50 protein-coding genes, 1 CRISPR repeat array, 1 riboswitch and 1 other annotated feature (1 of these 53 only partly in view) are annotated in these 57,671 nt (G+C 47.3%); of the genes, 12 read left to right on the top strand and 38 right to left on the bottom strand.

Features of this window, described 5'->3' with window-relative positions; translation table 11 throughout:
• Window positions 1-424, bottom strand: the beginning of a protein-coding gene (locus C7R73_RS01855; protein ID WP_106448874.1) for a BREX system ATP-binding domain-containing protein. Its footprint begins 905 nt before the window's first position; the window shows 424 of its 1,329 coding nt (coding positions 1-424); the start codon lies at window positions 422-424; the stop codon falls past the left edge of the window.
• Window positions 417-2,288, bottom strand: a complete 1,872-nt coding sequence (locus tag C7R73_RS01860) for a tellurite resistance TerB C-terminal domain-containing protein (protein WP_106448875.1) — start codon at window positions 2,286-2,288, stop codon at window positions 417-419. The genes C7R73_RS01855 and C7R73_RS01860 overlap by 8 nt, the downstream gene beginning before the upstream one ends.
• Before the next feature lie 185 nt (window positions 2,289-2,473).
• Here C7R73_RS01860 and mazE point away from each other — a divergent pair, with 185 nt between their 5' ends.
• Together mazE and C7R73_RS01870 are read left to right on the top strand one after the other, a co-directional pair.
• Entirely contained in the window at window positions 2,474-2,704 is a 231-nt protein-coding gene (mazE, locus tag C7R73_RS01865) for a type II toxin-antitoxin system PemI/MazE family antitoxin (protein WP_106448876.1), read from the top strand.
• Between the two features lie 127 nt (window positions 2,705-2,831).
• Window positions 2,832-3,353 (top strand): type II toxin-antitoxin system HicB family antitoxin, encoded by a 522-nt coding sequence (locus C7R73_RS01870; RefSeq protein ID WP_106448877.1) that lies wholly within the window; start codon window positions 2,832-2,834, stop codon window positions 3,351-3,353.
• A 202-nt stretch (window positions 3,354-3,555) separates the two neighbouring features.
• Window positions 3,556-9,487: a CRISPR direct-repeat array (repeat unit 32 nt; unit sequence ATTTCAATCCACGCACTCACGAGGAGTGCGAC).
• Between the two features lie 157 nt (window positions 9,488-9,644).
• Here the strand turns inward: C7R73_RS01870 and cas2 are convergent.
• The 8 genes from cas2 to C7R73_RS01910 form a co-directional block, all read right to left on the bottom strand.
• Window positions 9,645-9,926, bottom strand: coding sequence for a CRISPR-associated endonuclease Cas2 (gene cas2, locus C7R73_RS01875; RefSeq protein WP_338064707.1), 282 nt, complete (start codon window positions 9,924-9,926; stop codon window positions 9,645-9,647).
• 19 nt (window positions 9,927-9,945) lie between these two features.
• Window positions 9,946-10,977, bottom strand: coding sequence for a type I-C CRISPR-associated endonuclease Cas1c (cas1c, locus tag C7R73_RS01880; RefSeq protein WP_106448879.1), 1,032 nt, complete (start codon window positions 10,975-10,977; stop codon window positions 9,946-9,948).
• Window positions 10,961-11,629, bottom strand: a complete 669-nt coding sequence (gene cas4, locus C7R73_RS01885) for a CRISPR-associated protein Cas4 (protein ID WP_106448880.1) — start codon at window positions 11,627-11,629, stop codon at window positions 10,961-10,963. Before cas4 ends, cas1c begins: the two co-directional genes overlap by 17 nt.
• Window positions 11,619-12,476 (bottom strand): type I-C CRISPR-associated protein Cas7/Csd2, encoded by an 858-nt coding sequence (cas7c, locus tag C7R73_RS01890; protein WP_106448881.1) that lies wholly within the window; start codon window positions 12,474-12,476, stop codon window positions 11,619-11,621. Before cas7c ends, cas4 begins: the two co-directional genes overlap by 11 nt.
• A gap of 103 nt (window positions 12,477-12,579) precedes the next feature.
• On the bottom strand, window positions 12,580-14,430 hold the full coding sequence (gene cas8c, locus C7R73_RS01895) for a type I-C CRISPR-associated protein Cas8c/Csd1 (RefSeq protein ID WP_106448882.1): 1,851 nt from the start codon (window positions 14,428-14,430) through the stop codon (window positions 12,580-12,582).
• A gap of 15 nt (window positions 14,431-14,445) precedes the next feature.
• Window positions 14,446-15,141, bottom strand: coding sequence for a type I-C CRISPR-associated protein Cas5c (gene cas5c, locus C7R73_RS01900; RefSeq protein ID WP_106448883.1), 696 nt, complete (start codon window positions 15,139-15,141; stop codon window positions 14,446-14,448).
• A gap of 247 nt (window positions 15,142-15,388) precedes the next feature.
• Window positions 15,389-17,836 carry a CRISPR-associated helicase/endonuclease Cas3 gene (locus C7R73_RS01905; RefSeq protein WP_106448884.1) on the bottom strand — a complete coding sequence of 816 codons (2,448 nt, stop codon included), beginning with the start codon at window positions 17,834-17,836 and terminating at the stop codon, window positions 15,389-15,391.
• A gap of 442 nt (window positions 17,837-18,278) precedes the next feature.
• Window positions 18,279-18,953, bottom strand: a complete 675-nt coding sequence (locus C7R73_RS01910; protein ID WP_106448885.1) for a type IV toxin-antitoxin system AbiEi family antitoxin domain-containing protein — start codon at window positions 18,951-18,953, stop codon at window positions 18,279-18,281.
• 254 nt (window positions 18,954-19,207) lie between these two features.
• Between C7R73_RS01910 and C7R73_RS01915 the strand changes: the two genes are divergently transcribed.
• On the top strand, window positions 19,208-20,188 hold the full coding sequence (locus tag C7R73_RS01915; protein WP_106448886.1) for a hypothetical protein: 981 nt from the start codon (window positions 19,208-19,210) through the stop codon (window positions 20,186-20,188).
• A gap of 127 nt (window positions 20,189-20,315) precedes the next feature.
• Here C7R73_RS01915 and C7R73_RS01920 read toward each other — a convergent pair whose 3' ends face one another.
• The 9 genes from C7R73_RS01920 to C7R73_RS01960 form a co-directional block, all read right to left on the bottom strand.
• Window positions 20,316-20,975: an undecaprenyl diphosphate synthase family protein gene (locus C7R73_RS01920; RefSeq protein WP_106448887.1), complete on the bottom strand. Its 660-nt coding sequence runs from the start codon at window positions 20,973-20,975 to the stop codon at window positions 20,316-20,318.
• A 258-nt stretch (window positions 20,976-21,233) separates the two neighbouring features.
• A complete protein-coding gene (locus C7R73_RS01925) occupies window positions 21,234-22,070 on the bottom strand; it encodes a transporter substrate-binding domain-containing protein (RefSeq protein WP_161525844.1) in 837 nt (278 codons plus the stop codon).
• A gap of 87 nt (window positions 22,071-22,157) precedes the next feature.
• Window positions 22,158-23,009, bottom strand: a complete 852-nt coding sequence (locus tag C7R73_RS01930; RefSeq protein WP_106448889.1) for a transporter substrate-binding domain-containing protein — start codon at window positions 23,007-23,009, stop codon at window positions 22,158-22,160.
• A gap of 29 nt (window positions 23,010-23,038) precedes the next feature.
• Window positions 23,039-23,761 carry an amino acid ABC transporter ATP-binding protein gene (locus C7R73_RS01935; protein ID WP_106448890.1) on the bottom strand — a complete coding sequence of 241 codons (723 nt, stop codon included), beginning with the start codon at window positions 23,759-23,761 and terminating at the stop codon, window positions 23,039-23,041.
• Window positions 23,754-24,404 (bottom strand): amino acid ABC transporter permease, encoded by a 651-nt coding sequence (locus C7R73_RS01940; protein ID WP_106448891.1) that lies wholly within the window; start codon window positions 24,402-24,404, stop codon window positions 23,754-23,756. Before C7R73_RS01940 ends, C7R73_RS01935 begins: the two co-directional genes overlap by 8 nt.
• A gap of 73 nt (window positions 24,405-24,477) precedes the next feature.
• Window positions 24,478-24,708, bottom strand: a binding site (T-box leader).
• Between the two features lie 141 nt (window positions 24,709-24,849).
• Entirely contained in the window at window positions 24,850-25,053 is a 204-nt protein-coding gene (locus tag C7R73_RS01945) for a YwbE family protein (RefSeq protein WP_086626980.1), read from the bottom strand.
• Window positions 25,054-25,066: 13 nt separating this feature from the next.
• Complete coding sequence (gene pepF, locus C7R73_RS01950) at window positions 25,067-26,875, bottom strand: oligoendopeptidase F (protein ID WP_106448892.1); 1,809 nt, start codon at window positions 26,873-26,875, stop codon at window positions 25,067-25,069.
• A 395-nt stretch (window positions 26,876-27,270) separates the two neighbouring features.
• Window positions 27,271-28,188 (bottom strand): ketopantoate reductase family protein, encoded by a 918-nt coding sequence (locus C7R73_RS01955; protein ID WP_106448893.1) that lies wholly within the window; start codon window positions 28,186-28,188, stop codon window positions 27,271-27,273.
• A 46-nt stretch (window positions 28,189-28,234) separates the two neighbouring features.
• A complete protein-coding gene (locus C7R73_RS01960) occupies window positions 28,235-29,098 on the bottom strand; it encodes a pyridoxamine kinase (protein ID WP_106448894.1) in 864 nt (287 codons plus the stop codon).
• Between the two features lie 170 nt (window positions 29,099-29,268).
• Between C7R73_RS01960 and C7R73_RS01965 the strand changes: the two genes are divergently transcribed.
• Entirely contained in the window at window positions 29,269-29,766 is a 498-nt protein-coding gene (locus tag C7R73_RS01965) for an ECF transporter S component (protein ID WP_106448895.1), read from the top strand.
• A gap of 92 nt (window positions 29,767-29,858) precedes the next feature.
• Here the strand turns inward: C7R73_RS01965 and C7R73_RS01970 are convergent, their stop codons facing one another.
• On the bottom strand, window positions 29,859-30,782 hold the full coding sequence (locus C7R73_RS01970) for an AEC family transporter (protein WP_161525845.1): 924 nt from the start codon (window positions 30,780-30,782) through the stop codon (window positions 29,859-29,861).
• A gap of 206 nt (window positions 30,783-30,988) precedes the next feature.
• Here C7R73_RS01970 and C7R73_RS01975 point away from each other — a divergent pair, with 206 nt between their 5' ends.
• Entirely contained in the window at window positions 30,989-32,422 is a 1,434-nt protein-coding gene (locus C7R73_RS01975) for a bifunctional metallophosphatase/5'-nucleotidase (protein ID WP_106448897.1), read from the top strand.
• Between the two features lie 78 nt (window positions 32,423-32,500).
• Here C7R73_RS01975 and helD read toward each other — a convergent pair whose 3' ends face one another.
• The 4 genes from helD to C7R73_RS01995 form a co-directional block, all read right to left on the bottom strand.
• Window positions 32,501-34,744, bottom strand: coding sequence for an RNA polymerase recycling motor HelD (gene helD / locus C7R73_RS01980; protein ID WP_106448898.1), 2,244 nt, complete (start codon window positions 34,742-34,744; stop codon window positions 32,501-32,503).
• 225 nt (window positions 34,745-34,969) lie between these two features.
• The gene (locus C7R73_RS01985) at window positions 34,970-36,334 is read right to left on the bottom strand and encodes an MBL fold metallo-hydrolase (RefSeq protein ID WP_106448899.1); all 1,365 of its coding nucleotides are present in this window, start codon (window positions 36,332-36,334) and stop codon (window positions 34,970-34,972) included.
• 41 nt (window positions 36,335-36,375) lie between these two features.
• Window positions 36,376-37,038 (bottom strand): DUF1345 domain-containing protein, encoded by a 663-nt coding sequence (locus C7R73_RS01990; protein ID WP_239992552.1) that lies wholly within the window; start codon window positions 37,036-37,038, stop codon window positions 36,376-36,378.
• Window positions 37,039-37,076: 38 nt separating this feature from the next.
• Window positions 37,077-37,457, bottom strand: coding sequence for a VOC family protein (locus C7R73_RS01995; RefSeq protein ID WP_106448900.1), 381 nt, complete (start codon window positions 37,455-37,457; stop codon window positions 37,077-37,079).
• 487 nt (window positions 37,458-37,944) lie between these two features.
• Window positions 37,945-38,091, top strand: a riboswitch (Lysine riboswitch).
• Window positions 38,092-38,230: 139 nt separating this feature from the next.
• On the opposite strand from C7R73_RS01995, the gene dapA reads away from it, so the two are divergent.
• The gene (gene dapA / locus C7R73_RS02005; RefSeq protein ID WP_106448902.1) at window positions 38,231-39,118 is read left to right on the top strand and encodes a 4-hydroxy-tetrahydrodipicolinate synthase; all 888 of its coding nucleotides are present in this window, start codon (window positions 38,231-38,233) and stop codon (window positions 39,116-39,118) included.
• A 203-nt stretch (window positions 39,119-39,321) separates the two neighbouring features.
• On the opposite strand, the gene C7R73_RS02010 is transcribed toward dapA, so the two are convergent.
• The 3 genes from C7R73_RS02010 to srtB all read right to left on the bottom strand — a co-directional run bounded on the left by C7R73_RS02010 (window position 39,322) and on the right by srtB (window position 42,502).
• Window positions 39,322-40,431: a mandelate racemase/muconate lactonizing enzyme family protein gene (locus C7R73_RS02010; RefSeq protein WP_205076445.1), complete on the bottom strand. Its 1,110-nt coding sequence runs from the start codon at window positions 40,429-40,431 to the stop codon at window positions 39,322-39,324.
• Between the two features lie 478 nt (window positions 40,432-40,909).
• Window positions 40,910-41,674: an SDR family NAD(P)-dependent oxidoreductase gene (locus C7R73_RS02015; RefSeq protein ID WP_106449083.1), complete on the bottom strand. Its 765-nt coding sequence runs from the start codon at window positions 41,672-41,674 to the stop codon at window positions 40,910-40,912.
• Between the two features lie 87 nt (window positions 41,675-41,761).
• A complete protein-coding gene (gene srtB, locus C7R73_RS02020) occupies window positions 41,762-42,502 on the bottom strand; it encodes a class B sortase (RefSeq protein WP_161525846.1) in 741 nt (246 codons plus the stop codon).
• Window positions 42,503-42,630: 128 nt separating this feature from the next.
• On the opposite strand from srtB, the gene C7R73_RS02025 reads away from it, so the two are divergent.
• Window positions 42,631-43,272 carry a fasciclin domain-containing protein gene (locus tag C7R73_RS02025; RefSeq protein ID WP_192875231.1) on the top strand — a complete coding sequence of 214 codons (642 nt, stop codon included), beginning with the start codon at window positions 42,631-42,633 and terminating at the stop codon, window positions 43,270-43,272.
• A gap of 123 nt (window positions 43,273-43,395) precedes the next feature.
• Here C7R73_RS02025 and C7R73_RS02030 read toward each other — a convergent pair whose 3' ends face one another.
• From C7R73_RS02030 to C7R73_RS02040, 3 genes are read right to left on the bottom strand one after another with little or no spacing between them, the layout of a single operon-like run.
• Window positions 43,396-44,061 carry a DUF6320 domain-containing protein gene (locus tag C7R73_RS02030; protein WP_106448904.1) on the bottom strand — a complete coding sequence of 222 codons (666 nt, stop codon included), beginning with the start codon at window positions 44,059-44,061 and terminating at the stop codon, window positions 43,396-43,398.
• Entirely contained in the window at window positions 44,058-45,443 is a 1,386-nt protein-coding gene (locus tag C7R73_RS02035; protein ID WP_239992553.1) for an alcohol acetyltransferase, read from the bottom strand. Before C7R73_RS02035 ends, C7R73_RS02030 begins: the two co-directional genes overlap by 4 nt.
• Before the next feature lie 45 nt (window positions 45,444-45,488).
• Entirely contained in the window at window positions 45,489-46,409 is a 921-nt protein-coding gene (locus C7R73_RS02040) for an alpha/beta hydrolase (RefSeq protein ID WP_106448905.1), read from the bottom strand.
• Window positions 46,410-46,675: 266 nt separating this feature from the next.
• On the opposite strand from C7R73_RS02040, the gene C7R73_RS02045 reads away from it, so the two are divergent.
• Genes C7R73_RS02045 through C7R73_RS02055 form a run of 3 tightly spaced genes read left to right on the top strand, consistent with a single transcriptional unit; the run spans window position 46,676 to window position 48,557 of the window.
• Window positions 46,676-46,879, top strand: coding sequence for a PLDc N-terminal domain-containing protein (locus C7R73_RS02045; RefSeq protein WP_106448906.1), 204 nt, complete (start codon window positions 46,676-46,678; stop codon window positions 46,877-46,879).
• On the top strand, window positions 46,879-47,796 hold the full coding sequence (locus tag C7R73_RS02050; RefSeq protein WP_106448907.1) for an ABC transporter ATP-binding protein: 918 nt from the start codon (window positions 46,879-46,881) through the stop codon (window positions 47,794-47,796). Before C7R73_RS02045 ends, C7R73_RS02050 begins: the two co-directional genes overlap by 1 nt.
• Window positions 47,793-48,557 (top strand): ABC transporter permease, encoded by a 765-nt coding sequence (locus C7R73_RS02055; protein WP_106448908.1) that lies wholly within the window; start codon window positions 47,793-47,795, stop codon window positions 48,555-48,557. The genes C7R73_RS02050 and C7R73_RS02055 overlap by 4 nt, the downstream gene beginning before the upstream one ends.
• Window positions 48,558-48,813: 256 nt before the next feature.
• Here C7R73_RS02055 and C7R73_RS02060 read toward each other — a convergent pair whose 3' ends face one another.
• The 4 genes from C7R73_RS02060 to C7R73_RS02075 are packed head-to-tail and all read right to left on the bottom strand — an operon-like array spanning window position 48,814 to window position 52,557.
• Complete coding sequence (locus C7R73_RS02060) at window positions 48,814-49,821, bottom strand: FecCD family ABC transporter permease (RefSeq protein ID WP_205076446.1); 1,008 nt, start codon at window positions 49,819-49,821, stop codon at window positions 48,814-48,816.
• Entirely contained in the window at window positions 49,811-50,815 is a 1,005-nt protein-coding gene (locus C7R73_RS02065; RefSeq protein WP_106448909.1) for a FecCD family ABC transporter permease, read from the bottom strand. The genes C7R73_RS02060 and C7R73_RS02065 overlap by 11 nt, the downstream gene beginning before the upstream one ends.
• 15 nt (window positions 50,816-50,830) lie before the next feature.
• Window positions 50,831-51,760 carry an ABC transporter substrate-binding protein gene (locus C7R73_RS02070; RefSeq protein ID WP_205076447.1) on the bottom strand — a complete coding sequence of 310 codons (930 nt, stop codon included), beginning with the start codon at window positions 51,758-51,760 and terminating at the stop codon, window positions 50,831-50,833.
• A 2-nt stretch (window positions 51,761-51,762) separates the two neighbouring features.
• Window positions 51,763-52,557, bottom strand: coding sequence for an ABC transporter ATP-binding protein (locus C7R73_RS02075; RefSeq protein ID WP_106448910.1), 795 nt, complete (start codon window positions 52,555-52,557; stop codon window positions 51,763-51,765).
• Window positions 52,558-52,724: 167 nt separating this feature from the next.
• Here C7R73_RS02075 and C7R73_RS02080 point away from each other — a divergent pair, with 167 nt between their 5' ends.
• Entirely contained in the window at window positions 52,725-53,744 is a 1,020-nt protein-coding gene (locus tag C7R73_RS02080; RefSeq protein ID WP_106448911.1) for an NAD(P)/FAD-dependent oxidoreductase, read from the top strand.
• 286 nt (window positions 53,745-54,030) lie between these two features.
• On the opposite strand, the gene C7R73_RS02085 is transcribed toward C7R73_RS02080, so the two are convergent.
• Window positions 54,031-54,243: a hypothetical protein gene (locus tag C7R73_RS02085; RefSeq protein ID WP_086626957.1), complete on the bottom strand. Its 213-nt coding sequence runs from the start codon at window positions 54,241-54,243 to the stop codon at window positions 54,031-54,033.
• A gap of 267 nt (window positions 54,244-54,510) precedes the next feature.
• On the opposite strand from C7R73_RS02085, the gene C7R73_RS02090 reads away from it, so the two are divergent.
• A complete protein-coding gene (locus tag C7R73_RS02090) occupies window positions 54,511-55,398 on the top strand; it encodes a fructose bisphosphate aldolase (RefSeq protein WP_106448912.1) in 888 nt (295 codons plus the stop codon).
• A 60-nt stretch (window positions 55,399-55,458) separates the two neighbouring features.
• On the opposite strand, the gene C7R73_RS02095 is transcribed toward C7R73_RS02090, so the two are convergent.
• The 3 genes from C7R73_RS02095 to C7R73_RS02105 are packed head-to-tail and all read right to left on the bottom strand — an operon-like array spanning window position 55,459 to window position 57,670.
• Window positions 55,459-56,118, bottom strand: a complete 660-nt coding sequence (locus tag C7R73_RS02095; protein ID WP_106448913.1) for an amino acid ABC transporter permease — start codon at window positions 56,116-56,118, stop codon at window positions 55,459-55,461.
• Window positions 56,115-56,837: an amino acid ABC transporter permease gene (locus tag C7R73_RS02100; protein ID WP_106448914.1), complete on the bottom strand. Its 723-nt coding sequence runs from the start codon at window positions 56,835-56,837 to the stop codon at window positions 56,115-56,117. The genes C7R73_RS02095 and C7R73_RS02100 overlap by 4 nt, the downstream gene beginning before the upstream one ends.
• Entirely contained in the window at window positions 56,837-57,670 is an 834-nt protein-coding gene (locus tag C7R73_RS02105) for a transporter substrate-binding domain-containing protein (RefSeq protein ID WP_106448915.1), read from the bottom strand. The genes C7R73_RS02100 and C7R73_RS02105 overlap by 1 nt, the downstream gene beginning before the upstream one ends.
• Window position 57,671: the final 1 nt, after the last annotated feature.

A 57,671-nucleotide genomic window follows, 5' to 3' on the forward strand; every position in this document is an offset into this window, starting at 1 on the left:
CGGCAATCTGCTCGAGCAGAACCTGAATCCATTGCTGCACGATCGTCTCAATCGCATTCCCGTCGCGGTTATTCTTGATGACGATTTTATTGACGACTTCGTTGTACAGCGCCAATGCTTTCCCGGATGAATCATAGAAACGACGCGTCGGGGTCAAGTCGATCGTAGAGACAACGAAATTCTTTTGCAGCGCCAACGATTCAATCGTCCGCAAAACAAAACTTTTGCCCGATCCGAAATCGCCTACCCAAAACCGCAAATCACTGTTGCCGTCTTCCAATTTTTGTAAGGTGTCGATGATTTCCTTGACCTCATTGCTCCTGCCCACCAGCACATGCTGTACCCCTTTTACCGGAACAACGCCTGCCTCAAGCGAGGCAATAATCGTTTGGGCATCCTTCTTTCTCAGCTTGATTTCAGCCATCTATCCATTCCCTCATTTCTTCCATAAAATCCTCTTCAATGATGACCTGCTGTTGGCTGATCACCAGCACTTGATCATCAAATATTTCATACAATACTTCATTCAATTCTGTGAGATAGGCCTGATGAAGTTTCCCCTTAATTTTTGCCTGTTCCTTGAAATCATCCAAAGATATCCCGTTGCCTGCCACCAACTGTTTCAGGAACAGCATATGCTCAGACTCCTGCTCAGTGTCCGTATTTTCGGTCTCTTCTATAGTAACGGCTGAAATAGATACCGATGTAGCGACCACACTTTCTGCTTCTCGTTGCTCCTCTGCCGGCGACATCTGAATTTCGGCAAAAATGTTCAGGCTCACAGCTGAATCCATCCCTTCGCTGGTTTCATCATCACTCAGGTAAGTGTCGACCATATCAATAATGGTATCCAAAGCAGAATGTGATGCGGAGATTAAGGCAGTATCCAGCTTGATTTCCCTGCGTACAGGTTGCGTGCATTCCTTCAAAAGCTCCGGCAAACTTTCCATCTGGAGATTTGCATCAATCAGCAACTGTTGATAATCGGCCTTTCTGGTTGGATGAATGAAGCCATCCCGTTCTTTTTGCAGCGCTTTTGATACCGGCAAAGCTGCCCTTTCCATTAAAAATGTAAAAATGATGCGCTTATCCGCATCCTCGCTTTGCTTGATCACCTTCGTGGCTATCTTTTTCAAATCCGGATCTTGTGCAACTTCACGAAGCAAGCCGTTGATTCGCTCCAACGGTTGGCTGATGAGCAGATTGGCTGCCTCATGCCAGACAGTCTTGTTAACGTCCCGCAAGGCTGTGATGGTTTGATAATCCAGCTCTAGCTCAACTTCCTGGCTCAGATATGCTTGAATCTTCCTCAACGTTTCATCCGGCAAATATTTTTGCAGATTTTGCAGGCTTTCCTCAGCCGGAACCACGCGGAGACCCTCGACCTCTTGGCGGATCATGTTTTCGGCCAGGAGATAAAGGTCTGCCGGCAAGCGGACCGTTTCTGCCCAGATGCGTTCATCATCCAGTGGCAGGTGGAAATATTTCCTGAAATAATTATTGGGCTTGATCTTCCATTTGATGGATCCATCCTCCAGATCATGCAACACAAGCTGCATCAGGTCTGCGTATTTCCCCAAACAATGGGCCATGACAGCCGGGACTTCCGTAAACCTCGTCGCCCTTTTCCTTAGTTGATTGAAATACTCCATCTCGATCCCGTCAAAAGTTTGTTTGTGGCGCAGCATTCCGGACGGATCCCACCAAACGATTTTGGTGCCGAATTGCGTCAAGCCGAATTGTTTTCTGGTCTCCTCGTCCGGGAATGGTACATTTTCCCGGTACGCATCAACCTCATGCGTAATAATTTTTTGGATGTCCCTGGACAACATGGCCTTCAAGTCATAGGAAAAGAAATCAGCTGCATACATATTGTCCATTCTATAAAACGAGTAGACCACCTCTTTGGATAGCCGATAGATTTCGTCAAAAGCGGTCACATGATAATAGTATCGCTCATATTTCACATGTTTGATGTTTTTATGCTTCTTCTTCAGTTCCACATCGACGATGGCACATAATCTTTCAAATAATTCATTAATCACTTGCTCCGTCTGTCTTGTAAAATTGTCATTCAATCTTACGGGCGGCGAAACGTAGCTGATCCAAGCTCTTTCCGCAGCCTTCTGCTCAGCTCTCTCTTTAGCTTTTTTCTGATACCTCTGCTCCACGATGAGATCTCTTGGTTTGATGAAAGACTCCTCATTATTCACCAATTCAATGATTGATATCTTTTCTTCTTCAGAAAGCTTCTTATTTTTGAATATTTTATTTATGAATTCGAACATTTTGGAGGTCCCCCTTCCCAGTCACAGTAAAGATACGTCCTAAGTATACGTCTAATGGCGCGCACATTCAAGAACGCGTGTTCTGCAAAAAGTGGATTCCCATAACACCAGCTACAAATAGCGTTTGTGTTTTGCAGGTGGTAACATAGTATTATTAGGTGGAATAATCAAAGGAGGCGAATACAATGGAGATAATTAAAACCAGAAAACAGGGGAACTCTGTTATCATAACAATCCCCGCATCATTGGGGGTTGCTGAAGGTGAAGAATTTTACTTGCAACAAAGCTACAATGGCATCATTTCTCTCGTCCCAAAAATTCGTGATTATTTTGAAATTGCAAAAGAAAATGAGTTCAGACAACCCTTGGAACGGGATGAACTGTTCATTCCGCAAGGTAGAGAGGAAATAGAATGAAGAGCGGAAAAGCTGGTTGCATACTGTATTGACGTCAAGTCTACCAAGAGCAAGACAAGACTCTAGTTAAATCAAGCTGAGTTCAAATTAAGCGCTCCCACATATTTGCAAAAGGAGGAAAATCATTATGGTACATTCACAATATGTTGCTTATCCAGCAATTATCGACGACAGAGAAAACACCCCAGGGTCATACACAGTAACTTTTCCGGATGTCCCAGGTGCCATTTCTCAAGGTATTGGAATTCCGGAGGTAATGACAAATGGGGCTGAGGCATTGGCCTTAATGCTTTACGATGAAAAAATTCTTCCAACAGTATCCTTTTTATCAGATGTACAAGCCGATAATCCAGAAGCAATTGTGAGTTACATTGTAAGCGATCTTAGTGAGGCTAATAAAGAAGTAGAATTAGGAGATCCAACTTTTATTATTAACCCTAGCAAATCCGATACTGTTACACTCAACAAAGCCACCTACGACAAGCTGGTTAAGAGAAATATGGAGCTCGAAGAAAAACTCTTTGATATCCGGTTACATAGTCGGATTAAGGAAGGACCTGGCAAGCTCGTTTCTTCTAAAGAAGAAATTGAAGCCACTCAACTACACAACCCCTTCACCTCATTATCCGCTAAGGATTTGTTCGATTAATGGCTGAGCTTATTTTTTTTGGATGACGCTCAAAGATATTGTAAACTAATGGAGAATGAAGAAATAGTATAATTCGCTGACTAAGATATTTTTTATGTGAGGATTGATACCATGCTGACCTGTGTACTTTGAGCTAAAACAGCATACAAGTCACAACTACTACATCCCCCCATTGGCTATTGTTTCCTTACAAAATAGGCTAATTTCAATCCACGCACTCACCAGGAGTGCGACCACTCATTTTGGATTTTCTTGATAAATTTATACAATTTCAATCCACGCACTCACCAGGAGTGCGACATCCCATGCGATTGCGTTTGTACCTTTTTTAGTAGCATTTCAATCCACGCACTCACGAAGAGTGCGACGTGGTGGTGGTGGCCGTATCCCTGGAGGGGTTGCTATTTCAATCCACGCACTCACGAGGAGTGCGACGGCATCGCCTACGACTTTTCGCAGGACCCGGACGATTTCAATCCACGCACTCACGAGGAGTGCGACTTGAGCATCCACAACCCAGCCGGCATAGAAAGAGTATTTCAATCCACGCACTCACGAGGAGTGCGACGCCGAAACAGCCGCCAAGCTGGCCGGCATCGTGTCATTTCAATCCACGCACTCACGAGGAGTGCGACATTATCGATCCAGTGAATCCAGATGTAATCCCCATCATTTCAATCCACGCACTCACGAGGAGTGCGACCGCGATCCGCTTCTTCCAAAATAACCGCATCCAGATTTCAATCCACGCACTCACGAGGAGTGCGACATCCTCAACCGTTTCGCCAGTCAGATCAGCAATATTTCAATCCACGCACTCACGAGGAGTGCGACGAATTAAGGAGGAAAATAGATGGACGCATTACAAATTTCAATCCACGCACTCACGAGGAGTGCGACGATTTTCCGGACGGCAGTCGGTTCGATCGCGATTGTTATTTCAATCCACGCACTCACGAGGAGTGCGACGATTTGTTCCTGATGGATAGCAAAAAATCCAGACTATTTCAATCCACGCACTCACGAGGAGTGCGACCGGTCATCTTGTCGATCGGGTCGAGGGTTGCCTCATTTCAATCCACGCACTCACGAGGAGTGCGACATGGGATTCGATGATACAGACTTTGATAACGCAATTTCAATCCACGCACTCACGAGGAGTGCGACCGGACGCCGTAACAAGATGCCCGACTATTTCCGATTTCAATCCACGCACTCACGAGGAGTGCGACTGGGAGTATACTTTTCTGTTTTCGTTGGTTTTTTATTTCAATCCACGCACTCACGAGGAGTGCGACAACACGTTTGCGTATTTTTCGACATCGTTAATAGATTTCAATCCACGCACTCACGAGGAGTGCGACTATTCCACTTGGACGTGAACAGCCGCGTGGAGAAATTTCAATCCACGCACTCACGAGGAGTGCGACATGACGTACAAATGTACGACAAAAGTACACCAGAATTTCAATCCACGCACTCACGAGGAGTGCGACTATGGCGGTTGTTTGTTCCAACTGTTGACTCAGTATTTCAATCCACACACTCACGAGGAGTGCGACAATCGTACCTGCCAAAGCGCCCGCGCTCGACTTTTATTTCAATCCACGCACTCACGAGGAGTGCGACCTTGTTCATGAGGCTGTACAGGATGCGTTGCGTATTTCAATCCACGCACTCACGAGGAGTGCGACAAATAGCCGCACGCAAACACGATATCGCAGCGTTATTTCAATCCACGCACTCACGAGGAGTGCGACACCCGCTTGTAGTGCCCGTTCTCTTCCTTCTGGATATTTCAATCCACGCACTCACGAGGAGTGCGACTGAGAGATCAGTGAGGATTGAAGGCGTAGCAAGTATTTCAATCCACGCACTCACGAGGAGTGCGACCAAACCTTCATCAAATATCAACTCACACTTAATTATTTCAATCCACGCACTCACGAGGAGTGCGACGATCTCGTCAACGGACAAATTCAAGTTGATTCCAATTTCAATCCACGCACTCACGAGGAGTGCGACTAGTGATTGTTAAGGGCTTTCAACCACGCGATTAATTTCAATCCACGCACTCACGAGGAGTGCGACGCCTGCCGATCAGTTAGGCGACCAAGAAAAATTATTTCAATCCACGCACTCACGAGGAGTGCGACTTGTCATTGATATTTACCGTTTATATAATGGTAATTTCAATCCACGCACTCACGAGGAGTGCGACGTCAAGTACAGAGGCTGACCGAAAGAGAGAGTACCATTTCAATCCACGCACTCACGAGGAGTGCGACATCGATCCTGCCGACTTCTGGAAATGGGCTGATAAATTTCAATCCACGCACTCACGAGGAGTGCGACCGGTAGCAGGACAGAACTGATCGCGCTATGCGCAATTTCAATCCACGCACTCACGAGGAGTGCGACTGAAAAGTTGAATATCTCCTACAGCATGTACATATTTCAATCCACGCACTCACGAGGAGTGCGACGACGAAGTCAGTGGCAAGGCGTTTGCTCATTCCTATTTCAATCCACGCACTCACGAGGAGTGCGACCAATGTCGCCGTTCTGATAGTCCGTTCCTAGCGTATTTCAATCCACGCACTCACGAGGAGTGCGACGAAAATACAGTAGCGGTTGATATTGATTTAACGATTTCAATCCACGCACTCACGAGGAGTGCGACGCGACGTTTGCGGACGTGATAGGCAAGGTGAGTGTATTTCAATCCACGCACTCACGAGGAGTGCGACGCGTGCCTTCGCTATCAAGCGACGGGTCAGCCTTATTTCAATCCACGCACTCACGAGGAGTGCGACTATCGGAGCATTCAGCTTCAGCATGACATCGAACGATTTCAATCCACGCACTCACGAGGAGTGCGACTCAGCATGGTAGGCACACCATCCAACTCAGACAAATTTCAATCCACGCACTCACGAGGAGTGCGACGTATTCCAAGGGGAGCTTTGTTGACGTACCAATAATTTCAATCCACGCACTCACGAGGAGTGCGACTGCGTGCTCAGAACGATTGTCACGCTGAATGACGGATTTCAATCCACGCACTCACGAGGAGTGCGACCCGCTCTCTTCGATGACAGGGACCACATCACCAAGATTTCAATCCACGCACTCACGAGGAGTGCGACTTACTGGCGGGTTTCAATACACGCTGACAGGTACTATTTCAATCCACGCACTCACGAGGAGTGCGACGACAACTCGTAAGCATCGGATGGATCATCTAGTTTATTTCAATCCACGCACTCACGAGGAGTGCGACAATCCTAGCATGAAAATAGCTTCAACTATCATTTATTTCAATCCACGCACTCACGAGGAGTGCGACCCGATTCTGCATGTGTCTATATTGGCTATCGTTCATTTCAATCCACGCACTCACGAGGAGTGCGACTACTCATTAAAGCTTTTATCTTTCATTTGTTTATATTTCAATCCACGCACTCACGAGGAGTGCGACCTAACGTCAATGTAGGCACGCAACATTTTAAAGCATTTCAATCCACGCACTCACGAGGAGTGCGACTAAACTGACAAACAACATTTATTGGAGAGGTGTAATTTCAATCCACGCACTCACGAGGAGTGCGACTTTAATCGGCATCCTGATTGGCGTTATCGCTATGATTTCAATCCACGCACTCACGAGGAGTGCGACGGCCGCTTCGAAAGGTCCGTTATAGCCGGACTGTATTTCAATCCACGCACTCACGAGGAGTGCGACCCACTCTTATATCTGACGCCGATGTAGTAAAGCTATTTCAATCCACGCACTCACGAGGAGTGCGACCGGCATTGATACCGTTTAAATGTGCAGATGCTCTATTTCAATCCACGCACTCACGAGGAGTGCGACGCACTGTGGTGACGGAGAAGGCGCGTATGGCATCACGGTATATTTCAATCCACGCACTCACGAGGAGTGCGACGATTATACCATTGACGACGAAACGAAACAATTTAATTTCAATCCACGCACTCACGAGGAGTGCGACAAGCGCAATTATCGCTAAGTGTCGCAGCAGCGAGAATTTCAATCCACGCACTCACGAGGAGTGCGACTGTTTGCCGGGAAGTCGTTCGTTGACAAGGGTATATTTCAATCCACGCACTCACGAGGAGTGCGACATAAAGAGTTAGTGGATATGGAATTGCAGTATACGATTTCAATCCACGCACTCACGAGGAGTGCGACCTCGACACAACGCTATCAGCCATACGACAAAGAGATTTCAATCCACGCACTCACGAGGAGTGCGACAAGCGATGGCTCGATTAAGGGTGTGGGAACACGAATTTCAATCCACGCACTCACGAGGAGTGCGACGGATCCCGCCAATTACGATGCAACTATCGGAGTGATTTCAATCCACGCACTCACGAGGAGTGCGACGCTCTCGTTGATGGTGTCCTATCCATGTTGCCGATTTCAATCCACGCACTCACGAGGAGTGCGACCTGCTTGTAACGTGTCCGTCCGGTTTCGTCGATATTTCAATCCACGCACTCACGAGGAGTGCGACTGACGCTGATGGAATTGGAGGAAGCCAAATGAATATTTCAATCCACGCACTCACGAGGAGTGCGACAACTGTCAGGCTTGCAAGCTGACAAAGCTGCACCTATTTCAATCCACGCACTCACGAGGAGTGCGACATTCACACGCGCTGTCAGCCCGCCGTCCATGATGATTTCAATCCACGCACTCACGAGGAGTGCGACATTTGATTCCGAAGAACGATAGTACATTGTCTTTATTTCAATCCACGCACTCACGAGGAGTGCGACATTTCTTCCTGCACATTACGCGGCAGGTTCGGAGTATTTCAATCCACGCACTCACGAGGAGTGCGACCACTTCCTGAATCGTGTTGCGCACGCTCTTGGAATTTCAATCCACGCACTCACGAGGAGTGCGACCCTCGCCCAATCGCTTCTGGATGCGAACTTCAGCATTTCAATCCACGCACTCACGAGGAGTGCGACAAACGTCGCTATTTTATCCATACCCGTAACAAGTATTTCAATCCACGCACTCACGAGGAGTGCGACTTTAGTTATTCAGTTGATAATAATTACAGTTTGAATTTCAATCCACGCACTCACGAGGAGTGCGACTGAAGCACTCGACAACTTCATATGTTTGCTCTCATTTCAATCCACGCACTCACGAGGAGTGCGACAACTGCCGGACAAGGTGGCCATGTAATTATCCAAATTTCAATCCACGCACTCACGAGGAGTGCGACGTGCCGTGATTGTTTCCCATGCCTGGGCTTCATACTGATTTCAATCCACGCACTCACGAGGAGTGCGACTCTACAACATTAAGATACATCGTTGTCAGTGAGATTTCAATCCACGCACTCACGAGGAGTGCGACTTGCTTAGGCGTTCGAATCTTGGCCGTTGGATCTATTTCAATCCACGCACTCACGAGGAGTGCGACATGACATTCTAGGAGGTTCATCATGACTGAAACAATTTCAATCCACGCACTCACGAGGAGTGCGACTCTTCCAATCCTTGATGACTACCACGCCGCTTTCATTTCAATCCACGCACTCACGAGGAGTGCGACCAATCCCGAAAATGGTTGCTGACCATAAACAATCCATTTCAATCCACGCACTCACGAGGAGTGCGACTCAGATAGCAACGTCGAGTTATCCACGGCACTAGATTTCAATCCACGCACTCACGAGGAGTGCGACTTTGAAAAGTTTGATTTTTTCAAGCGTGATGATTTATTTCAATCCACGCACTCACGAGGAGTGCGACCGGATGGCTTCAATGCTAAATCCTGAGACAAGTAAATTTCAATCCACGCACTCACGAGGAGTGCGACAAGTCGCTCTTCTGCTAATTTATCGATATTGAAATTTCAATCCACGCACTCACGAGGAGTGCGACCGTTTCTAACCCTTTATCCACCATCGCATAGATAATTTCAATCCACGCACTCACGAGGAGTGCGACTAACAACGTCGGTATCCGTGATTTTAAGGTTAAGATTTCAATCCACGCACTCACGAGGAGTGCGACTCCAATACATTTCACTGTTATCGGCAATCGCTATGAATTTCAATCCACGCACTCACGAGGAGTGCGACTGCGAATTATAGCGATAATCAATGAATTTATGTATAAACCAACAGATAAACTCACTATAACTCGTTTTTACAATAAACTTTAAACTAATCACGACAATTATATTATATTTTCGAGGTGCGAAGCTTCTAGTACTTTTATGTTCACTTCAGGTTCGCACTAGAAGAATAATACATCCTCCAGATTCATAGCTTTTTTTGTTCCGAAGTGTTCAACTTTATTTTTGTAGTTATTACCGATGATATACACTCTTAAACTATCCTCATTCGTATCAATAATATCCAACAACTTTATTTTTAATTCGGTAAGTTGTGTATTATCCACAATACACTCAAATACAGAATTTTGTACCCTTTGCCCATAATTTTGGCAAGTTTTTGCTACCTTGCGCAATCTAGACCTACCTGCTTTATCCGTTACGCTGACATCATAGGTTATCAATGCTAAAATAACACTTCACCTACTTCCATAGAAACGGTGGATATTGATCCAAATCTCCTCTTAAAGACCGTGCAAGCAACAGACTTTGAGAATATGGAGCTAATCCCCAGGTTATTTTTTCATCCAAAAATGGGTGTGTAATGGGTTCCTGTTTTTTACTCTGCCAAGCTGATATAAATTTCTTTCTGCCCTCATCGGTCATAATCACAGAGCCATTTTCTTTTTGGATAAAATCTTTTTCATTAATGACTTTCAAATTAATTAAAGAAATTACAAACCTGTCTGCCATGATTCCGCGAAATTCTTCCATCAAGTCCAAAGCTAGCGATGCTCTGCCTGGTCTGTCACGATGAAAAAAACCAACATATGCATCTAACCCTACCTGCTCCAGAGCTCCGGCAATATCAATCGACAGTAATGTATACGCGAATGATAACATGGCGTTTACATTATCGAGTGGAGGCCTTCTGTTTCTTCCATGAAAATAAAAATGCTCTTTCTGTTGCAAAATCATTTCGTCAAACACACGGTTATAACTGACTGCAGCTTGCCCTTCCAAGCCCCTCAATGATTCAAAGTTATCGCAGACCTTTATTTCTTTCAACAAAACAGCAAGCTGTTGCGAAGCATTTTTGAAAGATTTTATGTCTACTGACAAAGGGTGATCTCTAGTTGCTCGTTCCAGTATCCACTTATGATTATAGACTTTCCCGATAATAAAGTTTCGAGCGATTTTCACTGATTCACTCTCATTTTCGGAAATTTGGTACTGTTTTTTTCGAAGAGTTACATTTCCCCTTGAAGGACCGATTACCCTTGCCATAAATTTCCCACTCTGTCTCATGAAAGTCAAGGATACATTATGCTCTACACAGTATCTCATCAAGGCTGGACTCGCACCTGTATAGCCAAATGTAACGATAGATTCAATATTATGCATAGGGATTCTACCGATTCTCTTGTCATTATTCAACACTACAAGATTATCGCCATCCAAAGAAAGATAGGAATCTGGTGTGGTCACGTAAATTGTATTAAGTAATTTCTTCAAAACCAAGCCTCCTTTCCAAATAGGAACTGACTGATTCCTTATTCATTAGCTTAGGTAGGCAAATATCTTTTAATGAGCATCGCTCACAGTGTGGGCCTGTTTTCACTCTTGGGGTATGTCTTTTTAAGTACAAATCATGCATCTCAGCAAACATTTTCCTTACTCTATCACGTAACTCCGGGGTAATTTGTATCTCAGATCTTCGTTTGGTTTCATTATAGAATAGATATCCTCCATCAATCGAACATAAAAGCATTTCCTCTAGACAAAGGGCTTGAGCAACCATTTGCAGAATATCCGCATCATTTTCTTTGGGTTTTCCGTGTTTATATTCAATCGGAATTGGCAGATAGAGCCCCTTCTCACCATGTATGGATACGCCATTTTCATTCTGAATAAATTCAACAACATCACAAATACCTGATGTGCCTAAACTATAGGATTTTACCGGCATTCCGCGAATGATGAGTTTGTCTTTTCTTTTTTCTCTGATGAAGGGCTCATCAGCCTTTTTATGAAGATTTTGCCCTTCAATCGTCAATTCGTTTTCTTCCCATTGCTGTTCGATATGAATCAATGCCCACTGTCGTTTACAAAATACAAAATGTTGAATTCCTGATAATAAAAGAAAGTCATCTTCATCATAAACCATCCAGAATCTCCACATTCAAATTATCTAACGAGGCAAGTTCTACAGCATAATCTTCAAAAGAAGACGGGTGCTCGGTTTTCTTTTCAAGCGATAGCAAGCGATGCACTTTTGCTGAAGAATATTGCCCTAGCTTGGACGTATGATCCCACCAGTAGACTTTATTCACCTCCATGCTGCCATCGGGTCTCGCCGAGGATACATCGTTAGCAAATAACGTTTGAAGCGCCATTTTGATTTTCTCAGCATCTTCGTTTGTAAACCCAGTTTTTTCAGCTAACTGGGTATTGATACTACCTTTCAATACATAAACACCGAATTCTACAAAATGCTTCATCCCCATTGTGTCCGACCCTTTTGTATCTGAAGTTGTAGAATTAACGCTTTTTGTGATCTGCATGCTTGTCACATCTACCGGATCTACGCTGACGGCAGTCTGTATCGAAACTGGCCCTCTTACGCCAACTGAAAGTTCAGAGCCTTTGAATGCAAACACTTGACCAAAACTTCTGACATCTGCCCATTCAGAGCAAGCAACCGATGCAAACTCGTCCGACGTTATTTTAGATTTTTTATCACCTAGTGCCTTCTTCAATGTTTCATTAGAGTCCGCGCGATCCCTGAGAGATTGGAAACCATCATCTGTTCGATCTTGCGATTGTACGAAAATTGAATCTCCCATATCTTGAAGTCTATTGCGTATTTTTCTTTTAATGCATACATCTGACATTTCGCCTTTTCCATCATAGTTTTGTCTTGGACGATTACCATTCAAGGGATCTCCGTTAGGATTGGCCTTTGTCACCGAAATGATTGCTGCGAAATCAATTTTGTGATCTAATACTGACATGTTTGTTTCCTCCTTTTTATTTATGCTTTTACTTAGAAAAATGCGACACGGATCGCCGCGACAACGAACGTGTTTGTTTCCTCCTTTTTATTTATGCTTTTACTTATTCATCGTCTGATGTTGTTTCAGTTAAAATCTTAACTTTCTGTTTTTTGGTATATAATTCTTGCCGTTGGCTGGAATAACCTAACAAATAGACACTCTTCAATGGTTTATCATTGAAATCTTCAAATTCAATTTTGGAAAGTATCTCATCTATTTGTTTTGTGTAGAAAATTGATTTTTCTCCTAGCCTTGCTTTATACGGCTGAATTGCTTTTTGGATGATTTCCCACGTCCGACTAGGGTGTTGTGAGAACGCACTCATATACCTCTCCGCATTCGTAATTCGTTTTTTCTCGTCGGCCCGTAACGCAGTATTTTCAAGGACATCCGCCACTGCTAATAATCTGCCGAATAAATAGCTCCTATCCTTAATGTTATTATCTAATCCCACACCGTCCGCTCCCTTCTCATTTACCAAAGCACATGCAATGCTTAATACTTTCTCCCATTCCCATCTCTCCATAGCAACCGGATTACTCGCTCTTCTGACACAAGAATCTATTATGTCCTTGGGAATCGTTCTTCCATCAATGATACAAGGAAGCAGTCTTTCCATTACGGACTTGATAACTTTGTTGTTCGATTTCTCGCCATGTGCAGCTACTGCAATATTTTTAATTGATGGAGCACCAAAAAATACTTTCTTTTCTTCACCAATCTGTCTCCAGGTATGGTTGTAATGCCATTGTTTTATCTTGTCCAGATATTCTTCAGCATCTATTCGCCTGTAGTAGATTACTGCCATTCTTCCTGTTGTAGCAGCATCCAATACTAGAATGATTACCTTGGAGTCTGTTTCTAAATCATTTTTATAACCATCAATAGCCTTGGATAATTCAATAGAAAATGACTGTTGAGTTTGGGCATAACCAGCTACTTCCTCGCCCCCTGCCAAAGGATCGACATAATCCAGTTTGTCATTCCCCCACACTAGAACCACTCTTCCATCTATATCTTTTCCTTGCCTATTTATGAGCCATTTCAAAGCATTATGCGCTTTCTGTGAAACTTCGTAACTTATTCCTGCCACTTCTTTGGATGTATTGAATCTGCCCCGAAATGTAAAACCGCTCGTATCATTCCCGGAGATCAGCTTTGCTTTATCTGCAGGATTACGGATTTTATTGGCATGTCTTTCCGTACCTGGCTGCATTTTCCCGGTCACAAAACAGAGATCATCATTTTGCAGCTTCGTGTTGTAAAAATCAATGAAACTCTGTTGTACCTCCGGATCCATCCATATTTTTTTACTGACTTTATCCGGATAATAAACATCGAATCTAACAAAGGCTGCATCTTGATCCCCGGTAACCACACTAAATATTTCAGGTCTGTCTCCTAGAGAACTGTCCCACTTTGTCCGCAATTTGTGGTTTTCATCTGCCCAAAGTTTTTTATCTTTTACCAGATCAGTAATCAGCTCTCCTTTAGACAGATACTTGTATATACTGTCTATCTTTGAGGTCACAAATGGCGACTCGCTCCATTCTTGTAGTTGCTTGATGTACACGGAATAATCATTTACTTTTTTAGGGTCTCCACCGAACGAATTATAGTCGCCTGCCACATAACTCAACTTGTCATGCAAAGGATATGGGGCTGTTTTTGCACCCGCACGACTGGAAGACTCTTCAGTGGTAGGGATAACTGTAATCGCATCGTCTTTAGGGATTACTGAAGCTGAGTGAAAGTTTCCATCTTCTGTTACGAGAACTTCTATGTGTGCAGATTGAGTGGTATGAGAAATGGGAAGTAGCATAAATGATTGTCCATTCCTTTTCTGTTCAGTTATCCCTACATAGTCCTCATTGTTTTCGTAGGTTTCATATAAATCCAATAGCCAACTCATTGATTTCTCCTTTCTTTATAGATCTAGATCCATCTCAAAATTTACATTTGATTCATCGAATTGCTTCGCCTTCATCTTCTTGATAGTCCTGATATTCTTACAGTCTTCCGGCCTAGTAAATTTGATAACACCATTCTCCATCACCGGATTCCATAATCGAACTTCCAACAGATCTTTACCCGTTTCATCGGGATAATTAAACCCGTGGACCATTGTCCCGAAATGCATTTCTTCAGCTTCGTCATAATAGCCCTTATCTTCACCAAATTTTACTGGTTCAACGTAGGCCTGACACTCTCTTGTGCCCAAGAAGATATCCCTTCTCCCTCCTATTTCGATTGATCTTTTAAGGATATTATGGTGTTTGTGTTCATTACGATCAGAAATCAAATCCGGACGATACGGATTGAATTCAAAGTGTGCCTTCACTTCATACTTAACATCCCGAAGATAGGTATAGTTTGCAAGTGTATTTCCACCTCCATAATTGATAGGCCTCATCCCTTTTGATTCCATTCTTATTGGATTCATTATCCTGATTTCATCGATATAGTACATGATGGTAGGTTTCCAGTAAACGCTTTCAATTATACCTTTAAGCGATTGGTACGTTGGCAACTGGTAGGATAATTTTTCCCCGCCCATCCTAGTCAGAGGGTCCGTGAACAAAGCATAGGGTCCGTATACAATAAATTCGACGCTGTTTCTCATTTCTACCCTTCTCTCATATTATTTATGTTCATTGTATTACTTTAATTCTTCCAATGCAAATTTATATTATAAAAGATATTACATGAACTTATATTTTTTATATTTTATTCAAATTCAAAAATATGGTATAATCTACCTGTCGCTAAATGCGTGGATTGAAATATGTATTATGTATTATAAGAGATGGGCTTATCTTTTGGATAAGCCTTTTCTTATTGCCTCTAGCATCAGAAACATGAGGAGTTACTTATATTTGTATATCTGGTATAGCACTGTTATTATCAAGATCTATTCCATAGAATTCACTATATGCACTGGGTACAACTGTGTAAATTGAACCGTCATAAAGATAGTGTAAAGCCCTACTTTCGCTCAACTTTTTGAAATCATTCTCGTACACATTCACTGTGTACTGTTGCGCCTTTTTTAACAATGATGCTAGCTTTTCTATACCATACGGCCGATTTAGATCTGCAATTATCTCTTCACCGACTTTATCATATGGTACGATGATGGACTTTGTATTCTGATCTATCACGAAAAATTGTTCCGCTGCATAACTATGTGCAGCTTGCAGTAAGGTTACCTTACTTCTATTCTCTTTTGATTTGCTGATGTATTCGTTCATAAAAGGGCAACTCAGTAAAACATTCACCATTGTTGTATTCATATTTCCACCTATAATTTTAAGTGGATAGTCCAACAACGATTCGATTTCATTATAGTATTTTTCAAAATATAACTTTATGACTTCTGGAGACAACAAATCTACTTTGTTTCCACCTTGCTCATCCGCTAAATCAATCAGTTTTTGCCGGGTAACTTTTTGTCCTTTTTCTATTTCTGATAAGCTACCTAATTTTTCCTCGCCATAATCAATGACGTAGACATTTCCTATTTCCTTTTCTCCGTTTCTGTTGCAACGGCCTGCAGCTTGAGCGATAGAGTCTATCCCCGCAAGAGATCTAATGACACATTCAAAACTAACATCAACACCAGCCTCAATCAATTGAGTACTCACACATATAATTTTTTTTCCATTCTTCAAATCTTCCCTAACCTTTTCCAAAACATCCATCCTGTGTTTTGCACACATTGATGTGCTGAGATGATAGACAGTTGCATCAACATTGGATGTCTCTAGCTCAGCATATAATTCCTTTGCAACTCTTTTTGTATTCAAAATGATGAGTAGGCTCTGATTCATATCCATAATATTTCCTACAAAATATTTCAAATCCTCTCTACTCATCTTACCGTCCTTAACCTTATCGATTATTTCAGTTCTTTTGAAAGCTTTCACCACATCGGGTAAATTCTCTACAATTTCATTTTTCACGTGAATTTTCCGCTTAATAGTTTCTAAACTAGGTTGGGTAGCTGTGCATAGTAAAACTGAGCTATTTCCCATTTTGTCCAAAAAATTTATTGATTCTGTGAATAAAGAGAGGCATTTTGAAGGAACTTTTTGCACCTCGTCAAAAATGATGACGGCATTAGTCAAATTATGTAATCGTCTTGTGTATCTGTTTCCTTTGGCATAAAAGGCGTTCAGGTATTGGACCATAGTGGTAAAAATAATCGGTGCATCCCAGTTGTCTGTTGCCAGCCGAATTTTCTCAGTTTTATTTACCAGCATTTCATCCAATTCTTCAGACAAATCATTCTCAGTTTGTGGGACGAAATCGACATTGGAATGATGCTCAATAATATTTACGTCATCGTCTAGAATTTCTTTAACCAACTTTGCATTCTGATCGATGATAGAAGTATAAGGAATCACATATATGATTCTTTCTTTGTTGTGTTTTAGTGCATGCTTCAGTGCGTATCTTAAACTTGCTAGCGTTTTCCCTCCTCCTGTAGGGATAGAGAGCGAATAGATTCCGCTCTCATTCTCAGAAAACTTCTCGCACTGATCTGACATCTCCATTCGCAGCTGGTTGATTTCAGATTTCGCTTTAGGACTTTGCTGCAGTTCAACCAAATGGTCATTTAATTTTTTTTCGTATAATTGGAACAATTCATGATTACTTATTTTTTGTTCGTTTATTTCATCTTCAAAATGACGGGTATTTGTCCTATCCGCGTCCACTAGCGCACTGAATACAAATGTAGTTAAATAATACAAACTTGTTCGCATTTGAGTTGGTGATTGTGAAATGTACTCGCTTAGTTCGACCACTGCTTTGTTTACATAATTTGAAAACGATTCCTCATCCATTACTTTTTCATAAAAGTAACTGCTAAATTCATCATACTTTGCGTAGACTTCTTTTTTTCCATCCTTGCTCACTCGTTCCAAATATTTTGATTCTAGAGAAGGATTATTGAAGTCTTTTAAAAAACCATGGTGGGAAATGATTGCATTACCTACCAATTCAGCAAGGGTTTTTTCGTTTCTAGAAGAATCTTTCTTATGGAATAATTCATACAAAAACATACCTCCTGCAGTAGAATGATCCACACTACCTCTCTTCGGAGGATTATCTGGATTTTCTGAAGCAGCTTTAATATAATTTGAAAATTCTGGGGTAAATTTTCCTAAATCGTGCAGCACCCCTGCTAAACCTGTAATATGACTCACTTTAGCTTCTTTGCCATACAATTCTGCTAAATTCTTCACTTCTAACAGATGCTGTTCAACTGTCTGAATTTTTTTATCATTCCTTCTAATATGCGCAATTGATTCCAATTTGATAGCCACCAATCTATAGTAGTAGATTTTCTGCTGATTATTTTCTCAATTAGAAATATTTCGAAAGTTCGTTGTTTAATATTTATGCATTAATAATATATTTATTTTCTTATTATTACAAACATTATTTAATTGAAAATTCTATCCAAATCATAGTTTCGGTACTTTCTGCTCGTAATTTCGGTTGTATCCGCATACAAAAATCCCGCTCCAGATAGTGTATTCAACCCTTTTCTAGCAGTTACAGTTGGCATTCGGAAATTTTTTACAACGCTCTCTGCAGTGGTCTACGGATCGGAAAAAGTATACCATCAGATTGTAACTTGCACTGCTTAACCCCATTTGCAGCCAAATCTTCTACTGCTTTCAATTTAAAGAGGAGTTTATCAGTAGCCCAACAACATATTAGATACTCCTCAGATTTATTCTTTCATATCTATCACAAAAGAGCCTCCAAGTATGGACGTAATTTTTTTTCAACCTTAAGGATTTTCGCATACTGCATTAATCTAGAGAGATTCTTATCTTTCCGTTTCATATATTTTTTTAAAGCAATCAATTGTACATCTTTATCCATTTTGTGGCGGGGATTATATATGTCGCAAAACGTTTTTTCAACATCGTACACTCGGATGATATTTCCAGAGGGACTTTGAATCTTACTAATACCGAGATTGTATCGTTCAGGCACAGCATATGAGGGAATAACACCTGATTCAGTGAGACGTTTATTGTTGTATCCCTGCGGAAATGTCATATGATAATCAAAGGGCGTTACATCCGTCAAATCATGCAAAAACAGGGCTGTCTCATAAGAAAATATCCCTTTGTTGAAACGAGTTTGCAGCAATTGAAATTCATCAGTGAATTCGTCAACACGCACATACATACCATGAGCAACTTTTTCGATTTTCCCACTTTTTTTTAAATATCGCTGAAATTGTTCAGGATGGATCCCTTGCGCGGTAAGATCTTTCACTTGAAAAATTCCACTTTGTTCGTTTACGACATCTTTCACTGTCTCCTCAATTTGTTTATCTCCAATTTTTGTTTGTAGTCGCTTTAAATCCGTGCTGTTATTTCTTGTTTTTGATTTCGAATTTCCGTCTTTCATGAACACTACTCCTCGGTGAATTTCATACTATAAATCATACATCTTTATAGTTTTATAATCAAATCATTCCACTCATCATCTACCGCCATTTGCATCTCTTTATTCTGCTCATATCATTTCCCCGTCCCATCTAAAAGTGCTACACTTTAGTTGATATAAAAGCAATCATCAGCTTTAGTTATGTACAGTCCGTATGGGGCATTTACACTATCTGTCAAATCAGAAACACCATCAGGAATGGGGAGAAAAAAGCTATGGATACGATTAAAAACTATGTTGAATCCGTCTTTGCGAATCTGCCAAAGACGCCAGAAGTATTGGACCAAAAGAATGCCATGTTAAATAGCATGCAAAACAAGTACCAACAACTGAAATCAGAAGGCAAAAGCGAGCACGAGGCGATCAGCGCTGCCATAGCGGCTCATGGTAATGTTGATGACTACACAGTTTCGGACATACCCACTGAACCTGCAGAAAATTTCCAAAATGAAGTCTACCTTACTCCCGAACAAGTGGACGAATACATCGATCATCGTCATCACTTCGCCTGGGCGATGGCGACTGGCGTCTTCCTCTGCATTATGGGCCCAGCCAGCCTGTTTCTCGGCCAGTACCTTGCAGGCTATCGGAATGGTCAGGGAGGCCGTACGAGTGACCTGATGGATATACTGACGCTCGTGCCGCTGTTCATCTTTGTCGCAGCCGGAGTCGCCTTGTTTATCCTTTACGGCATGAAGGAGCAGCACTTTGAATTGGAGGAAAAACGGGTCAAACTCGACTCCACAACCTATGCCCGTCTGAAAGCTGATCACAAAGCCTTCCGGCCACGATTGGCCGTCGCTGTCGCGATCGGGGTCGCCCTCTGCATCCTGGCGCCCGTCTCCATGCTGCTTTCCGTAGTCCTGCTCGGTGAGGATAACGGCCTGTCGCTTGTATTTCTATTAAGCTTCATCGCAATCGGCGTCTTCCTGTTTATCTTCTATGGCATCCAGGACGAGACCTACGAGAAACTGCTGTCGATCGGCGAATTTGCGAAGGATAAGGCCGAGAAGAATAAAGTTGTCGGCATCGTAGCGGGTGTCGTCTTCCCGCTGGCAGCGGCCATTTATCTGATTGCCGGCTTCGTCTATTACGCTTGGGCGAGCGCCTGGATCATCTTTCCGATCGTCGGCATCCTCTTCGGCATCTTCGCAACGGTGTACAACGGCTACATGGATTTGAAGAAGAAAAAGTAATTCTGTGGGACAAAAAAGAGAAGGAAACCCGGACCTACCGGCAATTCCCTTCTCTTTTTTTATTATCCAGCTAATGGTGGATTAGACTTACTTTATTTTTCTCTAATTAAGTTTCACGCTCGATCTGTTAACCACCTAATGTAATATCTTGATCTTGGTACCATTGCAATGCTGCATGTACTTGATTGATATTGTAATCTGGCCACATTTCTTCGGCTACATAAAAATCGGAATAAATCGATTGAATCGGCAAAAAGCCGCTTAACCTTCTTCTGCCGCCCCAGCGAATAATTAAATCCATTCGTGAGATATCTGAAGAAGCAATTTTTTTGGTAATGTCATCTTTAGGGTTAAAATCTGCTTGTTTTATCCCATAGTTCAAATCCCAATTCCAACCGTAATTTACTAAGAAGTTAATCTTAATTAAACCCTTCCCAAATGCAGTTCGTTTAGTGTAAGGCAGTAATTCTTTTGGAAACAGCGGGGAGTCAGTATTTCCAATAACAAGTAAATCTGCATCTCTATCTTTCAATTTATTAACTGCATCTACGCAGGCTTTTTGGAATGCTTGTGTTTGTTCCGCTGGGCGTTTGGTATTATCTACTGTGAAACCATAAAAGGTCATTTCCTCAATGCCTAACTCTAAACAAAGATGGTACAGTTCCAAACCAGGTTCTATACCAAATTTGTAACCTTCTTGTTTCTCAAGTCCATGTTCTTGAGCCCATCGTCTATTGCCATCTGGAATAATCCCAATGTGCTTAGGTAAACGTTTAAATGTTGCCATTTGATTCCCCCCCTTTAAGTTATCTCCTTATTATTGTAACTGAATTCTTGCTAAATAAGCAATCATATACCCGAATAATTCATACAATGTCAAATATCTATTACTAACCCTACTTCTAGGGCGTCCAGAACGAAACGTACGAGAAACTGCTATCGATCGGTGAGTTTGCGAAGGATAAAGCCTCCAAAAATAAACAAAAGAAGAGAAGGAACAATCACCTCCGCGGCTGACTGTTCCTTCTCTTTTTTTGCTATCCAACTAAACCCCGGTGTTCTCATCCATAATCTCAATATTCGTACGGATCAGTTCCTCGATTTTGCCGCTGTCTTCCATTTCGTCCAAAATGTCGTTCACCGCATCCAGAAAATCTTCGCTTTCTTTCGCGACGGCGATGGCTGATTCATTCGGCGTGCTGGCGACGTCGAAGTCGGCGATTTCAAGGCCTTCGTTCTCCTCGACGTATCGCCTCGCAACAGTCTCCACCATCAATACGGCATCCGCTTTGCCGGTCACCAAGTACAGGATGGCCGTGTTCCATTTCGGTACGGAATGGATTTCAGCATCCGGAAAGTTCTCCAGCAGATACTCCTCTTGAATCGTCGCTTTCTGCGTCGCCAGTCTGGACTTCTTCAGGTCGTTTTCCGATCGGATATCCTTCGCATCCTCCGACTTGATCACCAGGGCATCCTTTTGAGTATAGTAAATGTCTGTGAAATCAACGCTTTGTTTTCTTTCTTCCGTAGGGTTCATGCCGGCGATGATCATATCGACTTTGCCTGTGGACAATGCCGGAATCAGGCCGTCGAAGTCCATATCTATGACTTCCAGCTCGACCCCCAGTTCATCCGCGATGGCTTGGGCGATATCGATGTCGAAACCGATGATTTTGTCTTCTCCGCCCTGCACAAGATGCCACTCATACGGGGGATAATCCGCACAAGTTCCGACGACCAATTTGCCGCTGTCCTTGATTTCCTGCAGGGCGCTGCTTCCATCCGTCGCAGCGTTGTCGGCTGTCCCGCTTGTGTTTCCGCATGCCGCCAAAGCCAGGAGGCTCATCGTTCCCAAAACCATTTTCATAAACCCTTTTTTCAATCGTGATTCCTCCGCATTCATTGATTGTCTCAAAAAAAGGATGCCCTTTTCAGAGCACCCTTGCACTTTTATTGGTATGTTACTTTTTTATTCTGCTGTGTTGTCTGTTACGATTTGATCGTTAAGTTGGTATAACTCTTCGATTTTGCCGCTTTCTTTCATTTCATTTACGATATTGTTGACTGTTTCCAGGAAGTCGCCTCCATTTTTCGCAACTGCGATAGCTGCTGCATTTGGCGTGCTGTTGATATCAAAGTTAGCAACCATCAAGTCATCATTTTGTGCAATGAATTGCTTAGCAACGGTATCCACCATCATGACAGCATCAACTTTTCCTGTCGTCAAGGACATGATTGCTGTGTTCCATTTCGGTACGGATTGGATTTCAGCATCTGGGAAAGTTTCCAGTAGATACGTTTCTTGGACAGTCGCTTTTTGAGTTGCCAATGCAGCTGTCTTCAAACTGTCTTCTGAAGTGAACTTATCCGCATCTTCTTTTCTGATCACGACAATGTCTGTTTGCGTATAGTAGACATCCGTGAAATCAACGCTTTGTTTTCTTTCTTCAGTGGCGTTCATTCCAGCGATGATTATATCGATTTTACCGGTCGTCAACGCTGGGATCAGTCCATCGAAGTCCATGTCTTTGACTTCCAACTCAACGCCTAATTCATCAGCGATTGCTTGTGCGATATCGATGTCGAATCCGATGATTTCATCTTTTCCATCTTTAATCAGGTGCCATTCGTATGGAGGATAATCCGCTGATGTCCCCATCACCAATTTGCCGCTGTCCTTGATTTCCTGCAATTTATCAGTCGTTGTTGTAGCTGCTGAATCTGTAGCGGAGCTGTCCGCTGTCTCGCTTGTATTGCCGCATGCCGCCAAAGCAAGAATGCTCATTGCACCCAAAGCTAATTTCAATAATCCTTTTTTCATCTTAACCCCTCCAAATTTCTTTTTTTATTTTATAGGACTTTCGATAAGAAATCCTTTGTCCGCTCACTTTTCGGATGATTGAAAATCTCATCCGGTGTTCCTTGTTCCATCACTTGGCCGTCATCCATGAAAAGGATGCGGTCGCCGACTTCTTTTGCGAAGCCCATTTCATGGGTTACGACTACCATCGTCATGCCTTCCAACGCAAGGTCCTTCATTACCTGCAACACTTCGCCGACCATTTCCGGGTCAAGCGCGGATGTTGGTTCATCGAACAGCATCATATCCGGTTCCATTGCCAAAGCTCGTGCGATTGCGATCCTTTGTTTCTGTCCGCCCGATAAGGATTGTGGATAGACATCAGCTTTCTCGGACATGCCCATGCGCGTCAACAATTTTCTGGCGATCGCTTCAGCTTTGTCTTTCGGTACTTTCTTGACTTGCTGCGGTCCGATCATGATGTTATCCAGTACCGTCAGATGCGGAAAAAGATTGAAGCTCTGGAAAACCATGCCCATTTTTGTGCGGATGGAGTCGATATTCACACCTTTTTTATTGATTTCCTGGCCTTCAAAAATCACTTTACCGGATGTTGGTTCCTCAAGCAAGTTCATGCAACGCAGAAACGTACTTTTCCCCGATCCGGACGGGCCGATGATAACGACCACTTCACCCGAGTTGATTTGTTCATCTATGCCTTTCAGTACTTGCTTGTCACCGAAAGATTTCGTAAGTTGTTCTGTTTTAATCACTTTGTTTCAACCTCTTTTCTAGAATGTCCACTAATTTAGAGACGATTGATGTCATGATGAAGTACATCACGGCAGCGACCACTAGGGGGCCGAATGGCAAGAAGGTCGCACCGCGGACCGTATTTGCGGCGAACATCAAGTCGCGCAAGCCCAACACGGAAACGATCGATGTTTCTTTGATCAGCGTAACGAATTCGTTACCCAAAGCCGGAAGGATATTCTTGATGGCTTGTGGATAAATGATTTTTTGCATCGCCATTGATTTGCTCATCCCGATCGAGCGGGCGGCTTCCATTTGGCCTTTGTCGACCGCTTGGATACCGGAACGGATGATTTCGGCGATGTAGGCTGCAGAGTTCAATGATACAGCGATGACGCCGGACAGGAAGTCAGGCAATTCGATATTGATGACGTACAGGCCGTAATAAATGATGAATAATTGCACCAACAATGGTGTACCCCGCACAATTTGGATGTACCCATTCGCTAATATGCTGAGGAACTTGTTGGGCGACATTTTCATCAATGCCAATCCCGTCCCCAAGATGACGCCCAGTACGATCGAGCTGATCGAAAGGCCAATCGTATAACCTGCGCCTTGGAAATAAATCGGCATATAGGTCTCAAAGAAAGTTGAATCCATTTGTATATAATCCCCTTTTTTATGTTTTTGCTGGTGTTGCTCTGGGTACTAAAAAACCGCCCCTTGTATTGCTACAAGAGACGGGTCAATGTTTGATTCCGCGGTACCACTCTAGTTGATCTGCTGTGAAACAACAAATCCACCTCGATTAAATTAACGCATAAATTGCGTAAAAGGCTACTGAACGTTCACCTTTTCGTCATCCGAAGTGCGCTTCAATCTGATATTTTACTGCTGGGCTTCCACTCTGTCCCGGCTCGCTGGAGAAAATATTCAAATCTACTCTCTTCATCACTGACTTTGTTTTATTCAGTTGTGGTATGAAATCATAATATAAGATTTGAAAAGAACTGTCAACAAAAAAACTATCATCGGATTTTCATATGATTCCTTTTTCTGAGAAAAGTAGCGATCACTCGATCTTTTTCTCATTTTTCACTCCAATTTATGCTTCATCCACGATTTGTTGCACGCGCCCGACCTGGTCGCCTTCAACCAACATGACTTTGATGCCGTGCGGATGATTAGGGCTGTTCGTCAACAACCGTTTCACATGCCCTCTTGTCAATTTCCCGGTGCGTTGGTCTTTCTTCAAGACGATATCGACCAAAGCGCCGATTTTGATGTTTTTTCTGAGTTTTCCGTCCATAGTTTCCTCTTTCTTAAGCAAGTTCTTTGCTTAGTGTGATGATTTGATCGACTGCTTCGTCCAAATAATGGATCGTGTCCTGCAGCGCCTGGTCCGTTTTGATGTCCACACCGGCCAATGCTGCGGCTTCTGCGGATTCCAATTGGTCCCCTAGCGCCAGAAATTCCAACCATTTTCCGACAGCCGGTTCGCCTTCCGTTTTGACGCGCAGGAAAGCTTGCGTCGCGATCGTCAGGCCGGCCGAATAGGTGTAGGAATACAGCCCCATGTAGTAATGGATCTGGCGCATCCATGTCAGCTCCGCTCCGGGGTTGATTTCCACAGCTTCTCCCCAGAATCGTTCCAGCACGTTCCGTTTGATTTCGCTCAATTTTCCGGCATCGAAGCTCTTGCCCGCATCGATCAAGTCGTAGACTTCCCTTTGGTAGGCCGCCTCCAGCAGATGCGTGACGAAATTATGGAAATAGGTGTCAGAAAGCATCTTCGTCAAAGCGAAGCGCTGCATGCGCGCATCCGTGCTCTTGCGCGCCAATGACTCCGTCAACAGCAGTTCATTGAAGGTGGATGGGCCTTCGATCAGATACAACGATGGCTCCGAACCGAGGATGCTGTTGTTTTCGTTCGACAGGATCATCTGGCCAGCATGGCCCAATTCATGGATCAGCGTATAGACGTCCGAAAGTTGGTTCGCCCATGACATCAGAATGTAAGGGTGCGTACCATATGGACTGGTGCAGAATCCGCCTGTCGATTTGCCGATGTTCTGGGCGAAATCGATCCAACGCTCCGGATAAGCCTGCATGATCCGGTCCGAATAATCCTGGCCCAGGACCGCTATGGCATCCTGCACCATCATTTGCGACTCCTCGATCGATACTTGCGGAGAATACTCCGGATCGAGCGCAATCTTCAAGTCGGCATAAGTCATTTTGTCCAGTCCGCGTATTTCCTTCAGATGGGTGATGTATTTCTGCATTACCGGCGCCAGGTCGTTCATGATCGTATCGATTTGGCGGTCATACAGATCGCGCGTCACTTCCTGCCCGTAGAGCAGATAGTCGATCACGGAATCGAAACCGCGCATCGTCGCCAGCGTCTTTTCCTTCTGCAGCTGGGTATAGTAAGCAGTCGCGACCACGTTCTCGTAATCGCTGAGGACAGCAGAGAATTTGTCGAAAGCTGCCCGACGGATTGCCGTATCGTCATGATACATGTAGTAATCCTCATAGAGCACGAAGCTCAGCGGATATTCCTTTCCGTCGGCCGTGAAAGTGCCGAAGTCCATATCGCCAAGGCGGGCCTGCTCATAGATTGCGCTCGGCGCATCCAATGTCGGGGCCAATTGGGCCAACGCTTTTTCGACTTCAGGCGCCAACTGGATTTTTTTATTTTTCTTGATGTGGCGCATATAGGAAGCGAAACGCGCTTCTTCCGAAACGACCTGATCGAGGACAGCGGCATCGCAGCCGATCAGTTCCGATTCAAAAAAAGTCAGTTGGGCGCTGATGTCAGCCATCGCGTTCGCCGTTTGGCGGGACAGCTCGACGTTGTCCGGATCAGTCAGGTCGGTCGCTTCCGGCATCATCGCATAGTGATCCGCCAATGTTGCGGTTTCGATGAGCTTTTCGTATTCCTTGATAGCGGCAAGGATCGTTTTGGCGTCCGTTAGTTTGCCTTCGTACGTCGTTGCGAAGGTTGCTGTTGCAACTTTTAGACCGTTCAAAGCGGCCTCGAAGTCTGCTCGTGTTTTATAAAGGGCGGTCACATCCCAAGTCAATGCCTCAGGGACGTCCGCGCGGTTTTTCAGTTGTTCTTGTGTCATGATTTTTTGCTCCTTTTTTCGTGCTTTTTGACGAATGTCGAATGAATGCTTCCATTATAACAAAAAAATGCTGTCGGCGTCGGGTGTCGCGCTTGCCCTCAGCTTTCCTCCGGTGAGCGCCCTTCTCATCGGAGTTGGGGTTCCGGTGATTTGCTCTGCTCCTGTGAGCGAATGTTGGCCGGAGCTGGGCGCGAAACCGCAGGCTGTCCTCCGTCGAGCGAGGGTTCGTCAGAGGTGAAGCTTTTGCGCTCGCCTCAGCTCCGGCGAGGAGGGCCCCGCCGGAGTTGGGCTCGCCAAAAATCATCCGGAGCTGCATGAACCTTCAGCAACAACGCAAAAGCCCCCGCTAGCGAGGGCTTGATGCCTTCGCCCGCGAAGGCCGGTAATCCGTTCTCTCAGTAAGTTGCTTCGATGGCTTGGACCTGATCATAGAGGTACTGGTTCGTCGGTGCAGGCAGTCCATATTTTTTCGCTTTTTTCAGAATGGTTCCTGCAAACAACTCAACCTCTGAAGGCCGTTTCGCAATGCCATCCTGGCGCATCGACGGCATCCCCAGCGGCGTCAGTCCGTCGATGATCGCCAAATCATTTTCCAGGTCGGTTTCCGTCAGGTTGACGCCTTCCTTCTGGGCGATCGGCAAAACTTCGCGCATGGCGGCGATCATCAGATCGCGGGTTGGTCCTGCCTCGTGGATGTCGCGGAAAGTGCCTTCCTTCACCATCAGCACTTGGTTCACGCCGACATTTAGCATGAATTTCGCCCACATGCGGTGCAGGATATCCGCTTCAACCACGTGCGGCAAGGCCGTTTCTTCGAAGAAAGCCGCGACAGCATCCAAACGCGCCTGTTTTTCCGGGGCGTCGAGACCAATGCGCAGTTCGCCGATATGCACAGATTTCACATCATTGCCGATGCGCAAAGCATCCATTCCTTGGGCAACACAGTGGACGACCTTCTCATCGCCGAATGCCGCGCCGATTACTTCTTCGCTGGCAATACCGTTCAGGACCGAAATGATTGTAGTCTCCGGTCCGACTTGGTTGCGGGCGGTTTCGATTGCTTCATCCAGTTGGGTCCCCTTCACCGCCAGAATGACCAGGTCTGCAGGTTCCAGACTGGCATCCGTTTCGTCGACGTATTGGAAATCGCATGGTTCTCCGTTGAAGGAAATGCCTTGTTCCTGGTAGCGCGCCATCCGCTCTTTGTTGACGACGATGCGCACGCGATCCTTTCCGATGGCTTTCGTGAAATGGTTTCCGTATAGGATTCCTAAAGCGCCCAATCCAATGATGGCTACAGTTTCTATCTTCATTTTCTCACGCCTCTTTCCAAGTGATGAATGTTTGATGTTGCATCGGTCATTCTGCCTGTTTGTATTTGCGTAACTGTTCGATCAGATACGGCAAATCCGTCTCGAATTGGACGCCATAGTGCAGTTCGCGTCCACTTTTCAGAGTGCGCTCGATTACCATGCTGTTGTATCGAACGGCAGTTTCAGTGGCTGCGGTCAAAGGTAGATTCTGGAAAAGCAACCCCGCGATGACGCTCGTGAAGAGATCGCCCGCGCCGTCGTAATGGCCGGGAAAATGTTTCGCGAAGGTATAATGCGCTTCAGGCACGTCTTGGCTGACGCAGACAGCACCGATCGTTTCCGTTTCCAAAGAAACCCCCGTCAGCACGACGCTCTTCGGATTCAACACCCGTAAATCAGCCAATAATCCCGCAACCTCGGCTTCCTTATAAGGCTTCTTCAACATGGGGCGTTTGGTCAAAAAGCAGGCTTCCGTCACGTTCGGCGTGATCACCGTTGCTTCATTGCAGAGCGCCGCCATCTCATCCACATATTCCAGCGTGAAACCCGGATAAAGAACGCCTTGATCGCCCATCGCCGGATCGAGAACAATGTGGGCATCCTCGGCCGCAAATGTATGGATAATCTCCCGTACGATGTCGATTTGCTGGCGCGAACCCAGATAGCCGATCAGGATGCCGTCGAATTTGATACCTAATGATTGCCAATGCTGCAGGATTCCCCCCATTTCCTGGGTCAGATCCAAAAAGGTATAGCCTTCAAATTCTTTACCCGTATGGGTGGATAATAGCGCAGTCGGCAGGATGCTCACCCAATTGTCCAGGCAGCTCACTACAGGAACCGCCACGTTCATGGAAATACGGCAACTGGCGGAAATATCTTGGATAAGCAGTACTCTCGGTTGACTCAAATGCTTGCACCCCTTTACTTTAGAAACTCAATTATTCCCATTCTATCATCTTTTCATTGGATTTTCTCATTTTTCCATCATTTTGAAAATTCTTATGAAAACGATGAGAAAAAGAGTGCAAACTTTTGCATAAGGACTATAATTAAAAATAATGCTTGGAGGCGAATTGCATGAAAACTGAAAAAAGCAGTACTTACAGATTGGTTGTTTTGGCCTTATTTATGGCGCTGACTGTCGTCATGACCTTATTGTTCCGCATTCCGATTCCTTACGGTTACGTTAACTTGGGAGACATGGTGCTTCTGTTGGCCGGTCTATCCTTCGGAGGCAGCGCAGGCTTCTTCGTTGGCTCACTCGGCAGCATGTTGGCCGACCTGTTCGCCGGTTATGCCTTCTATGCGCCGATCACCTTTGTCGTGAAAGGCTTGGAAGGATTCTTTGCCGGCTGGTTGTTTCAGAAAATGGACCACAAGAAGCCGTGGCTTGCCACCGGGATCGCCGGTATCTGGATGGCGATCGGATACGCCATCGGGGACACGATCCTTTTCGGCTTCGGCGCTGCGATTGCTTCATTCCCGTTGAACATCGCGCAAGGTCTCGTAGGAGCTTTCTTGTCAACCCTCTTGTACCGTTGGTTGAACCCTTACATCACGAAGAAATTCAAATAACGACTGCGCGCACGCAACGATTACCCAAAACCAGAAAGAACGCCCATTCCGCGAATCGTGCGGAGTGGGCGTTCTTTCTGCATATATGCCGTTCAAAAAAGCAGCGCCGCCAATAGCGGGATCGTGAATACCGAGAGCAGTGTCGAAATGAAAACGTAGCGCGTTGAGAAGGCTGTGTTGCCTCCGTACTGCATGGACAGCGCCACAGCCATCGCCGGGCCGGGCATGGCCGAGATGATGACGAGGATCCCCAGCATGGTCGGGTTCGTCAGGATGCCCTTCAAAGCCCACCAGAGGAACAGCGGAATCACGATCATGCGGTAGAACGCAAACAGATAGATTTTCCATTCCTTGAAGGCGCCTAGGATATCGATGTCGGCCAATGACGCGCCAATGATGATCATCGCCAACGGAGAAGTGATATTTCCGATGCTGGTGGCAGTATCCATCACCAACGTCGGCAATTTGATGTCGAACAGGAAAACGAAAACTGCGAACAGCGAAGCGAGGTTGCCGGGATTCAACAGGATTGCTTTCCAGTTCGCCCGCGATTTTTTGGAACCTTTCGCAATCAGGAAGACACCCAAAGAATAGATCAACAGGTTATTGGGAATACCGTACAGCGATGCATAAAAAAGCGCTCCTGTTCCGAAAATGGCCTGCACGACCGGCAGCCCCATGAAGCCGTTGTTCGTGAAGATGGTCAGGAATTCGATGATTCCTTCCGTTTCTTTATCCGCGCGGAAGAGTTTTGGACTGAACTTGGCCAATCCGACAGTGAAAAGATACATCAGCGTCGCGGTCAACAGGACGAAGAGCGTGTCCGATTTCGTACCTACCTCACCTGCGCCCTCAACGGACGCGATAACAAGCGCCGGCACCGTGACATACGTGATCAATGCTGCAAAATTGGCATTCGCGTGCTTGTCGAAAACTTTCATGACCGTCGCGAGATAGCCCACAAACATGATCAACACCAGCATGATCATCCTACCAAATACAACCCTAACATCCAAAAACCGAACGCCTCCCCTGTCCCATCAATTTATATATCCAAATTCTAACACAGTTCTCCACTGAAATTGCGTTTTCGATTCAGTTTCACGATTCGACCTCTACGTCCCAGGCCATATCAATCGGTATCCTCCGCACAGAGTGTTAGAATGGGAACAACAATATAACGAATGCTACTGTCACATTTCAACCAGAAAGGTGGATCCCTATGCAGGAAAAATTGACGATCCTTCAGATCAACGACACCCACAGCTACTTGGAGTTGCACAACGAACTGTTCTATGAAAAGGAAAAATTGGCATTCCGCAAAGGTGGCGGCTATGCCCGCCTCCAAAGCCTGATCAAAGATTTCCGCAGCAAGAACCCGACACTCGTTTTCGATAACGGCGACACGATCCACGGCACCTATGAAGCGATCGCTACAAAAGGCTGGCACATGCTGCCGATCCTGAACGAAGTCGGTTTCGATGCCATGACGTTCCATTGGGACACCGGCTTCGGGCCGGCCAATCTGAAACAAATCGGCGAGCAACTGCACTACCCGATTCTCGCAATCAATGCCTATGAAAAAGAAAGCGGCAAGTTGGCGTTCGAGCCTTACAAAATCCTGTCGGTCGGCGGACTTTCGATCGGCGTGATCGGCATCGCCTGCAACATCATCGACAAAACGATGCCGCCACATTTCAGTGAAGGACTTTCCTTCACTTTGGGCCGCGAGGAGCTGCCCGGCTATGTGGCGGAACTGAAGGAAAAAGGGGTCAATCTGATCATCGTCCTGTCACATCTTGGTTTCCCGCAGGACCTGAAATTGATGAGCGAAGTCGGAGGCGTGGCGATCTGCCTGAGCGGCCATACCCATAACCGTCAGGAACACATCGTCACAGTAGGCGATACGGCAGTCATCCAGTCCGGTTCGCACGGCTCTTTCCTCGGGGCACTCGAACTGACCCTTGAGGACGGCGCGATCCAATCCATCGAACATCAACTCATTGCGGTCACGGAGGATATCCCGGAAGATGCCGAAATGAAAGCTTTGATCGATGAGGCTTTAGCCCCTTATCGCGAAAAATTGGGTCGCCAAGTCGGCGAAACCAAAAAAGTGCTGCACCGCGGTTGGAGCGTCGAAACGACGATGGACAACTTCCTCTTGGATGCTATCCTGTTCCACACGAAAACGGATCTGGCCTTCTCCAACGGCTGGCGCTATGGTGTTCCGATCCTGAAAGGCCCGGTGACGCTGAGGGAGTTGTATCAGATCATCCCGATGAATCCTCCGATTTCAACCGTTATCCTGACAGGATCGGAAATAGTCACTCTGTTGGAAGAGAACCTCGAAAGCACCTACGCGGCGGATCCATTTGATCAGATGGGCGGCTACCTGAAGCGGGCGATGGGCTTGCACGCTTACCTGAAACTGGAAAATCCGAAAGGGACCCGTGTCCAAAAACTTTTCATCGCGGGCGAAGAAGTCATTCTGGATAAAGAATACACCGTCAGCTATGTGACCAACCAGGGCGTTCCGAAGAAATTCGGAAAAGAACACAAGAATCTGGAAAAGCATGCAGTCGAAGCGATGATGGATTATCTGGCCGAGATGGGTCCCTACGAAAAGGAACTGCGCGGAACCTATCAGATAGTCTGATCCGACAACACAAAAAACAGCCCCGGTGGAGTCTGCAGTTTACATGCAGATTCCGCCGGGGCTGTTCACATTCAGGCTTCACATTTTTCTTACGTCATAATAATCCGGATCAACGCGTTCCATCAGTCCGGCTTCCTTCCCGGAAACGGTCAGGTAGAGCTCGTGCATCGCCCGGGTGCAGATTGTGTAGAGGATCTGCATTTCATTCTGGGCAGCTTTTGCCGGATAGTGGCAAATCGCAAAAACGACATCGAATTCCAGACCTTTAGCCAAACGGGCCGGCATAATCAATACCGGATGGTGGCTGTTGTCGGTATCATGCTGCACGAGTTTGAAGTCGATGCCGGCAACCGACAGTTCCTGGCTGATGCGTTCGGCATCTTCCGCGTTGCGGCTGATGAAAGCTACGCGCATGCCGGCAGCGACGCTCGCATCCACCTTCTGTTTGATGTAGTCCATATCGAGCCCGCCATCGTCAGTCAGCAACACTTCCGGTTTTTTGCCGGAGCGGATATAGGTCCCTTCCGGTTTTTTGCCTTCGATGAAGCTTTCCGAGAAACGGACGATTTCATTCGTCGATCGGTAGCTGGTCAGCAAACGGTATGAACGGAACGTGCTTTCGGAAAAGATGGTCCGGAGATCATCAAAGGAAAGGCGTCTGTTCAGGATATTCTGATTCAAGTCGCCGCTCAGGATGAAGCGTGCGCTCGGGTAGGCGTGCTGTAGCATCTGCAGTTGGAAAGGTGAAAAATCCTGCACCTCATCCAGGCAGATGTATTGGTATTTCATGTCGCTGGATGGTCCCTTCAGCAACAGACGCAGACTGTAGTAGGCATCCAGATCTTCCAGCAGCACACTCTTCTCTGCCATGTGTTCCGCAACCACTGCGATATGGGTGCGCCATTCATCCTCATCCAAGCCGAAAGCATCCAATGAAAGCAATTTAGGAACAGCCCTCAGGAAATGGATGTATTGGTTCTTATAGCGGATAAAGGCCAACGCTTCGATCCTCGCGACGATCGGTTCGAAAGCGTCCTCCAGGATATCCGCCGTCATGGCCTCTTCCATCGCTTTTTGGTTGTGGGTCTCTTTCTCGTAACGGTAAAGATCCAGATCGGACATGGCTATCATTTCTTTTTCGACCCATGGTTTGCCTTTTTGCGACTGTTGGATGCGTTCCACGCGCTGCAGCAAGTGTCTTTTGAGAATATCCAACTTGCTGGCCAATGAACCCTGGCTTTCGATGCTGTAGAAAGCCGACTCGATTTCCTTCTCTGAAAGGATTATATCATCGCGGAAACGGATATCCGAGAATTTCAGGTAACGTTTCTTCAGGAGCGTGCCGTATTTCTGCAACGCTTCATAAAAGGCCAAGCTGCCCTTCAGTACCGTGACCTTGGCTAAGCTGTCCTCTTGATCGGCGCGCAAAGAAAAACCGATCACCTTCCGCTCCATGAATTCGCTGAAGGTCGTGTTGCCCACGTTCAGTTCGCCCAATGCAGGCAACACTTGGGAAACGTATTCCTGGAATATTTTGTTCGGGGAAAACAGGACGACTTCTTCCGACTTCAACTGGTCCCGGAAAGCATACAGCAGATAGGCGATTTTCTGCATCAGGACAACCGTTTTTCCTGATCCGGCAACCCCTTCTATCAGCGTGACGGCAGCTTTTGTTTCCCTGACGATCTGGTTCTGTTCCTTCTGCAAGGTGGATACGACCGTGCCCATCTGATAGGATGAAGGTCCTTCCAACACTTCCAGCAAATACGGATCGCCCATGACATTGTCCGTGTCCATCATGCGGATAATTTCCGCATGTCTGATCAAAAATTGCCTCTTCAGGTCAACGCCGTATGTCATCGGTTGATCAGCTATCATCAGCTTCACTTTCTCGCCTTTGCTGCCTTCATAATAAAGCGATGCAATCGGCGAACGCCAGTCAACAATCAGGTTCTCGTCCTTCTCGAACAAGGATCCGATCCCGATATAGATCGTTTCATTGCCGAAATCATCGTGATAATCGATACGGCCGAAGTAAGGCTCATCCTGCATTTTTTCCAAGACAGCGACACGCTCGTTGCTGTTCTGCAATTCGTTGTTGCGGATCATCAGCTCCTGCTCGAAAGCCCGCAGTTCAGCCGATGATTCCCAGACGCTCTCTGAAGAACCTTGGCTGATTTTGATCTCTTTGGATTCCTTTAATTGCTGTCTTTGCTTTTCACTTTTTTCTTCTACTTGCTCGGCCAATCGCGTTTTTTCGTTGTTGATGACTTTAATGACGCGATGGACACGTTCCTGTTCTTTCGTTAGATCTTTATGCAACCAAATGACACCTCTCTCTTAAGAAAACTCTTGGACTATTCGGTCTACTTCACTAAATGCGACAATTAGTAGTATACCATCGTACAGGGATTCTGGCTATTCCTTGTACCTGGATTAAAACGTTCCAAATCAAAAAACTGCCGGAAGGAAAAGCCTGTTGCAGCTCTTCCTTCCGGCTTATTTTGTTGTTCGGATTGCGTTTTTCGGGTTCTCGCGCATTTGTGTCTATTCGTTGAGGATCTTTTCGATCGCAGTGTATCCTCCCAGGATATTGACAATCTTTTTGAATCCCCTCTCTTCCAATGCACCGATGGCGACGGCGGAACGGACGCCGGATTTGCAATGGACGTACAGAGGCTCATCACGTTTGAACGGCAACGGTTCCTCCAAGAGCTTGCCGAGGAGGACGCGCTTGGCATCTGACAAGTGCCCTTCATCCCATTCGCTCTTCGAACGCACATCCAATATCTGCAGATCCTTTGCTTGACGCAATGCGATGAACGCGGCTGCAGTGATCGTTTCGGTCATCTTTTCGTCCTTGATCTGGCCGGCATCCAGATAGCCTCTGACTTGGTCGAACCCGATGAGCTGCAGCTGACGGGCAGCCGTTTCAGCCTGCTCTTTGGTTCCAATGAACGTCACTTGCCCTTCGTAATCCAGGAACCACCCGGCGTAAGTCAAGAACTTTTTGTTCAGCGGAATATTGAGCGTCCTTTCGATGTGTCCGGCTTGATACATTTCTTTCGCGCGCAGATCGATCAGCCTATCGTTCGGACCGGCCTGCTGAAGCGGGAAAACCGGATAAGGCACGTAAGCGCCGCTGTCCAGTTTGTTGATCTTCTTCATCTGGGCAAAGTAGGTCGGCGGCTCAGGCTGATCATCCGTCAAAGCTTCGATGAAACTCGCTTCTTCGTCATGTTGGAAAGCCCAGTTGTTGTCTTTTTCGTATCCCAAAGTGGTCATCGGTACGGCGCCCAACGACTTCCCGCAGGCGCTGCCGGCACCGTGCCCGGGCCAAATCTGCAGATGATCCGGATAGTCAGCCATTCTCTGAAGAGAGCGGAACATTTCTTTCGCTCCGATTTCGGTGGCGCCTTGCATGTGCGCTGCTTCTTCCAGCAAGTCCGGCCGGCCGACGTCACCCACAAAGATAAAATCGCCGGTGAACAGTCCCATCGGAATGTCCGAACCGCCGCCGATGTCCGTGAGCAGAAATGACACACTCTCCGGCGTATGCCCAGGGGTGTGCAGCACCTCCAGTTTGATCTTCCCTACGGAGATGATGTCCCCGTCCTGCAGCAGCACGCTTCCTTGCGGCAGATCCTGGTAACGCCAGTCATCTCCGCCCATGTCCGAGACATACAGTTTGGCGCCTAAACACCTCCCCGTTTCCCGCAATCCGGATGCATAATCGGCATGGATATGCGTTTCCGTTGCCGCAGTGATGACCAGGCCTTCGTATTCGGCTGCCAAGATATAGTCATCCAACTTGCGCAAAGGATCGATTATGATGGCTTCTCCGGTTTTTTGGCAACCCAACAAATAGGAAAATTGCGCTACTTGCGGATCGAAAAATGATTTAAAAAACATGCATGAACTCCTCCTTTATCCTGTCGAAACTTCAGTATGATTCATCTGCTCAGGCTTGCGACAAAATTGATGGTCGTGGCGATGATGGCCGTCCCGAAAACGAAGGACAACAGCGCATGGCCCAGCGCGGCCTTCCGGAATTCCGGTGTCGTGAAGGTCGTGTCGGAGACTTGGTAAGTCATCCCGATCGTAAACGCCAGATAGGCAAAGTCCCAAAAATTTGGCTTTTCGGTACCCTCGAAGATGACGCCGCCGTTGACATCTCGGTAATAGAGTTCCGCATACCGCAACATATAAAGGGCATGCACTGTCGTCCAGGAGAGCACGATGCTGAACAGACCAAAGCCGATCGTCTCGAAACTGCGTTCATGAGTCGTCAACATCAAGGCGACCGCCCCGATGCTGATCAGACATGCCAACAGGACAAAAAAATCAATCGTCGAATATTGGATATCTTCCTCTTGCGCAATCCGCTCGGTTTCCGTCCCATCATGCGGATGAAAATCCTTCCATAGCAAATACAATAAAATGATTGCGGCACTGTCCCAACCGATCAAAGGGGCCAATTCCCAACGCAACCAGAATCCGCCAGCCAGCCCGATACCGGTGCCGATCGCTCCGGCAATCAGGAAGCGCGTCCTCTTCTTGCGCATATCCCTTCCGGCTTTCGTTTGATCGGCAAATAGATGGATTCTTTTTTTCATGGCTGTGCGCCCCCTGCTTTTTCGGCCTGATTGTTCTTTCAGATGGTGATTTCAATGACGTTTTTTTCCGGGTCGAGAAACATGCTTTCATAATAGCCATCCCCTGTAATGCGCGGCTGGCTTTTGCATGTGTACCCCGCTTTGATGAGTCTGTCAGTGAAATAGTCGACGTTCTGCTTGCTGCCGACGGATACGGCCAGATGCGCCCAGCCCAGCATATCAAGAGGATGGCGTTCGTTGACATCCATCCTCTTCATAAGCTCCAAACGGGCCCCTTCACGGAAAGTAATAAAATAAGATTGGAAGTCTTTTTCAGGGTTTCGGTATAATTTATTGGCCTTTCCATCAAAAAAACGAACATAAAAATCGCGCATCAGCTCCAAATCGTCCACCCACACTGCAACATGTTCAATCTTCATCGTTATTCACGTCCTCTCATCATCCTCGCCGGTGCGCTGGAGACAAACTCTGCGCGGATGGCCTGCAACAAAACATCTCGGAATCCCTTTCTGGACTTGCCTTAAAAGCGTTTCCTCAATTTGATTTTATCACATCGCAGGCGCATATGCGTTCCCTAAGCATCCGATTGATTCCGGGAACGGTATGGGTTCTTCATCTCCGGCCAGGCGGTCCTGGCCGGAGATCCTGTTCGGTTTTATTGCTGTCCTCCAGAGAGACTGACCCGGCCGGAGGTCAGCTCCGATTACGATTGCCCTTCTCCGATCGGGCTTGCCTTCATCGGAGGTCATTGTGGTTTTCGGCCGCCTGCCTGCTGCGGCCTTGCCTCCCTTGAACATATGTGTCATTTTTGCCATCTTTTTCAAAGTAATTTCTCAGCATCCACTCAGAATATGATTGACAGACTGATTTGTATTTGATAGTGTGGAAGTAACAAAATACGATTCGATGTGATGAAGAGGTCGCGGTTAACAATCAGTAAGGGATTCCCTGAAAGGTGTTGCTGCCGAAATACTCTGTATTGGGGCCAAGGTTGAATAAATCTGGCACTGTCGGACAAAGCCGCCCAGCTTTGTTCGGTGAGCTTCTCACGTTGGGGCAAATTGGTGGAATTCACTATATGGATGCAATGCTTCAACTTAAGCAGCCTGTTTTGAACGACTATGAGACCATTTGCTCATAGTCGTTTTTTGTCTATTCATAAATAAAAACAGAATTCAGGAGGAAGATAAGCATGGCTATTTTTGAAGGATCAGGCGTTGCGATTGTTACGCCGTTTAAAGATACGGAGAACCAAGAAATCAACTACGAGGTGTTGGAAGAACTGATCGAGTTCCATATCGCGAACGGCACCGATTCGATCATCATCGCGGGGACAACCGGTGAAGCTTCAACACTGACGGATGAAGAGCAACTTCATCTCATTCGTTTCACTGTCGAAAAAGTCAACGGCCGTATTCCCGTCATCGGCGGTGCCGGAAGCAATGACACGCGCCACGGAGTCGGATTGACGCGTGCTGTAGAAGCTACAGGTGTGGATGCGATCCTCAGCGTTACTCCTTATTACAACAAAACATCCCAAAAAGGCTTGATTGAGCATTACAAAGCCATCGCCAACAGCGTTAAAGTTCCGATTGTCCTTTACAATGTGCCGGGCCGCACCGGCCAGAACATTACCCCTGAATCTCTGGTGGAGCTTGCCAAAATCGATAACATTGTTTCGTTGAAGGACGCCACCGGCAACTTCAGCCAGGCTGTGGACAATTTGAGTCTTTTGGGCGATCGTCTGGACATCTACTCCGGAAATGATGACACCATCATCCCATTGATGAGTTTGGGCGCAAAAGGCGTCATCTCTGTCCTTGCCAATATCGCACCGAAAGCTACATCGGAAATGACGCATGCTTTCCTGGATGGCGACATCAAGAAAGCTGCCGCGATGCAAGCCGAGTACAAAGAACTGATCGACTGCCTGTTCGTGGAGCCGAATCCGATTCCTGTAAAAGCCGGAATGCAATTATTGGGCTTCAACGTCGGACCAATGCGTTTGCCGTTGACGGAGGCCGATCAAGTGGTCATTGACCGTTTGGCCGCAGCCATGAAAAAAGTTGGATTGATCTAGAAACAGTACCAAAAACCGCCATCGGAATTTATATTTCCGGTGGCGGTTTTATGTTTTTCAGAAAAGATGCAGCATATACTTGTTGAGCAATAAAATAATCAGTACAAGAAGCATAACGATGACAAAACCGATGGCTCGTTTCACATAAAACTCTCTCAACTTCATGGCTTTTCCTTCCTTGGCTTCTTAAGTGGGACATTTATTTATTTCACGATTCCGATTTTTTTGAAATGGGCTTTCGGAAAAGCGTTGATACCGATGCCGTTCGCATCCCCCAACTTGATCGTGCCTCCTGTGAACAGCGGACCGCCCTCATAGGCTTCGATTTTGTAGAACGACGGTCCAATGAGGTCGACCATCGTGATGCAGTTTTTGGCGGCTGCCAGATGGGCCGCTGCGCTGATCGAAATCTTGCTTTCCAGCATGCAGCCGATCATGCAGTCCACCCCGTTCGTTTCCGCCACGGCGCAGATCTTGAGGGCCTCGTGGATCCCCCCGGTCTTCATCAGTTTGATATTGATGAGGTCGGCTGATTGTGTCTGGATGATGTGGTGGGCATCCTTCACAGAGAAGGCACTTTCGTCAGCCGCAATCGGTGTTTGGACGTGTTGCGTCACAAATTTCAAGCCGGCCAGATCGTGCGCCTTCACCGGCTGTTCCACCAGCTCTGCCTGCATGCCCTTATCCTCCAGCAAGCTGATGATGCGGACAGCCTGCTGGGGGCTCCAGCCTTGATTGGCCTCGACCCGGATGCGGATGCCCGTTCCGACTGCCTTGCGGATGGCAAGCAAGTTCTCCACATCATTGAACCCATTCCTCCCGACACTCACATTAAGAATGCTGAAGCCGTCCTGGACAGCCTGCAGACTGTCGCGCACCATCTCATCGATGGGTTTGTCGCTGATGGTGTGGGCAGTCTCGATTTTCCGTTTCGCCCCGCCCAACACTTTATACAAAGGTTGGCCGAGCTTTTTGGCATATAGGTCGTATAGCGCCATATCAACGGCGGCTTTCGCCGATGTGTTGTTGACGATGCTGGCATGCATCCTTTTCATGATGGTATCGAGGTCGAAAATTTCCATTCCGATGATGCTCGGAGCAATGTATTGCATGATAGCCTCGCGGATGGAAGCCTTTGTTTCGCCGGTGATTAAGGCTGTCGGTGGCGTCTCACCATATCCGGCGGTCCCGTCATCGGTCACGATGCGGATCAGAATGTTATGCACGGCGTCAACCGTGCGCGATGCTGTTTGGAATGGCGTCCGCAGTGGGATGGCCACTTCCCCAATTTCAATTCTGTCGATTTTCATCATCAAAACCCCTCTCTTCACCGGCACGCTATCCATCCGGGCTAAGGCAGCGACTTTTTATGCTGTTTTGGTTCCACTACCCATTTGTATCTATTTTACCAAGAAAACGAGTTTGCACCAAACGGGAGAGCGTAGCCTGTCAGCTTCGGGATGCAGCACAAAAAAACGCACGAGCTGCCAGTAGATGATACTGGTCACTCGTGCGTTTTTTCGGATTACAGGGGGTCGGTCAGATTTTCGGGTTTGATTTTCGGGTTTGATTTTCGGGTCGCGTTCTCCGGCCAAGAGGAACTTCGCCGGAGGAGAGTGTCGGTTTCGGATGCCTCCTCCGGCCACAATCGCTTCGCAGGAGATCAAGTTTTGAGTTAGTCGTCTGCTCCGGCCGCAATACCCTCACCGGAGAAGAACTCGGATTCAACTGGATTCGAGATCATTTTTTCCGAGCAGCTTCGCTCGCGACAGCTGGCCCCACCCGCATTCATCAGCCTTGCTTTTTCTTTTGCTGCCTGCTGGTCAGCCGGACGACCAAGTTGCGCGGCGCCAGTTTCGACGAGAAGAGCGCGCCCTTCAGCAACATCGTCGGAACGATGATTTTCTTGCGCTTGTACATTTTGTCCAAGGCATACTTGACGCAGTATTCAGAAGTGATGCCCTTCAGGTTGAACTTCACATCCGCCACTTTGTTGAACTCCGTGTCGACCGGTCCCGGACATAACGAACCAACATAAACGTTGCTCTTCTTCTCCTCCAACTCCTCAGCTATCGCGGAAGTGAAGCTCGTGACGTAGGCCTTGGTCGCATAATAGGTCGCCATGTAAGGCCCCGCCGGCATCAGTCCGGCAACCGAAGCCACATTCAGGATGAAGCCTTCATTCCTTGCGATCATATCCGGCAGAAATTTTTTGGTCAGGATATGCACAGCCTTGATGTTGACGTCGATCATCTCCAGCTCCTTGTCGAGACTGGTCGTCGTGAACGCGCCGAAATCGCCGAAACCGGCACAGTTGATCAGGATGGAAATATTTTTGTCCTTCGTTTCTTCGTACAGACGGTAACATTCCTCTGTCTTCGCCAAATCCGCTGTGATGATTTGGCTTTTGGTTGACAATTGTTTGCTGATCTCCACAAGACGGTCCTCACGCCTCGCAACCAGAATCAGATCGTATCCTTGTTGGCTGAGCTTTTTGGCGAACTCTTTGCCTATGCCCGCACTGGCGCCTGTGATGAGCGCTATTTTATTTGTCATTTTTGTCCCTCGCGTTTCCTCAAAATGATTGCTACCTTTAGCGTATCGCATTTGCGCATCAAGGGCAATCATAAGGCGCCGCTTTTGCTATTCTGTTACTTCCACAGCATGAATAAAGAGCCGGCCGTTTTCTGCGGAATCGTTACACGTCATCAGTGTGAGAATATGATCTTCCTCTGTCACCTCGACTTCTAACGGAAAGACAGAAAGGTCCTTGAGCATGGTCAGAAATTCGGTGTACTCATTCCCCTCAAAATCAATATCCAGAAAAATAGTATCTGCTGGAGCCACATGGACGGAAAAAATCCTGTACCGTCTTTCCGCATAGGCATCACCGAATGTAAACTCCAAATTCTCCTGCAGGAAATCTTCGTTCAGGAATTTATCCAATTCCCCAAACATCTGGCCATTCTGGGTATAGTGGCCATAAATGATAGTATGCCTGTCTACTCCCATGCCGATATTCCGATAATCCATGAAGATGGCTCCGAAAATATCCGGTTCGCGATAGAAATTCTGATTGAGATACGTTTCATTGTCTTGCCCCCGGACGACCGGGTAATCAATAACGGTGCCATTAACAGAAAGCCAGCCTACATAATCCGGATTAATCTGATAATATTCCGTGGATGGATTAATAGTAAAAGTTAGTTCCTCCAAAGGAACAGCTACATCCGCTGCAGCGATGGTTTCCGAACGGAAGTCCGTGGAAGAAACCTTTTCGGGTACCACCACGTCCTTTCTTTGCTCTACTTCTTGAACCCCATAGTGGATAATCTGCAGAAAGAGTACCCTGGAGAGGATCAGCACCCATATGTTTTTTCGCACGACTTCTTCCCTCCCCTCTTTTACCCACGCAAATCCCCAAAATTGACAACGCTTACATTGTAATGCTATTATAAACCCTGTAGTAGAGATTACAAAATATTTCCCATTATTGAAAGGAGTAGGGTAAAATGAAAAAATTAACACGCCGCTTACTTTCACTCGCTACATTGCTGTTTCTCTCATTCAGTATCGCTCCTCTGGCTTCTGCTGCTACCGGTGAACCTTCCGACGACATTGTAGGCATTGCACTCGGGAATGAAGATTTTAGTATCCTTGTTTCGGCACTCCAAAAGGCAGAACTTGTGGATGATCTCCAAGGGGATGGTCCTTTTACAGTGTTCGCACCTACTAATGCCGCTTTTGAAAAATTGCTGGCCGAGTTGGACATTACCGCGGAAGAACTCCTTGCACAGCCGGACTTGGCGAAAGTCCTTACTTACCATGTCGTTTCTGGGAAAGTGTTGGCGGCTGATCTCACGGATGGAATGAAAGCAGACACCCTCAACGGAGAAAATCTTACTTTCGATCTTTCAGATGAACCTATGGTCAATAAATCCAACATTACAACTACCGACATTGAAGCAACCAATGGGGTCATCCATGTCATTGACACTGTCATGGTACCTTCCAACTTCAATTTGGAAGCAACAGACTTAGAGGCGGACCAAGTGGCTCAGACAGGCGTTGAAGGGAATAACCTTCTGCTTGTTTCCATCCTGGTTACAGGCACGCTGCTCCTTCTCGTTGTCTTCAAGAAAAAGGCAGCTTAAGGCTTTGCTTCTTACGCTTCCAAATAATTAAACAAATAAAAAGCTTTGAGAATTCAAATTTCTCAAAGCTTTTTTGTTTGGCCAGATACAACTTTATCTCGGAAATTTTAGCAACATCACTTTTTAAACATGCATCCTTTTCTCCAGCTCGCGCCAAATCTCTCCACCGTGATAGAGCAGGATGATGACCAAAGTGACGGCGCTCATCATGACGGACAGGCTTGAAGGCAATGACGTCGTGACCCAATCCAAAGTCAGGAACAGCGCCGGCAAAAGCCCCAGCAAGGCGGCTGTCAAAAGGTACAACACGTAGTCCCTGACGCCCAATTTGACGAGGCGCACCGCGATGTATAAGGATACGATCGCAAAACTGCAGATGATCGGCACAGCATAGGTGGTTGACCACCCGCTCCATCCTGAGAGATAATCCAAATAAATGCACAGGAGCGAAAGCGAAACGATCAGATAAACGATACCCTTTGCGATGTTCCTGCGTTTCCGGATCAGGATCAAAACGGAAAGCCACATGCTTATGATCCCGAACAAGGCGAGCTGAAGGTTCTCCATCCGTCCGATCCAGATCAATTCGATCAGCAGAAAAGCGATGATCAGCACAAAGGAAATCAAGGTCAAGTATTTCGTGACAATTTCCTTGTTGAACCGCAGCGGAATCTTCGGGTAGGGATCCGGCAGTACCGGATCGGTGCCCTCATCCAAGGTCGTTTGGCACAATGGGCATTGTTCCCATTCTCCCTTGATGGTCGCATTGCAATGTTGGCAGTGTCTCATGATATCTCACCTTCCAAATCTTCACTCGAAACCTTGTTCGCTGCGACGGTTACGGCTACGCCCGCGTCGGTCAAAATCCTGACAAACTGCTCCTCGATCGTTGATTCGACAAAGGGAGAGGTGAAACTGACCGTCAAGTGTTCCCCATGGCTGATGGCGCAAAATTGCGGGCGGACTGCCGAAGTATGGAAATACATTTTCTCGATGTAGCCGTCGATCGGATCAGGAAATGTGACCTTGCCCAAATTGGAGATGGCAATCGTCAAATTCCGGTTGCTGATGTAATTGACCAGCTTCAGAATGAAGTCTTTGATAGGCCGGAAGACTATCCGTGTGAATGGGCTGTATTCGAAGGCGATCAACGTCCTAAGCTTTTCCTCCAGACTTTCCGGCGTAATCTGTTGCTGGAACTGCTCTTTCAGCGTACGACCGATTGCGGCAATGTCGTCCGCTTCGCCATTTTCATCAGTAGTATAAATCAGGCGGGTCGTGCTGAAAAAATTCCTGGCAGAATTGGATGGGAAGAACTGCCGTAAGTTGACCGGAACAGAAACAGCCATAGCCGAGCCTGGTTGGAAACCTTGACTGGCCTTGCGCACGGCGAGCATGTACACGGCGGTCAGATACAATGTCAAAGAAGTTTGTTGTTCCCGAGCCAAGGCAAGCACGTCCTTGACCGGCATCTCGAGTTCGATGACATGCGGCCGGTTGTCCGGCGTCCTTTTGCCGCGGAACTGGTGCACGCGGCGTTTGCACTTCAGCTTGTTTTCCTCAGGCAAGGCGCTCTTTTGCGCATGGCTTTTTCCTGTCAATTGGCTGACTTTCGCGACGGAGCGGATGGCGGATTGCGCCGCATCCGTAAAGTTCTGTTTCTTGTCCTTGCGGAAGTAATGCGCAAAACTGTCCTCCAGTTGGTGGTTCAAGCGATCGTGTGCGGCGGCATCAAGGCCTTCAAAAGCCTCGGGATGTCGCAGCATGATGTAGGCCTTCAGCAGATCCTCGAAAAACCACAACGCACCGGTGCCATCCGACAAGGCGTGGAAGAGCTCCAAGTGAACCCGGTTTTGGTTATAAAAGACACGGAATAACAGTTCCCTCCGGTCAAAATGATAAATCTGTGCGCAAGGAGGCAACACATCAGCCGTAACTTTCGGCTTCAGGTCACTTTCTTCCAGATAATACCAGAAAAATCCGCGCCGCAGCACACTGTGGTACAGCACATAATTCTCATAGACTTCATCCAGTGCCCGTTGCAGCAATTGCGGATCCACCGCATCCGTCAATTCCGCACTCATGCGGAAGACCTTCGTATCGCTGCTCGTCATGGCAGCCAAAAATATATTGGAGGCATTGTCCAAACGTACCCACTTTTTTCGGTTCACTTCTGCTCCTCCTTTCCCATTATTCTATTGAATAGCCCTTTCGGCTTATACATTCAGAAACGCATTGATGACTTCGTAGGCTTCGACAACCGATTCAGCTGTCTTCGGATAGGTGATGAAGCCATGGACAATGCCGTTCACTCGATGAACTTGCACCTTGTTGCCGGCATTCCGCAATGCTTCCGCGTAGGCTTCGCCTTCATCCCGCAACGGATCGAATTCGGCCGTGATCACCAAGGTTTCCGGTTGATTCGACAGATCTTCCGCCATCAAGGGCGCAACGTAGCCATTCTTACGCAGCTCGGGATCGGGTTGGTACAACGCCATGTATTCTTCCATTTTTTTTGCAGTCAGTCCGTAATCATGACCATTCGTGCGGATCGATTCGAACGGAGATGCTTCCGAATGATCCCAGTTTGTTACTGGATACAGCAAAATCTGTTTCATCGGAGTCGCTTGGCCTCTGTCGCGGAGCAGCAAAGACACTGCTGCAGCCAAGTTGCCGCCCGCAGAATCGCCGATCAGAATCAGATCTTTTTCATCCGAAAGACCGCTCATTTCCAGATGCTTCAGCAATACTTCCGCCACCCGGTAACAATCATAGAGGCCGGCCGGATACGGATGCTCCGGCGCTAAACGATAATCGACGGAATAGACCGTCCTGCCGGTCAGATCCGCCATATTGATGCAGGCATTCGTGTACGTTTCGATGTCACCGATGACCCAACCGCCGCCATGGAAAAACAACAGCGGCTCTTTATACAGGCGCTCTTTCGGATAGAAGACGCGCACGGGAATGTCATGGGAACGGTCCTCCGAATAGATTTTGTGGTCCATGATGATATAGCCCTTTTTCGGCTTGGGAGCCAGTATATGCTGCACTTTGCGGACACGGGCGTAGTCTTCCTGCATATTGATTTTTGGTGACGACATCAACTTAAGCATCAATTTAAAAAATGGATTCATCCTATTGTCCTTCCTCTGACAGCACTGGCTGTTCTGGTATCTTTGCTTCATTATAGCACAGGACAGCACCAGTCCCATATAGCCGTGAACCTTTGCATGGCCTCCTTGCGTGATAGGTTTCGCCACTCTTCCGACTTGCAAATCCCACCACCAGTGTTATACTTGTTATATAACTACCGATAGGCATAAAGTTGTGGAAAACCATTCAGACGCGTAAAATGAAGATATGAGCTAATAGGCGTAAAAAAGAAAGAAGGCAAACTTTTATGATAGCAGAACTGCAGCCATACTTACCCATCCTGATCCCTTTGGTCGTGATCCAGATCATCCTTCTGATCACGGCTCTGCTCCACCTGAACAGGCATCCACAAGTAAAAAAAGGCAGCAAAAATCTTTGGATCTTCATCATCATATTCCTGAACATCGTCGGTCCGGTCCTGTATTTCCTGATTGGAAGGGGCGATGAGTGATGGATATCCTCACAATCGCCGGATTGGGGAAATCCTTTGGGAACCAAGGCGTACTCGATGGATTGTCCTTCTCCGTCCCTGAAGGCTCAATTTACGGTTTCATCGGCAAAAACGGCTCCGGAAAGACGACGACCATGAAGATCGTCTTGGGCTTGCTGCAGGCGGATGCCGGCGAAATTTCTGTATGCGGCGAAAAAGTGAGTTACGGCGATACTCGCACGAACCGCTTCATCGGCTATCTGCCGGATGTCCCCGAATTCTACGGTTTCATGACCGCAACGGAATATCTGCGGCTGTGCGGCGACATCACAGGCATGCCGACCGCGATCATCCAAACCAAGTCTGAAGAACTGCTGGATCTGGTCGGGCTGGTGGATGTGAAAAAACGCATCGGAACGTTTTCCCGCGGCATGAAGCAGCGCTTGGGTATCGCTCAGGCTTTGCTGAACGAACCGCGACTGCTTATCTGCGACGAACCGACTTCCGCCTTGGATCCGATCGGCCGCAGGGAAATCTTGGATATCCTGCTGAAAGTGAAGCAGCAGACAACGGTGCTCTTTTCGACGCATGTCCTGACCGATGTGGAAGCCATCTGCGATCGGGTGGGCATCCTAGACGGAGGAAAAATCGTCCTGACAGGATCGGTATCGGATCTGAAAAACACCTACTCCAAACATTCCTGTACTGTTACCTTCCGAACGCCGGCGGATGCCGCTGTATTCCAGACCGATCCTCGGATAAGCATCCTGAATATGATTTTGCATGAAAAAGATCCTACGGTCACCATCCAAGCCGCTGACCCGGAACAGGCCATGGCATTGATCATCCGGATCTTGGGCGAAACTGGGTTGGTTCCGCTACGTTTGGAAACGGCCGAACCTAAATTGGAAGATATCTTCCTGGAGGTGGTCCGATGAGAGCGTATCTTGCCTTCACAAAAAAGGAACTGACCGAATATACCCGCAATTTCAAGTTGTTCCTGGCGATCGCCTTGTTTGCGCTGTTGGGCATCATGAATCCGTTGACGGCCAAATTTTTGCCCGATCTGCTGGGGAACTTCATGCCGGAAGGGATCACGATCCTGATTGCGGAACCGACGAACCTCGATTCCTGGATCCAATTCTTCAAGAACGGCACCCAGACCGGCCTGTTCATCATCGTCATCCTCTTGAGCGGCATGATGGCGAAGGAATACGAAAAAGGCACACTCATCAACATGGTCACCAAAGGCCTGCCGCGCCGGACCATCCTTTTTTCAAAATTCACTGGCGCTCTGCTGCTCTGGACCATCTGCTATTGGCTCTGCTTTTTCATCACGTTGGGGTACACGCTTTATTACTTCCCTGAAGGCACGACCGAAAACTTGGCCCTGTCAGTCATCAGCCTTTATCTATTCGGCATCCTGTTGATTGCCGTCCTGCTGCTCGGAGCTGTCTTGTTCAAAAATGCCTACGGGCCGCTGCTGTTGACCGGTGCGTTCCTGATGGTGCTGTTTTTGTGGAATCTGTTCCCGGAAGCGGCCGAGTGGAATCCGCTGGTGCTGGCCTCGCGCAATATAGACATGCTGCAAGGGAAACTGCTGCTTGAGGAACTTCGGAATCCGCTGCTGACGACGGGACTGATGATCGGTTCAGCTCTTGTTGCAGCGGTGAAACTATTTAATAAGACTGCTTTGTGAACATAAAAACGCGCCATCAAGGCCTTTTTCGGCTGATGACGCGTTTTTTGAGGTTTTCGGTAATAAGGATTTGTAGTATTTTTCTTCTGCTCCGGTCAAGAGAGCCTTCGACGGAGGTCATGTCGGATTCAGACCCTCTGCTCCGGCGGCGAGCACTTGGCAGGAGCAGAGCAATTGTTTGGGCCGGTTACTCCGGCCACACCTGCTTCGCCGGAGAAGAGCAACCGTTCCGGACCGATAGCTCACTTAAATCGACTCAGCGCATCCTCCCCAACAGCAAATACAGGAAATATGGCGCCCCGATCAGGGACACGACGATACCGGTCGGAAAAGCGGTATCCATCACAGTGCGTCCAATCGCATCGGCGATCAACAGGATGATGCTGCCGATCAGCAGCGCAATCCAACTGTAGCGTTCATGCCGTTTGCCGACCAGTTTTTTGGCGATGTGCGGGGACATCAGACCGATGAAGCCGATGTTGCCCGTCAAAGAGATCGCCGCTGAAGCGATGGCGACCGCGCAGAGCAGCAAGATCAGTTTTTCATTCCGGAGTTTCAATCCCAATGCCGTAGCGGTCTCCTCCCCCAATGCGAGAATGTTCAGCGTCGGGGCTTTCAGGAAGAGGATTCCCATCGCCAACAGCCAACCGGGCAGAATCGTGAATACGAACGGCCAGGTCGATCCCCAGATGTTTCCCGACATCCAAGCCGTGATGAAACTGACATCGGTCCGGTCAGAGGAGGACATCAGCAGGACGATCAGCCCCGAAAAGGCGGAGGAGATGCCCGCTCCGATGACCACAAGTTGCATCGCGTGCTGCTTGTGGCTGCGGCTGTAGCTGAGCAGATAAACAGTAGAGGCGGCCACTAAGGCGCTGAGGAAAGCGACAAGCGGCAGGACTGCCGAGAATTCAAGCATACCTGCGCCTGCGAACAGATAAAAGATAGTCACGCCAAGCCCGGCACCGGAATTGATGCCCAGGAGGCCCGAATCGGCCAGGTCATTGTTGCTCAAGGTCTGCAGGATGATGCCGGCTCCTGCCAGGCAGGCACCGGCCATCGCCAATACCAAAGCCCGCGGCAAGCGGATCTGGTAAAAGACGTAGTTTTCTTTAAAAGCCCCGTTCCCTGACAGCACCTGCAGCACGCGGTCCAACGGAAGCGAAGAATAACCCATGGACAAGGCAGCGATGAAAGCCGCCACGAACAAAAGGACGCAGAGTCCCAATTTTTTCCGATAAGTCGGATTCCATTCATTGAACAACTTTGATGCCCCCTTTTCTGGCGATCGTCACGTAGAAAGGCACGCCAATCACGGAAACGATCGCCACTACAGGGATTTCGAAAGGACTGACAACCGTGCGGCCGATGTAATCAGCCAGGATCATGAAAGTCCCCCCGACCGTAATGCACAACGGAATGATTTTGCGGTAATCCTGCCCGACCATCTTGCGCACGACATGCGGGATCATCAGGCCGATCAGGGCCAGATTGCCGGCGATGGCGACCGCGCTGCCCGCAAGCAAGGTGATCAACAGAATCAGGATGGTTCGGATCAGATTGGTCCGTTGCCCCATGCTGATCGCGGTTTCCTCGCCCAAACTCAGCACCGTCAACTGCCCGCTGAACACTAGACTCAAAACCAAAGCCAGTCCGATGACCGGGGTGATGCTCAAAATATTCCAATCGACACCCATCAGGCCACCGGATGTCCACATCGAAACGTCCTTGGAGATGCGGAACCAAATCGCGATCCCGTCCGCGATGGCCTGGAAAAAGAACGAGACAGCCGCCCCGATCAGGATCAGGTTTAAGGGCGACTGTCCGCTCCTGGTCGCAGTGCTGAGGCCGTAAACGAACAGCATCGCCAAACCCGCCCCCACGAAACAGGCGATGGAAACGAGCAGGTAAGAACTCTGCGGAGCCAAGGCATAGACCAAGGCCACCGCGATGTTCGCTCCGGAAGTCAGCCCCAAAAGCCCGGGGTCGGCCAGCGGATTCCGCGTCAGCGCCTGCATGATCGCTCCGGCGACAGCCAAGGAACTGCCCACGAAGAAGGCACCCAGTATGCGCGGGAAGCGGATGCCCCTCAGCACTAGATAATAATCTCCGCCGCCTTCCCCGATGAGCGCCTCGATCAGATCCGACCAATCCGTATCCGCCGCTCCTGTGTAAAGCGCCAGGACCGCCGCCGCGTTCAACAACAAGACCGTGACCATCAGATAGATTCCGAAGGCGTTTCGTTTCCGTTTAATCACTGCAATCGTCCCCTCTTATTCCGCTAAAAAGGATTCCTCAAAGAAGTCCAGTTGATAATCCAACGATAGCGAATCATTGAAATAAAATGTCTCGGCATCCGCCACAAACACTTGGTTGTTCTGCACAGCCGGAATGTTCTGGAACCACTCGGCATCCAAGAAGCTCGCTTCCGGATCAGTTGCGGCCAAACTCAGGATCAGGTAATCGCCGATGTAATCACCGAGCACCTCTTCCGAAATGGCATAATAGCCTGCATCCAGGGCGTTTTCTTTGACCATTTCAGGCATATTCAGGCCCATTTCTTGGTAAAGGATTTCCGTTCCGCGTGCCCAATTGTCGCCGAAAATGTACATCTGTTTCTCGAAGTTCTCGGCAACCGTGACCGTTGCATCTTCGCCGATGGCTGCCTTGATTTCCTCACCGACTGCCTGTGCCTCTGTCTGGAATTCCTCCACCCATGCGACAGCTTCCTCTTCCTTGTTGACTACTTTACCGATTTCCACAATCTGTTCCAGGTAGGAAAGTTCACCGTATGTGAACAATACTGTAGGCGCGATTTCCGAGAGTTGGTCGGCATTTTCGATGTTGTCCAATCCGATGATCAGATCCGGATCCAATTCGAGGATTTTTTCGACGTCGGCATTCGATACGACTGCGACTCCGCTGAGCCCTTCCCTGAAATTCGGGTTTCCGGCAGACCAAGCGTCCACGCCGACGATGTTGACGTCGAAGTTGATGAGGTCCCCAGCATAGGATGACAGCACCACTACCCGTTCCGGATTGGCCGGAACCGCGATTTTTTCGCCGTCGCCTGTTGTGTACGTCACCGTTTCGGCAGCTGCGCTTTCGCTCGTCTCATCGGCTGTATCCGTTGCGGAGCAGGCCCCGAGGATCAATCCGGCACCCATTAGCATTGTCAACGATAGTTTGTTCATTTTTTTCATGTTCATTCTCCTTTTTTTATCAATTCGTACCCGATGATGACTGGTTTTTTTGTCTTTTCGTCCGGCTGGATGGTCGGGCGGATATTGAAGATGGCCGCGATGTTTGCTTCGGTGACCACTTCCTCCGCTGAACCCTGGCAGACGACTTTGCCGTCCGAGAGCGCAACGATATGGTCGGAATAGAGCGAAGCCTGATTGATGTCATGCAGCACCATCACGATCGTATAGCCCTCTTCTTCGTTGAGCTTCTTCAGCAGTTCCAAAATCTCCAGCTGGTAGCTGATGTCCAGATAGGTCGTCGGTTCATCCAAAAAGATGATGTCGGTCTTTTGCGCCAACGACATCGCCAACCAGACCCGTTGCCGCTGCCCACCCGACAGTTCATCGATGTAGCGGTGACGCAGCTCGTCGATTTGCGTCTTCTTGATCGCCCAGTCGATGATTTCCTTGTCCTCGCTGCCCAATCCCCTTAAGCCTTTCCGGTGCGGGAACCGTCCGTACGAAACGATTTCTTCGACCGTGATGCCGGAGAGATTTTCCTGCCGCTGCAGCAGGATCGCGATCCTTTTAGCCAAGCGTTTCGTATCCATCGTAAAGATCGAAACACCGTCCAGCAGAATGTCCCCGCTCGAGCAAGTCAGGATGCGCGACATCGCCTTCAACAAGGTCGACTTGCCGCATCCGTTCGGCCCGATGATCGTCGTGATTTTTTGCGGTGCGATGGTGACTGAGATATTTTTCACAATGATCTCCTTGTCGTATTTGATTTGCACCTCCTCAACCTTCAGGCTGCACATGCCTTCATTCCCCTTTCTTTATCCTTGCAGAAGCGATCCATTTCCGAATCGTTCTTGACATTTTCGAATAAAAATTATTTAATTGATAATGAGAATCATTCTCATTTATAATTTATTCTATTATCATTCATAACATACAATTAGTCAACAGAAAATGAGGTGGTCTTTTGAACGAAGTATTTGACGTAACGATAATTGGTGGCGGGCCTTCGGGTCTGTACAGTGCTTTCTACAGCGGTTTGCGCAATCTCAAAACGAAGCTGATCGAATCCCAGTCCGTCCTCGGTGGCAAAGTTAACCTGTACCCCGACAAAATCTTGTGGGATGTCGGCGGACTGACGCCGATCACCGGCAAACAGTTCCTTTCCAATTGCATCACGCAAGGTCTCACGTTCCACCCGACCGTCTGTCTGAATACGGAAGTCAGCCAGATCACCAAAGCAGCCGGAATTTTCGATATCCGCGCCAGCAACGGCGATCATCATTACACGAAAGCGGTGATCCTTGCATACGGCAGTGGCATCATCACACCGAACAAGTTGGCGGTGGAAGGTGCGGAGCAGTTCGAAAGGACCAATCTGCATTACATCCCGAACAGCCTGCACGCGTTCAGCAACAAGAAAGTTTTCCTTTCGGGAGGCGGAAACACAGCGATCGAGCAGGCGAACGAATTGCTGGCCATCGCAAACGGTGTGACATTGGCTTGCCGCAGCAATGAACTGCGCGCGCATGAACACAGCGTTGAGACTTTCCGCAACAACGGTGGAAAGCTGCTTCTGGAAACACAGATCCGCTCGTTCCATTCCAACCGCCATGGAGAGATCGAAGCCGTTTCCCTCTCAGTCGGCGGTGAGCATAGGACGGTGGCTGCCGATGCGGTCATCGTCAACCACGGCTTCGCCAGCAAACAGGACATCTCCTTTGGGGCTGCGCTGGGGATTCAATTCAACGACAACTATTTCATCGAAGGCAGTCCAGACAGCACGATCGGACATCCCGGCATCTTCGCGGCAGGCGATGCGATCGCCTACACGGGCAAAGTCAATCTGCTGGTCGGCACTTTCCAGGATGCCGTGAATGCCGTAAACAGCGTCAAACAATACCTGAACCCTACCGCTGAAAAGCACGCGATGGTGTCCTCGCACAACGAAGCCTTTGTGGAGAAAAATAAACAATACAGTCTGTAGATTTTATATTGAAAAAGCAAAAGCAGCCGATGGAGCGTCCTATCGACTGCTTTTTGCGTTTAGTGTACCTTTCGTCGGCTATTCGGCATTGGTTCCTTACAGATCAGCCGACGAAGTGAGCGCCTGTTGACTGTTCGTCATTCATTTTTCCCACAACAGTTGACGGCTGAAGTTTTTGTCGGCTGTTCCGCATTTATTCATCCATCAACAGTCGACACCCAAAAATAAAAACGCAGGCCAAGTCTCATCCTAAGAATGATTCCTGCCCTGCACCACTATTTCGCCATCAGATTTCGTACTCGACAGCCCGTCTGGCTTCGTCCTCAGTTGCTTCTTTGTACATTTTGCGGGTTTTCTTCTTGCCGACGCCTTCCACCCACCATTGCCAAAAATCGTCGTCCTTGTGATGAGAAATCCCGCCCATCAGGATGCCCCGTTTGTAGACATTTAGTTCCGTGTATTCCGCATTTGTTTTGTCTGATTTCAGCCAAAAAATCATCTGCACGCCTTCTCTCGTTCGAATTTGTTGCTGTGTTTATAAGTGCTTGAAAAATCCCATAAAACAACTCTACTCCTATTTTAAAAAGGTTTCAACAAAAAATAATTTCGATGTCAATTTTGAAGCTGTATATCGCCAAAATGGATAGGACATTTTACTCAGAAATGCCTGGCATAAGTGCTATACTGACCTTAGAAATCCTTATTCCACGAAAAAACAAAACCGGATCCGGATTTCGGAAATCTGAAAAGCAAAGGGGTTTGTATCATGAACAGAGAGCAATTCGACATCATGAAAAATCGCAAAGGTTTCATTGCTGCGTTGGACCAAAGTGGCGGCAGCACGCCCAAGGCACTGGCATTGTACGGCATTTCGGAAGATAGCTACACAGGTGAAGAAGAGATGTTCACGCTCGTCCACGAGATGCGCTCGCGCATCATCACCTCGCCTGCGTTCAGTTCGGAACACATCTTGGGAGCCATCCTGTTCGAGCAGACGATGGATCGTAAAGTAGAAGGCCTCTATACGGCTGACTACCTGTGGGAGAAAAAAGGTGTCGTGCCTTTACTGAAAGTCGATAAAGGGCTCGATGCGGAAGCGGATGGCGTACAGTTGATGAAACCGAATCCGGATTTGGACGCTCTGCTTGCGCGCGCAAATGAGCGCCACATCTTCGGCACCAAGATGCGTTCCGTGATCAAATCGGCCAATCGTGAAGGCATCAAGAAAGTCGTCGCCCAGCAATTCGAAGTCGGCAAGCAGATCATTGCGGCCGGCCTGATCCCGATCATCGAACCGGAAGTCGATATCCGCAGTGCGGACAAAGCTGAATCGGAAGCTATTCTCAAGGAAGAATTGTTGTTGGCGCTGGATGCGTTGAATCCGGACCAATTTGTGATGCTGAAACTCTCGATTCCGAGCGTCGATGATTTTTATAAGGAACTGATTGCCCATCCGCAAGTCGTGCGGGTCGTGGCATTATCCGGCGGCTATTCGCGTGAAGAAGCCAACGAAAAATTGACCCACAATCCCGGATTGATTGCCAGCTTCTCGCGGGCGTTGTCCGAAGGGCTGAGCGCCGACATGACGGATGATGAATTCCAATCCACCCTAGCCGATTCAATCCAATCCATCTACGACGCATCCATCGTTTGATGGACGCGCAAAAGCCCCCGCCTACAGCGTTACGCTGTAAGACGGGGGCTTTTCATGTTGTTAAGCATGTTCTGCATTGCGTTTATGCCAGCTTCTGACGATTGCCGAAAGCGTGAAGCAGATGATGAAATATACCAAAGCCAGGAAGCCATAGATCAAAAATACTTCTGAAGTTTTTGTTACTTTTCCGAGGATAACTTGCCCACTTCTTGTGAATTCCATGATCCCCAGACCAGCCAAGAAAGAAGTATCCTTGATCGTAGTTATCACTTGCGACAACAGCGAAGGGATAATTTTCTTGAAGGCTTGCGGCAAAATGATGTACCACAAAGACTGCATGAATGAAAAACCTTGTGAGTGGGCAGCTTCAAATTGCCCTTTCGGTATCGAATTCAATCCGCCGCGCACGATTTCGGCTACAACTGCCGATGTGTACAGGAACAGGGCAAAAGACCCTTTCAAGGTGATTGTGCTGCCCGGTATCAAGAATGAACACGAAAGCATCCACAATAATAACGGTGTATTCCGGAAGAGCTCGATGTAGGCACCGGCCAACTTTCCGAAGAATTTTTTATCATAATTACGCAACAGGCCCAATACCGTACCGAAGATGATCGAAAGGATGACGACGCCGACTGAAATCAGCAATGCCAGTTTCAATCCTTCCATCATGAACGACACATTCGATGGTGTGAAGACCGTTCTGATCGATTCCATCATTCCATCACCTCCGGAATATCTACGACAACGTTGACGACAACCGAATCATTGTCTTTCAGTTTTTGCTCGTATTTCCGCGCAAATGTTGCAAGCGGGAAACAAAGCAGGAAGTAAAGCAAACCGGCTACTGCGTAAGCAGGACCGTAGTTCAGACTTGAGGAAGCATAAGAATCGGCTACGTACATCAGGTCCGCTCCGGCAATGATCGCCAATACGGAAGTATTCTTGATCAAGTTGACGGCTTGATTGGTCAAAGGCGGCAAAATGATTTTGACCATCTGCGGCAAGATGACGTAACGCATTGTTTGGATGTAGTTGAAGCCCTCTGAGTAAGCTGCCTCTTCTTGGCCTTTCGGAACAGCGAGGATACCTGCACGAACGACTTCAGCGATGTAGGCACCGTGATATATCCCTACGCCGACTACCCCGATAGTAAATTCACTCAACACCAAGCCTGCCATGGCAAGCCCGTTATACATGAAGAAGATTTGGATGAGCAACGGGATATTCTGAAACATTTCTACGTATATTCTGGCAACAGCACGAGGCAATCGGCCTTTTGCCGTGGACATGGTCCCCACGACAACCCCGATGACCAAAGCCAGCAATAACGCCAACACAGCGACTAGGAGCGTACGGATAAATCCGGCTCCAAAGTCGCTGCTGTTTTCAAGAAGGCTTTCCCAACGCCAGAGAGCGAATGGATTGGTACTTCTCATTATTCGCCCAAGCCCCACTCTGTAGTCAATGCATCAAGAGTGCCGTCTTCTCCCCATGCAGTGATTAAGTCATTAACAGACGTTGCCAATTCTGTATTTGATTTTTTGGTCGCAACACCATAATCTTGTGTAGCGAAACGATCTTTCAGGATTTCAGTTGAATCATCCAAGTAGCCAGCCAAGATGGATCTGTCCACGCTGAATGCATCCACACGGCCGGAATCCAAAGCAGCTTTGATTTCTGGGTAAGTCGCGAATTCTGAATAGCTCAAAGTGATGCCGTATTGTTCAGCTTCAGCAGCAATTGCATCGGCTGTTGTCGAACTTTGGGCAACTCCGACTGTAGCGCCGTCCATGTCAGCCAATCCTGTGTAGCCTTTGTCTTTCTTAACCAAAAGGCCGACTGCATCCACGTAATAAGCATCAGAGAAGTTGTATGTTTCTTTACGTTCTTCTGTTACAGTGAAAGTTGCGATGATCATATCCACTTCGCCGTTATCCAATAATGGACCACGCGTTTTGGCCGTTACTGGCACCAATTCGATTGCTTCCGCGTCGCCTAAAATTTCTTCAGCGAGTTTCTTAGCGATGTCGATTTCAAAACCTTCAATCTCGTTTGTTTCAGTGTTTCTTAATCCAAAATTCGGTACATCTTCTTTAACGCCGACTTTCAAAACGCCAGCTTCTTTGATTGTTTCCACAGTCACTTGACCGGAAGCATCTGTTGCAGAGCCAACTGCAGAATCTGCTGTATCCGTAGCGTCACTGCCGCATGCACCCAAGAACAATGCAGCTGATAAACATAATGAAACCCATAGATTTTTCTTTTTCATA

The organism is Trichococcus alkaliphilus (genome assembly GCF_003008695.1).
Classification (GTDB): Bacteria; Bacillota; Bacilli; order Lactobacillales; family Aerococcaceae; genus Trichococcus; species Trichococcus alkaliphilus.

Excerpts from the sequence above, each read along its gene's own strand:
- C7R73_RS02030 (WP_106448904.1), bottom strand. The coding sequence starts at position 44,061 with ATGAGACACTGCCAACATTGCAATGCGACCATCAAGGGAGAATGGGAA.
- C7R73_RS02015 (WP_106449083.1), bottom strand. The coding sequence starts at position 41,674 with ATGACAAATAAAATAGCGCTCATCACAGGCGCCAGTGCGGGCATAGGC.
- C7R73_RS01860 (WP_106448875.1), bottom strand. The coding sequence starts at position 2,288 with ATGTTCGAATTCATAAATAAAATATTCAAAAATAAGAAGCTTTCTGAA.
- cas7c (WP_106448881.1), bottom strand. The coding sequence starts at position 12,476 with ATGTCAGTATTAGATCACAAAATTGATTTCGCAGCAATCATTTCGGTG.
- C7R73_RS01990 (WP_239992552.1), bottom strand. The coding sequence starts at position 37,038 with ATGAAAAAAAGAATCCATCTATTTGCCGATCAAACGAAAGCCGGAAGG.
- C7R73_RS02095 (WP_106448913.1), bottom strand. The coding sequence starts at position 56,118 with ATGATGGAATCGATCAGAACGGTCTTCACACCATCGAATGTGTCGTTC.
- C7R73_RS02075 (WP_106448910.1), bottom strand. The coding sequence starts at position 52,557 with ATGTGCAGCCTGAAGGTTGAGGAGGTGCAAATCAAATACGACAAGGAG.
- C7R73_RS02085 (WP_086626957.1), bottom strand. The coding sequence starts at position 54,243 with ATGATTTTTTGGCTGAAATCAGACAAAACAAATGCGGAATACACGGAA.
- cas4 (WP_106448880.1), bottom strand. The coding sequence starts at position 11,629 with ATGGTTTATGATGAAGATGACTTTCTTTTATTATCAGGAATTCAACAT.
- C7R73_RS02055 (WP_106448908.1), top strand. The coding sequence starts at position 47,793 with ATGAGAGCGTATCTTGCCTTCACAAAAAAGGAACTGACCGAATATACC.
- C7R73_RS01945 (WP_086626980.1), bottom strand. The coding sequence starts at position 25,053 with ATGGACGGAAAACTCAGAAAAAACATCAAAATCGGCGCTTTGGTCGAT.
- C7R73_RS01910 (WP_106448885.1), bottom strand. The coding sequence starts at position 18,953 with ATGAAAGACGGAAATTCGAAATCAAAAACAAGAAATAACAGCACGGAT.
- C7R73_RS01995 (WP_106448900.1), bottom strand. The coding sequence starts at position 37,457 with ATGAAGATTGAACATGTTGCAGTGTGGGTGGACGATTTGGAGCTGATG.
- C7R73_RS01930 (WP_106448889.1), bottom strand. The coding sequence starts at position 23,009 with ATGAAAAAAGGATTATTGAAATTAGCTTTGGGTGCAATGAGCATTCTT.
- pepF (WP_106448892.1), bottom strand. The coding sequence starts at position 26,875 with ATGACACAAGAACAACTGAAAAACCGCGCGGACGTCCCTGAGGCATTG.
- C7R73_RS02070 (WP_205076447.1), bottom strand. The coding sequence starts at position 51,760 with ATGAAAAAAATGAACAAACTATCGTTGACAATGCTAATGGGTGCCGGA.
- C7R73_RS02050 (WP_106448907.1), top strand. The coding sequence starts at position 46,879 with ATGGATATCCTCACAATCGCCGGATTGGGGAAATCCTTTGGGAACCAA.
- dapA (WP_106448902.1), top strand. The coding sequence starts at position 38,231 with ATGGCTATTTTTGAAGGATCAGGCGTTGCGATTGTTACGCCGTTTAAA.
- C7R73_RS02025 (WP_192875231.1), top strand. The coding sequence starts at position 42,631 with ATGAAAAAATTAACACGCCGCTTACTTTCACTCGCTACATTGCTGTTT.
- C7R73_RS02105 (WP_106448915.1), bottom strand. The coding sequence starts at position 57,670 with ATGAAAAAGAAAAATCTATGGGTTTCATTATGTTTATCAGCTGCATTG.
- C7R73_RS01920 (WP_106448887.1), bottom strand. The coding sequence starts at position 20,975 with ATGGCAACATTTAAACGTTTACCTAAGCACATTGGGATTATTCCAGAT.
- cas5c (WP_106448883.1), bottom strand. The coding sequence starts at position 15,141 with ATGAGAAACAGCGTCGAATTTATTGTATACGGACCCTATGCTTTGTTC.
- C7R73_RS01965 (WP_106448895.1), top strand. The coding sequence starts at position 29,269 with ATGAAAACTGAAAAAAGCAGTACTTACAGATTGGTTGTTTTGGCCTTA.
- cas8c (WP_106448882.1), bottom strand. The coding sequence starts at position 14,430 with ATGAGTTGGCTATTGGATTTATATGAAACCTACGAAAACAATGAGGAC.
- C7R73_RS01870 (WP_106448877.1), top strand. The coding sequence starts at position 2,832 with ATGGTACATTCACAATATGTTGCTTATCCAGCAATTATCGACGACAGA.
- C7R73_RS01940 (WP_106448891.1), bottom strand. The coding sequence starts at position 24,404 with ATGGATTCAACTTTCTTTGAGACCTATATGCCGATTTATTTCCAAGGC.
- C7R73_RS02040 (WP_106448905.1), bottom strand. The coding sequence starts at position 46,409 with ATGAATCCATTTTTTAAATTGATGCTTAAGTTGATGTCGTCACCAAAA.
- C7R73_RS02045 (WP_106448906.1), top strand. The coding sequence starts at position 46,676 with ATGATAGCAGAACTGCAGCCATACTTACCCATCCTGATCCCTTTGGTC.
- C7R73_RS01915 (WP_106448886.1), top strand. The coding sequence starts at position 19,208 with ATGGATACGATTAAAAACTATGTTGAATCCGTCTTTGCGAATCTGCCA.
- mazE (WP_106448876.1), top strand. The coding sequence starts at position 2,474 with ATGGAGATAATTAAAACCAGAAAACAGGGGAACTCTGTTATCATAACA.
- C7R73_RS02100 (WP_106448914.1), bottom strand. The coding sequence starts at position 56,837 with ATGAGAAGTACCAATCCATTCGCTCTCTGGCGTTGGGAAAGCCTTCTT.
- C7R73_RS02010 (WP_205076445.1), bottom strand. The coding sequence starts at position 40,431 with ATGATGAAAATCGACAGAATTGAAATTGGGGAAGTGGCCATCCCACTG.
- C7R73_RS02090 (WP_106448912.1), top strand. The coding sequence starts at position 54,511 with ATGAACAGAGAGCAATTCGACATCATGAAAAATCGCAAAGGTTTCATT.
- C7R73_RS01975 (WP_106448897.1), top strand. The coding sequence starts at position 30,989 with ATGCAGGAAAAATTGACGATCCTTCAGATCAACGACACCCACAGCTAC.
- C7R73_RS01985 (WP_106448899.1), bottom strand. The coding sequence starts at position 36,334 with ATGTTTTTTAAATCATTTTTCGATCCGCAAGTAGCGCAATTTTCCTAT.
- C7R73_RS01955 (WP_106448893.1), bottom strand. The coding sequence starts at position 28,188 with ATGAAGATAGAAACTGTAGCCATCATTGGATTGGGCGCTTTAGGAATC.